Consider the following 55,225-nt stretch of genomic DNA (forward strand, 5'->3'; position numbering starts at 1 on the left):
GACGTATCCGGTACGCGACGTCCGGTCGGCAAATCCGCGTCCTGGCGCGCGCTCGGAACCCTCGCCGGAGGAAGCCGCGCGCTCCTCAAGTGGGCGCTGCCGACGGGGACTTGCCCGGCCGCAACGCGCGGGCCACGGCTTTGTCGCCCTGGCGTGCACGCTTTCCGGCCTTTCCGGCCGTGCTGGCGGGCCAGGCTGTGTGCCAGGGCGACCTGTGTCCAAGGGCGGCTGACCGCCGGTGCCGCGAGGGCTTCCGTTCTCGCCCGAACGACCGCGAACGGCGCCGAATGAGACGGAGACCGGGGCAGCCGCACTCCTCACCGCAGCGCCGGAGACAGCCCACGGGAAGCTGTCGAAACCACCGCTAGGCAGCCTCGGGCCTCGCCGCGCGCGTGCCCTGGGCGGGCTCCTGTGCGCCCTCGGACCACGAGCCCTCGTCCTCCCCGAAGTCCGGGGCCTGGAAGGGCTCTGTCGTCGGAGGCGGCGATACCGCCGTGGAACGGCGGGGTTGCCCTTCCAGGGCGGAGAACAGCGATGTCGGGTCGATGAGAGGTCTGCCTTTCGTTACAGGTCCCTGATGGGTCCTGGCGTGCCGTGACCGGGCACAGCGGTTCTACAGCTTGGTCATCTTGGCGTACGGGCTCAAGATCCGCATCTGCGCATCCCCGAAATCCACGAGAGTCGCGATTCCATCCTCGATACCGATCACCCGGCCGAGGCCGTACACGTCGTGCGTGACCTGGTCGCCTACGGCGAAGTGCTTGGGAACCGGCGTGACCGGGGCCTTGAAGGGGCTGGTGGGCAAATGACGCTTCGGTGCCGCAGGCTTTGTCATGCCTCAGTATGAGCCCACGTGTATCCCGCTCGCTGTGGCGATCGGCACAGATCCGGACGGGAACAACCCCGTCACGTCACTGACCTGGTACTTCGACACGTCGTGAGGCGAAAATCGACCACAGGTCTCCCTCCGGGTCGAGAAGCGCTCCTTGGTGACGGAGGTCCGCCCCTCGGCACGGGCGTCATGCCGGAGTTCCGGCGTCAGGCGGGGCCGAGGGCCTGATGCCCGTCTCGTGCGGCGAGCGGTGACGTACCAGAGCGAGTGCCCGGGCAGTGATGACCGCGGTGGAGGCGAGGCCCCCGGCTGCGGCGCAGACGACAAGGGCCGGCCAGGCGTAGGTGGTCTGTGCCAGAGTGCCGGAGCGGTTCATCAGCAGACCGAGCAGCGACGCGAGTTGGGTGAGGAAGAGGATCGGGAGCGTCTGCGGCAGCAACCGCAGGGCCGTTCGCCACCATGGTCGCCGTGCGGTGTGCCGCGCCCATCGGCGCGCGCGCAGGACACCGCGGATGCCGAGGCCCGTCGCCAGCAGGGTCAGCGCCGCCAGGACCCAGTCGGCCGTCATCGAGAAGGGCCTCGTCACCTCGGGGTTCCTGCCGCGCGCCAGGTCGACGAGGCCCAGCGAGATCTGGGCGGCGTCGTCTCCGGCGATCAGGCCGGTATTGGTGACGACCGCGATGCCGATCCTGCTCTCGGGCAGCAGAGTGGCCATGGCGTTGTGGGTGAGGAGCTGGCCGCTGTGCTGGATCTCCTCGGCCCCGTCGCCGTGCCGGTACCGCGCCCAGCCCATCGCGTAGTCCGTGTCCTTCGGAGCCTTCGGCGGGGTGTGCGTGAGCTCGATGGTGTGTGCGGTGGCGATACGGCGCCCCTCGGCGGAAACACCCTGGTTGTTCTGGGCGATGAGCCACCGGGAGAGGTCGTCGGCGGTGGTGACGACACCGTGGCCGCCCGCGGCGAACCAGCGTGGGTGGGTACGGGAGAACGTCGTGCCGTAGGCGCGGACATAGCCGCGGGCCCGGTCGGGCATCTCGGTGGTCGAGTCGACGGACGCGGTGTGCGTCATGCGCAGTGGAGCGAAGAGCTTGGCGGACAGGTAGTCGGCGAAGGGCTGTCCGCTGACCACCTCGACGAGGCGTGCCGCGACGAAGTAGTTGGGGTTGTGGTAGCGGTGCCGGGTGCCCGGGGCCGTGGCGAGGGGCGCCTCGCGCATCGCCGCGACGGCCTCTTCGAGAGTGTGCGGCTGGGAGCGGGTCAGATCGGGGTAGGCGGAGTCGGCCATACCGGAGGTCTGGGTCAGGAGCTGCCGGACGGTGATCTCCTGGGAGCGCCGGTCGGCCATGGTGAACTCCGGCAGATGGCGGTGCACAGGCCCGTCCAGGTCGACTTTGCCCGCCTCGACCAGTTGCATGACGGCGAGTGCGGTCATCGACTTCGACAGTGACGCCACGGGCAGGCGCGTCCGCTCCGTCATGTCCTGCCCGGCCGCGGTGTGCCCGTACCCCGCGGTGTGGACGACTCGGGCGCCCTTGGTGACGGCGACCACCGCGCCCGGCAGACCGGTCTGCTCCAGGTAGTCGTTCACGAATCGGTCGATCGAGGCCGGAGCCAGGGCGGCGGTGGACCGCGGGGCCGAGGAGGCCGGTACGGCGGTGACCGCGACCGCGATACCGAGCGCGGTCAGCACAGTGCCGAGTCTGCGGCGCATGCCCGTAGGGACGGTGATCAGCTTCATGGAGTCCAGTCCACCGGCCCCTCCCCGCCGCACGCACTGGCGCACACGCGAGTTCGGAGGTAGTGCACGCACTACTGCCCCAAGATCCCCGGCTCGGTAGGTTCGAGGGATGCGACATCGGACCGCCTGGCAGGCCCTGGGCCAGAACCCCCTGAAGGTGCTCGGCTCCAGCTGGCCCTGGCGGTCCTTCGCCTACCTGCTGTCCGGTGTCGTCTTCGGCGCCGCCGCCGGCGCCGTCCTCGTGGTCGCGCTCGTCGCGGGAGTCGTCTCGCTGGTGGTGTTGGTGGGGATGCCTGTCCTGCTCGGTGTGGCACTGTCCGGTGTCGCCGTCACCCGCTTCGAGCGGTGGCGCCTGCGCCTGGTGGACCTCGACCCGGTGCCGGACCCGCACCGGGCGCCTGAACGCGCGGGGCTCCTCGGATGGGTACGAACCCGGCTGCGAGAGCCCGCGACCTGGCGTGAGCTGGGCTTCACCGCGGTGTCTGCGACCGCTCTGTGGTGGATGGACTTCCTCGTCCTCGGCTTCGCCCTGGTCGTCCCCGTGCTGGTGATCATGTCGCCCCTCGACGACCCCGGGGCCTGGCCGCTGATGATCGTCGGCCTCAGCCTGCTCGCCGCCGCGCCGTACACCATCACCGCCTGGGCCGGCGCCAGGGCGGCCGTCACCCGTCTCATGCTGGCACCGCGCGACAGCGAACTGGGCCGCGAGCTCACCGACGTACGGGCCTCCAGGGCGCGGCTGGTCGACGCCTTCGACGCGGAGCGGCGCCGGATCGAGCGGGACCTTCACGACGGGGCGCAGCAGCGGCTGGTCTCCCTGAATGTCATGCTCGGCCTGGCAGCCCTCGACACCGAGCCGGACTCACCGCTGGCCGGCCGGCTCGCCGAGGCACAGGAACAGGTCGCGCTCGCTGTCGACGAACTGCGTGAGCTCAGCCGCGGCGTCCATCCGAAGGCTCTCACCGACCACGGTCTTGCCGCCGCGGTCGAGAACCTGGCGGGGCGTTCCACGATGCCCGTCACGATCGACATCCGCCTGCCTCGCCGTCTGCCGCTCTCCGTGGAGACCGCGGCGTACTTCGTGATCGCCGAGGCGTTGACCAACGCCGTCAAGCACAGCAAGGCGACCCGAGTCGAGGTGCACGCCCGCCTGCACACCGATGTGCTGGCTCTGTCGGTCGGCGACGACGGCATCGGAGGCGCCGCACCGGAGGCGGGCACCGGCCTCGTGGGCCTGGCCGACCGCGTCGCCGTGGCGAACGGCAGGCTCCGCGTCTCCAGCCCTCAGGGCGGGCCTACCCTGATGCACGTGGAGTTGCCGTGCCATTGACCGTCGTACTCGCCGAGGACTCCCCGCTGATGCGGGACGGCCTGGTCGGCGTGCTCACCCGCTTCGGCCACCAGGTGCTCGCCGCCGTCGGCGACGCGGACGCCCTGATCACGGCGGTCCGGGAACACGCTCCCGACATCGTCGTCACCGACGTCCGCATGCCACCGGACAACACCGACGACGGCCTGCGCGCCGCCGTCGCCCTGCGCCACGAGCACCCCAGCCTGCCGGTCCTGGTGCTCAGCCAGTACATCGAGCAGTCCTACGCAGCCCATCTGCTCGACCTGGGCAGCGACACCGGCGTGGGTTATCTCCTCAAGGACCGCGTCAGCGCCGTCGGCGAGTTCGTCGACGCGGTCGCTCAGGTCGCCGCGGGCGCGACGGTCGTGGATCCCGAGGTGGTCCGCCAACTCCTCAACCGCCGCCGCGATCCCCTGCAACGCCTCACCCCCCGAGAGCGCGAGGTCCTCGCCCTGATGGCCGAGGGACGCACCAACGCCGCCATCGCCCGCGAGTTGTACGTCACCGAGGCAGCGGTCAACAAGCACGTCGGCAACATCCTTCAGAAACTCGAACTCCACCTCGACGGCCATGGACACCGCCGCGTCCTCGCCGTCCTCACCTACCTCCGCGGATGACCGGCGACGAGCGGCCGCCGGGCGTTCGGTGAGCGAAGGCAGCTGCCGTCGTTCGGGCTCCGGTCCGTGTCATCGCGGCTGTGCACCACGACTCGCTTTCCAACAGCCCGCTGCCTGGCTGACGGTGGCAGCGAGCGGAGGGCTTCCAGGAGGAAGGGTGCGATGTGTGCGGCGAACCCGTGCCCCCGTGTGCCCGATCTTCGTGTATCCGGAGAGCCGGAATTGGCGGAGAGTGCCCTGCACGGTTGCACACTTCTGTGACGAGGCGAGCACCTGACGGTGTCCCGACCGCATCGGGGCCGCCCCCGTCCGCCGTCGGGGTGGGCGTAGCCTCGAAGGCGCCGAGGGCTTCTCGTGTGCCGGCTCATGTGCCGAGTGCCGTTCTCGGCGAACGACGATGCCGGGCCGGACCCCGTCCGGGCCCGGGGCAGGGTTCGCCTCATGACCGCGCACATGCCGGACCGCCCGGCGACCGCCCGCCCCGGGACGCCGGGCCGGCACGGGACGCCTCCCGAGACACCGTGCCCGTCGCGGCGCCGGCAGGTGTCGTCGCCCGAGAGAGGCGAGTTCGTCCGGCCGCTGACGCGGCGCCAGGTCGACGACCGGATGGGGGAGCTCGGTGAGTTGTACGCTCACACGTCGTCGAGCGAGCCGGGCGAGTCGGGACTCTTGGACCCGTCGGACCGGGCCGGGCCCGCCGCCTTCCGGCGCCGGCTCGCGGGTCATATGCGGCGACCCGGGTTCGAGCTGCTCGTCGCGGAGGCCGTCCGCCCCTCGGGCGCCACCGTTCTCACGGCATGTGCCTACGGCTTCCCCGTGCGCGTCGCGGGCCCCTGGTGGCAGGGCCTCGACGTGTATCTCCCGGAGAACCTGTTCCGCGTTGCCGCCTCGGGAAAGCTCTTCGCGGTCGCCGACGTCCTTGTCGAGCGCCGGGTGCGCACCCAGGACCTGACCCGCGAGTGGAACCTCGCCCGGCGCCTGCAAAAGCGGTTGCTCGACGACCACATCGGCGCGATCGGCGTCACCCTCGTCGACCGCCGTGACGTGGACACCTATCGGGCACTGCTGGCCTGGGGCTGGCGCTGTCTTCCGGCTGAGGGTGGCGGGGCGTCCTGTTTCGCGCCCCACCGCCTCCTGGTGCACCCCTGAAAGCGCCGGGCACTCTGCGCCTGCGGCAGGGTTTCCGCATGACCCGCCAGAGTTCCGGCACGGGAACCGGCTACGTGCCGTGCCGTGGGCGGTCCGGGACGGCACAGAATCCCTCCGTCTCCCGTGGCCACCGCCGGCCGGGGAGGAGCGGGCCGACGAACGAAGCCGGCCGGCACAGGACCCAGGAGCGCGCTCGCGGTGAGGGTGCACGGGACCGGCCGCGCTCTCATCAGCCGCTCCGCCGGTGCCGGGCCGCCCGGTACGGCCGTCGTACGGCTGGAGACGACACATCGACCGGCAGGGCGTCGCGCGTCCTTGCCCTCCTCGTGCGGTCGAGTGGGCAAGCTACTCCTGCCGCTCTCGGGCGCGGTCGTCCACTGCCGCGGCCATGAGCGGTCCGGCCTCCTCCGCGGTGGTGTCGGGCGGCACGACCAGCAGGTCCCAGCGGCCGTGGCCGGGCGCGAGCAGGACGACGGTGTCCGGAGCGTGCGGTGCGACGGCCCTGCGCAGCCGTACGACCTGGTTGCAGACGAGCATTCGGCCCGGTGCCGCGGACCAGTCCGCTGAGTTCACCGTGACACTGGCGATGTGTCCCCACGCGCGCGGCAGTGCGGCGAGCAACGGGGGAAGCTCGGCCAGAAGATCGTAGGAGCGGGGCCACCACGCGCCGTCGAGGCGGCGGGGCAGGGCGCTGTGCGGCGCAAGGCGCAGCCGGAGGAGGGGATGGGTGGGCGGTGCCGGTGGGACTGTGGTGATCATGAGTTTCCTTGGGTGGGCCTGTTGCGCGGGTGGTCCCGGGCCGGTCACGGTCGGCAGTGCGGCGGTCCGAGATGGGCGGCCCTGGTTCACGGCCTGCACCCGGCTGAGGTGTTCGAGGAGGTGGATGGCGGTTGCCGAGCTGTGGCAGGCGTCAGCTGGGGCTGTGTCCGGATCGAGGGAGTCGAGGGCCGTCAGCGGAGGCTGTCATGAAGCGGCACCTGTCCCGGGCGGCGAGCCGCCCGGTGTCGTCGTGCGCCGGGAGCGAAACCGGTTCGGTCACCGGTATGCGGGGGCCCTCGGTACTTTCACCCTACCGGGCGCAGGGCAATACAGGGGTCACGGACCGTAAGGGTCGCGGAAGAAGGAGAGGTCGGGTGAGGGGCGCTGTGGTGCGCCGCCCTCGCCTTCCCACTGCTCCACCTGCTCCTGCGCCCACCGGACGCCGTCCTGATCGTGCCGACGCTGTTCGGCCGCGACGAGCGCGCCCGCGGTGAGGCGGAGCGCGGGGTCGGCCGCTGCCGTCATCAGCCGTGCGGCCGCCGCAGCCTCGGTCCCGGGCGGGACGACCAGCAGGTCCCAGCGGCCGACGCCGTAGGAGAAGAGCCGGATCGTGTACGGGTCGCACCCGGACGCGAACCACGCGGCCGTCACCGTGTGACCGGGGGCAGGCAGGTCGCACGGCGCCTCCGGCCAGGTGCCGCGGCGCACGCCGAAACTGGGCAACCTCCCCCGCCTCGCGTCGAACGCGTCGGTGAGGATGGGCAGTTCGGTCATCAGATCGCGGGAACGGGGCCACCAGGCGCCGCACACGGGACCGGGCGGAGAGGTCGGCGGGCGCAGGGTGAGCCGGGCGGGCAAGGATGGGCAAGAGGGTTCCTGCTCGGGGGCCGCACGTTCGTCGGCGCGCGATGCCATGTCGCGGTCCTGTCCCCGGGCCGCCGTGTGACGGACCGGTGCCGTGGTGCGCCAGGAACGACGCCGACGGGTCGTGGGCGTACGGGGAACTCCCGGTGCCCGCCACGCTACTCCGTCCTGGTGTTCCCGGACCGGTCCACGGACGCGCGTCCGTGGCATGGCCGAAAGCGTGCAGCCCATGGGCCGCCTGCTCCCCGGCATACCGGGCGAGGACCGATCCGCCGCCACCGCAAGTCAGTTGGCCCTGGCTCTCCTCGCCCTCCGGCAGCCGGCTTCGGTCACTATCGCCTCCTCGTCACGAGACCCGCGCGGCGACATCCCGCCTGCCGAGGGCTCCGCCGGTGGTGCAACGGCCCCGGCGTACACACACCGGTCAGCCGCGATCCTCCTCCTCGGCCTCCATGAGCCGAATTCCCTGATGCGTCAGCATGACGGTCGCAGGTGTGTCTCCATGGGCCCAGCGGACCGTGACGAGCCCTTCCTCCACCAGATAGGTGCAGGCCGCTGCCAGATCCTGCTCGGGGATCGCCAGATCGTCACGCAGCTTGGCCCCGGAGACGTCAGGGAGGCCGCTGCGTTCCATGCCCTCGTACAGGGTCTTCATGATCGCTTCGCGGTGGTTCTTCCGCTGCTGCAGTGTTGTCATGGTCGCCGCCACTCGTGCCGGGCTCCGAACCCGTCGCCTCAGGCAAGGAAAAGGCCACAGGTCACCGACTGACTCCCGCAGTTCACTCTACTCCGGGCCCGGCCCGGGGTGCCCGCTCATGATCATCGCTCGCGACCAGGGCTTTTCGTATGCCGTGCGACGAGCGTGCACCGCCGCTCCCGTCCTCCCGGCCCCCTCACTGCTTCCGACACGGGCCTGTCCCGCCGTCATGAGCCCGGTCGCGGTCATCGGCGTACCGGTGTCCGCGCTCGCGGCGGCCATCAGCCGGGCGGCCGATGAGGCGCTGGTCTCCGGGGGAGACCGCCGGGAGGTCCCAGCGGCCCGCGGTGTAGGACAGCAGAACGATCCCGTGCGGATCCAGCTCTGAGGTGAACCAACCGACCTTCGCCATACGGCCGTTGACGAAGATCCTGGGCGGGAGGACCGGCCAGTGGCGGGGATTGACCGCGATACGGGCGATCCGCCCCCACAGCGGATCCAGCACGTCCGCCAGGGCGAAGAGCTCGCTCGGCAGGTCACGTGAACGGGGCCACCAGGCGCCGTCCAGTTCGGCGTGCCCCGCGGAAGGACCCTCGGACCTCAGCGCGAGGCGCGCGGTCGGGGTCCCTGAAGGGAACGGCCCGTAGCTTTGGATGCGGCCCTGGTGTCGACGTCGCCGAGACGAGCCGCGCGTCGAAGTCCCACCGGGGCAGTGGGACGGCGCGCGTGCTCAAGGATCCCGTCGCGTGGGTCCGCGCGAACGAATGCCGATCATCTCTTCCCGCCTCCCGGCGAATACGGCAGGTTCAGACTGTTGCCTCTGGGACGAATGTCCGGGGCAGGGGCGCACGGGGCCGTTTCTCCATTGGCAGGGCGGTCCGTTGGGCCTGCCCGAGGAGTAGGCTGAAATCATCGAAAATATTTCGCGCACCGGCTTCCAGGCTCGTGTCGTTTTCGGCGATTGAATACGCCGGGCCGGTCGCAGCCGGCCCGGGGCAGGGTTCGCGTCATGACTGCGACCATTTCCCTCCCGCCGACAGCCCAAGCCGATGACCGTTCGACGCTCTCCTCGTCTTCTCCCCGTCTGTCGCTGGCGCCCGCCGGTCCCGCACCGGCTCTTCTGGACGGCGCATGGTGGCCCCGCTCCCGAGATCTCGCGGCCGAACTCCCCGCCCTGACCGCAGTACTGGATCCGTTGTGGGGACGGATCACCCGGGTCACGGTGAACCCCACCCACTGGCCGGTCGTGCCGCGCAAGGTGCCCGTCGCCGGGCACGTGGTGAAGGTGGGCTGGTTCAGGGCCGAGCAGGACCCGCACGAACTGCTGGTGCTCTCGTACCGGAGGGGCCGCTGGAACCTCTTGGTGGTCCCGCCGCAGACGGCTCCCGTCTCGGCCGCCTGGCTGATGGCCGCCGCGAGTGATCCACTGGGCACGTCGACCGCGAGCCGGTTGATGGAGGAGGCGGCACGACTGCGGACGGTCTACGAGGCCGACCTAGCCAGGGAAGCGGTCTGGGACTCCGAAGGCGGCCATGAGGCCCGCGATCCGGCCGCATGTCACCGGATCCCGACCGTGTCCGCCGCGATGCCGCATCAGCCGATGGGGAGGTGAGGACCGTGGAGACGTTCGTGACCGTGATCGTGATCCTTGCGATGATCGCCCTCGGGGTGCTCCTCATCCACCTGCTCAACTCGCAGCACGGTGACCGCATCGCCGCCTTCCACTACGGCCGCTCCGGGTTGCCGGTCCCGGGCCCGGGCCCGGGCCTGTCGGCTCGGCGGAGGAAGGGCCACGGCCGGGCGAGAGCGAGCAGCACCCCCCGAACTGACAGCACCCCCCCGAACTGACAGCACCGCCCACAGCCCAAGACGCCGGTCGCAGCACCGCACATGACAGGCCGGGGTCTCCCGTGTCCTGTGGACGCCGGCCCGGCGACGGCACAAGGCCGACGGGGAGGCCGATGAGCGGTCCACCCGAAACGCACGGACCTCCGTCCGACCCGTGGCGCATTCCCGGACGACCGATCCGGCACGGTCCTCGCCAACCAGGGCTGCCGGGCCGGCCGTTCCTCCGTCGCCCGCACACGCCCCGTATCGGCGTCGTGCCGCGAGGGCCGAATCCGGCCCGAAGCCTGTCCAGCCCCGCGGCAATCTCCGCTGGGGTACTTCGTACGCCGAATCGAGGAGCCATGCCCCTTCCACAACTGAACGTCCACCGGCACGACCACGCCACCCGCGCGCTGATCACCCTCGCCGGAGAGATCGACCTGGCCACCGCCCCGCTCGTGGACGCCGCACTGGCCGCATGCCTGCGCGACGGCATCCGCACCGCCGACGTCGATCTCAGGGCGGTCACCTTCTGCGACGCCAGCGGACTCAACGCCCTACTGACGGCATCCCGGATCGCCACCGATGCCGGAACGACCCTCCAACTGCACAACCCCACACCGGCCTTGGCCCGCGTCATCGAGATCACCGGCTCCGGCTTCCTGCTCCACGACCCCCACGCCGTTCGACCACCGTCATCTCGGGTTCGCGCCGCCGCGGGCGGTGCGCGGTGACGGCCCCGCTCCGACGTGAGCCGCCAGGGGGCGCACCGACTCCCGCCGACGCGGTGCGCCTGCGCCGACTGAACCGCTGGCAGGCCGAGACCCTGCGGGAGGACCTGGCCGATCTGTACGTGGAGTCCTCCCGTGCGCAGGCAGGCCAGGAGTACCGGCGTCGGGAGGCGTTTCTGCGGCGGCTCACCGGCGACATCCGGCGGCCCGGTTTCGCGCTGCTGATCGCAGAGGACAGCGCCTTCGCCGGGTGTGCCTATGGATTCCCGGTACCGCGCGAGGGGACGTGGTGGAGGGGGTTCGACGGGACCCTTCCGCAGAGCGTCGAACAGCTCACCGCGTCCGGCCACGTCTTCGCGATCACCGAGATCGTGGTGCATCCCCACACGGACGACCAGGACCTCGCCCGCCGCCTCCAGCAGCGCCTGCTCGCCGACCATCACGCCTCGCTCGGGGCGACGCTGGTCGGCCAAGCCGACGTTCCGGACTGCGACGCCTTTCTGTCGTGGGGCTGGCAGGACATCGGGGCGATCCGTCGCCCGCCGGATCCCACGGTCCTGAGGCCATGGGCACCTGTGCTGCTGCGGGCCATGATCCTTCCCCTCGGCCCGCGCACGCCTGCCCGCCCGGACGGCCTCGCTCATGAGAACCGCACCCAACGGCCCGACTGACCACCGGCGTACCGCCGGGCCGGGTGACAGCAGGGTCGCGCGCGTACGGACGCTGACCTGGGGCTTCGAGAAGAGCGGGTGACGAGAATCGAACTCGCGCCCGCAGCCTGGGAAGCGACGGCGCTTGGACAGCGGCCTGGCTGTTGCCCTGCGCTTGGGTAGCTCGGTGGCGGCTTCGTGAGGCGAGGTTCGCAGCGTTGTTGACCGACGTCCGCTGCGCCTCAACACAGCGCGGAAGCCCTCGTACTGGTTGTACGTGGGCTTTCGCCCGGTGCGGCGAGAGTGCGTGCCAGGCGTCGCGGGGCAGGCGGGACTTTGCGGACACGGCCTAGCCCCTCGCTGAGGATCGACTCATGGCAGAAGGCCCTGAGGACACAGACGCAAAGGGGGCTTGGGCGTTCTCCTGGAGAGCCCGGCCCCAGCACTGGTTCCTGGAATGCGGGGGTTTCCGATCCTGGTGCTGGCCCCGGCGGCCGCCGTGCTCGCCTTCTTCTCGGCGGGTTGGGCGTTCATGGTCGGCGCGTCGAGCCTCGGGTGGATCGCCTACTCGGTTCGGTACTGGATCCCCCTGTGGCGGTCAGTGGTCGAGATACGGGTAGGGCGAGGCGAGCAGGGGCGGCTCTTGCTGCGGCAGCGGTACGGGCGCACCCGCACGTACCCCCTGACAGCCGTCAACGGCCTGCGCCCGCTTCAGATCGGCAGCATCTCCTTCGCCAGCCGGGGGGACGGAGACGTCCAGGACTGCGAGGAGAAGGACGAACTGGTGCTGCGGCTGGACGTCGTCGGCACGGAATACACGACGTACAACCACCCGTACACCGAGGCACAGATGCAGCCACTCATCACAGCGCTGCACCACGCCTGCACCGACATGACCGTGCACAAGACCGAGTCCCGCAGGGCGACCTATATCGGTGTGGAGCGGGGCATGTCACCCGGCTGACATCGGCGACAGCCGCACGATCAGGTGGACGAACGGGGGAGCGCATACCTGGGGAGGCGAGACCTCAGCGCCGGAATCCCACGCCGGCGCAGTAGCTGGCGGCGGAGGCCATCCGACGAAGAGCAGCGCGTCGGGGCCCGCCTCGGCGCAGTTCTCCAGGTGCCGAAGGATCACCGCGTCGTCACTGCGGAAGCGATCTCCGGCACCCAGAGCACACGCTGTCCACGCGCTCCGGTGCCCCCCCGAGGGCAGGATGGTCCGTGCCGGGCGGTCCTCCGGGAAGGCCGCGCCGATGTACAGCACTCCGACGACGAGCGACAGCCGGAAGCTGCCGCCCGACTCGATGCGACCGCCCGCAAGGCGCGCCGGGTTCACAGATCGCGGTTCTGCACCACGGCCCGGATCCGGCGGCCCAGCGGCGTCAGCCGCAGCGTGAGCGACAGCGCGACGACGGCCGCGACCGCCAACCCGAGAATGAACAGGCGGCTGTTGGCGACGGTGAGCGGCGAGACGCCGGACGACCAACTGCGGCCCGCGATGCGGCTGCTGGCGGGCGAGCGCAAGGCGCGCCGGTGGTTCGTCGTCGGGAACGACTACGTGTGGCCGCGGCGCACCGCGCGGGCCGCGTGCGGATACGCGTGCGCGAGTCGGGCGGCGGCGTGTGCGGGCAGGTTTACCTGCCGCTCGGCACCCATGACTTCGACGGTGTGCTGCGGCGGACATCGCCCTCGAGCAGCCCGCCCGCGCCCGACTGATCACCGGCGAGGTTGGGTGAAGCCCGTTTCAGCACGCTGACCTGGGTCACCACGGGAATGGTCGCGACGGGAGGTGCCCGAAGAACCACACCTCAGGTTCGCCGCGGCCCGGGAGCAGCCGGACCGCGGCGAGTAAGTGACCTGCGGGAGGGGCTCAGCTCCCGGTGAGGGAGATGGCCAGGTCCGTGATGTTCAGGGGGAACTTGGACCCGAGGGCGTCGGACACGAGCGTGGCCTCGCCGGTGAAGAGGTTGATGCTGTAGAGGGAAGGCCTGTTGGCGCCGGAGGCGGTGAGACTGGCGAAGGCGGCGTTGCTGACCGTCTTGCCGTCCGACAGGGTGCTGAAGATGTCCATGCCCGTGTTGATCTGCGCGTCGATGCCGAGGCTGCCGGTCGGCGCCAGCGTGCCGTTGTTGGCCGGGGACTGGATGACGACCTGGTCGCTGGTCGTATTGATGTCGAACAGCGTGGTCCCGGTGGCCCCGTTGAGGTCGTTGTTCGTGTATGCGGCGGCGGAGACGCCCTTGGTGGTGCCCTCGATCGGCGGGGTGGTGAGGTTCAGGTCCTGGATGGTCGTGTGGTCGTTGAGGTTGTGCCGCAGGTTCTGGCCGTTGTCGCTGATCACGCGCAGCCGGTCGGCGGCCGGGTTGAAGTCGACGCCGAAGTTCGTGCCGTGCAGCGAGTACTGGAGCTGGGACACCTTGGTGATCACGACGTCCGTGGTGGCCGGCGGGGTCTTGATCGTGTAGATGCCGCCCTTGTTGCCGACGCCGTACATCAGGCCGTTCTGCACCCGGAAGTCGATGCCGATCAGGCTTGTGTCGCCACTGAGCCCGATGACGTCCCTGACCCAGTCGAGCACGTTCGGCCGGTCGGTGGTGAACGTGGCCATCTGGGTGCCGTCACCTGTGATCCCGAACGCGCGCAGGCTGGGAGTGGCGGCGGGAGCGGCCGAGCCACTGCCCGGCGCGCTCAGCATGAGCGCTGTCGACGTAGCCATGACCGCGACCGCCGCCGCGACTCTCTTTCTTGTTCCTGCTTTCATCGGTGTTTCCCTCCCGTTTGAACAAGCACCATTGAGGCGCGCGGATGAGAGATCCCCGTACCGATTCCCGCGTTGATCCGGAGTGGTGGCCGGAATGATTGCTGTGATGTTCCCCCACGGGCTGGTACGCGCTTCCCATTAAGGCCAGTTCACAGTGTCTCCACAAGTGGAACAGGCGATGGGAATGCCCCGATCCAGGGACTTTGCGCAATGTGACAAAGAGCCCCGGACGCGGTCGTCTTCGATGTGCGCAGAGTGATAAATGCCGTCCGGATTTCCCCTGTCGGCTACTTCGACCGGAATGGCATGCTCGCGCCCATGGGGAGCTTCTTCGCCGAGTTGGCCCGGCAGGCGTCGGCCAACGCGCGCCGGGAGGTCGAGGCGTACGCGCGCGAGATCCCGGAGTTCGGGTTCCTGGACACGAACTCCCGGGCGCGGGCCGAGACGCTGGAGTACGCGTTGTGGTTGCGCCGCCGTACGGTCGAACTGTCCCCGGACAACAGCCAATTGAGCGACGACGACCTCTGCTACATCGCGGCGATCGGCGAGTTGCGGGCCGCAGCGGGGATGTCGCTGGATGCACGGCAGCGGGTCCTGCGACTGCACACCTCACTCATGCTGCGCGAGATCAACGAAGCGACCGAAGCTCAGCGCGGCGTCGGCGTCGACGAACTCATGCGGATGATGGGCTGGTTCGCCCCGCAGGGAGAACGCGGTATCCGTGCCTACAGCCAGGGATTCGTGACGGCGCTGCGACACCGTCTGCCGTACGTCGAGCAGGCCGCCCTGCTGGCCAGGTCGTTGCTGAACGGAGACCCCATATCGGCGGAACTCGCTTCGGCACTGGGAATGGAACTTCCCGAGCGCTGCGTGGTGACGGTGATCCGGGTACCGGACGGTCCCGTCGGCGATGGCGACCTGGAAAGCGAGATCGAGGCGCTGGTGAAAACCCACCAAGCGCCGATCATGTGGTGCCCGGGCAAGGGAAGCAGGAGCGGTGAGCTGATTGCCCTGATTCCCTTGCCTCCCGCCAGACCCCCGGCGTCTCCGGGGCCCAGTACCGCCGAGACCGTACGGCCGCACTCCGTACCCGACCTTGTCCCCGACCTCTTGCCCGACCTCGTATCCGATCTCGTACGGGACTTCGCCCAGGCCCTCGGTCGCCCCTGCGCCGCCGGCACCGCCACCTCACCGCTGTCCGAGGCTGCCGACGCCCTCGACCTGGCCCGGCGGATCAGCAGGGCGGCGCCGCTGCGACGGGCATCCGCTCGGCTGCGGCCGCACACCGTGTCGGACGTGTTCGTCGAACTCGCCGTCGCCGACGCGCCGTTCGTCGACGAATGGCTCCAGACCGTGAGCCGGAGCCTGCAGCCCGGTCCGGACCTCCTGGTCACGCTTGACGCGTACTATCGCCACGACATGCACCGTGGCGCCACGGCGGCAGCCCTCAACGTCCACCCCCGCACCCTGGACTATCGCCTCCGCCGGGTGCGGGAGCTCACCGGCATCGATCCCGGCTCGACGCGCGGCGTACGCATTCTCAGCTCGGTCGTCACGCGGCGGCTGTCGGAAGCGTGGAACTGAACCGGGCGATCATCCGGAGCGGAAGTGCGTGCCGAGACGGGCAGCTGGAGGGTACGTGGTCCCTGTTGGCGCGTCGGCCGCCGCCACGAGGCACTGACGGCGGCGCCTGCGGGGTGGCGTCGTCGTGGACCTCTTCCGCGTGGTCGACGGAAAGATCATCGAGCACTGGGACGTCGTCGCCGACGGGCAGTGGCTCCCTGAGTTCACGCGGAGGGACTCCCTTAAAGCTGGACTAGACCACGAGAAGCCCCAGGTCGCTGACCTGGGGCTTCATCATGACCAGGCAGAGTGCCGGGGAACGGGGAGGCGGAGGGTGCGACGGAAAGCGGAGCGCAGGGTGGCGGAGTGTGGTCTATTTCAACAACCCCTGTCCCGGTAGCCTCATCTGTGGCCAGTAGCGCACCACCATCCCCCCACCCCCCAGGTTTGCGTGCCGGCGTGGACGACACCCACCTGTCTCTGCCCCTGGCAGCCGGGTGACCTCCCCCGTTCGCCGCCTCCAGGAGGATCACGGTGAAAGTTCGTACCAGAAGCTCGGCGATCATCGGCGCCCTCTGCCTCGTCGCTTCCCTCGCTTTGACCTCGGCGTCCGCCGACGAGTTCAGCGCCCCACGGCAGGCAGCGAAGGTCGTGCTCAAGAAAGTGGCCACGGCCCAGAATCCAACCGCCGGCGCCGCCGGTCCCGGTGGCACGGTCTGGATAGCCGAACGCGCGGGCAAGGTAAGGGTCTTGGACGATGCGGGGCTCGGCGAGCCCGTCCTCGACATATCCAGGGAGACCACCACCAACGGCGAACGCGGCCTGCTGGGCATCGCGTTCGACAACGAGTTCGCGCACTTCTACATCTCGTTCACGAACCTCGAAGGCACCAGCACCGTGGACGAGTTCGCGGTGCGGGACGGCAAGATCCAGCCGGACACCCGGCGCACCGTCCTCACCCAGACACAGCCCTACGCGAACCACAACGGCGGCGACATCACGTTCGGCCCCGACGGCTACCTCTACATCGCGTTCGGCGACGGCGGCTCGGGCGGCGACCCGCACGGCAACGGGCAGAACCTCGACACGCTGCTCGGCAAGCTGCTGCGGATCGACCCGAGCGGCGGCAAGCCGTACGCGATCCCGCCGGGCAACCCGTTCGTGGACGACCCGAACGCGAAGGACGAGATCTGGGCGTACGGGCTGCGCAATCCGTGGCGGTTCTCCTTCGACGCGGGCACGGGCGACCTGCTGATCGGGGACGTCGGCCAGAGCGCCTGGGAGGAGATCGACTGGGCCCCGGCAACCAGCAAGGGCGGCGAGAACTACGGCTGGTCCCGGATGGAGGGCAACCATCCCTTCCGGGGCGGCACGGAGCCCGCGAACCACGTACCGCCGATCCATGAGTACGACCGCAACGGGCCCGGCTGCTCGGTGACCGGCGGATACGTCTACCGAGGCGAGGCGATCCCGGACCTCAAGGGCCAGTACGTGTTCAGCGACTTCTGCGATGGCACCGTCCGTGCCCTGCAGTTGGAGAACGGCGAGGTGACCGGCGTGAGCAACCTCGGAGTCGACGGCGGCCAGGTCGTCTCGTTCGTGCAGGGAGGCAATGGCGAGCTGTACGTGCTCGACCTGGGCGGCAGCGTCTCCCGCATCGACCCGGCGTAACGACTTCCCATGGGAAGAAGCCGCCGAGCAGCGAGTAGCTCGCCGACGGTGACACCGTCACGGTCATCAAGACCCTGAAGGTCAAGGGCGGCCCGAGCGGAATCAAGGCGGGCACCAAGGTGCGCAACATCCGCCTGGCCGACGGCGTGGACGGCCACGACATGAGCGGGTGGGATGCGACGCGCCGAGCTCCGGCCGGTGGGGACGTGCCGTTGTGTCGGGGAGGGAACGGCACGATGAGCACGCCGCTGTACCAACTGAAGGCCGAGTTCTTCAAGACGCTCGGCCACCCGGCCCGGATCCGCGTCGTGGAGCTGCTGAGTGAGCGCGAGCACGCGGTCGCGGAGATGCTGCCCGACGTAGGCATCGAGCCCGCACACCTGTCCCAGCAGTTGGCCGTGTTGCGGCGGGCGAATCTGGTCAAGACCCGCCAGGAGGGGTCGAACGTGTACTACTCGCTGACCAGTCCGCAGGTCGCATTGCAGGCCGAGCTGCTGGCCGACCTTCAGGCCGCGCAGGGTGAGGGTGAGGGAGAGCCGTCGTCGTAGCGACCCGGTTGAAGTGACGCGCCCCACGCCTCCGCAGGGTCCCTCCGCCCCAGTGCGGGGCCGTCGGCCGTTGTGGCCGCGGCCCCGCTCGGGTGTGTGGGTCAGGACGGGTCGCCGTACTGGAGGCCGCGTCCGTTGGTGCCGACGTAGACGCGGCCGTAGGTGTCGGGGTCGCCGGTGATGACGCCGACGCCGCCGATGCTGCCCCACTGGTGGGCGTCGTCGTTGACGCGGATCCAGGTGGCGCCCTTGTCGGTGGAGCGGAAGACTCCGGTGACGTCCTTGACGGTGCCGATCAGGTACAGGGCCTGGTAGCCGGTGCCCGGCTTGGCCTTGCCGAAGCCGAGGGCGGAGGCGGACTGCACCGTGCTGAGCGTGGTGAAGGTGCGGCCGCCGTCGGTGGAGTGCAGCAGCCCCTTGCCACCGCCGGCGATCCACAGGTCTCCGGCGATGCCGGGGACGGCCGTGAGGCGGCCGGAGGGCAGGTTGCCGGCTCGGGCGCTGAAGGTCGCGCCGCCGTCGGTGCTGGCGTAGAGCGTGCCGCCGGACAGGGAGTAGAAGGTCTGGGCCGAGGAGCGGTCGGCGACGACCACCGCGTCGGTGCCCAGGCCGCCGACCCTCGACCAGCTCGCGCCCTTGTCGGTCGAGCGGTACGGGGCCTGGCCGGCCTGGGTCCAGACGATGGCGGAGCCGTCCGCCGCGAGCGCGATGTGGCCGTCCTGGGCGCTGCCCACCGGCTCAGCCTTGAAGCCCGTCCAGGTGCTGCCGCCGTCGGTGGAGTAGGCCCCGTCCTGCGCGCCGCCACGGCCGACCCGGACCATCATCGAGGGCTTGGACTGGGCGAAATCGATGTCGGTGCTGTTGGCCATCATCGGGTTGCTCAGCCGCCCGGAGGGCACCTCGGTCAGGGAGTCGTGGCGGAAACCGCCCTGGTCGCCCATGGAGGTGATGACGGTGGCGCCGCCGGGCGGGGCGATCGCGTCCATCAGCGCGGTCTCCTCCAGCCCTCGGGCGCCCATGCTCCAGTGGCTGGTGCCGCCGCTGTCGGAGGCGCCTGCGTCCTTGCTGCGCAGGATGCCGTTGCCGGTGCCGTACAGCACGTGCCCGGAGTCGAAGGGATCGATGGCCAGGGCGGTCATCCAGTGCCCGGTGTGGGTGCCGACGTAAGGCGCGGCGGAGGCGTTGCGCACCGACTTGTCGGCCAGTGCCTTCCAGGTCGTGCCGCCGTCGGTGGTCCGGTAGATCTCGTCCTCGGGCCACCAGCGGTCGAGGGTGGTGACCATCACCGTGGAGGGCTTGCGCGGGTCGACGGCCAGACCGGAGAACCCGTAAGAGCCCTGGGAGGGGGAGATGTTCTTCCACGCCCCGCGGTCCGGCGTGTACTTCCACACCGAGCCCGCCGTCACGTCGTTGGGCCCGAGGTTGTTGGTGTACGTCAGGTACAGCGAGCCGTCACCGGAGAGCACGCCGTGCTGCGGCAGCTGGCCGGTGGGCTGCCCGGAGACGGCCTGCCAGGTGCTGCCGCCGTCGGTGGAGCGGTACAGGGAGGTGGACCTGTCGTTGACGCCGACGTAGATCGTCTTGCTGCCGGCCGGGCCGTACGTCACGAAGGAGATGCCCGCGCCGCTGCTCGCCCCGTCCTTGACGGGGAACGAGGAGACCTGACGCCATGTCACGCCGTGGTCGGTGCTGCGCCACAGGCCGTTCTTGCGGGTGCCCAGCAGCAGGGTGCCGTTGTCGGCGGGGTCGACCACCAGCCGTTCGCCCGCCCCGCGGCCGGCCTCGTTGGCGCCCAGCTTGAAGGGCAGATCGGTGCGCTGGAAGGTGCGGCCCCGGTCGGTGGAGCGCAGGATCGCGCCGTTGCCCGCCCACTCGTTGGTGTAGGTGCCGGCCCCGAGGTAGAGCCGGTTGGGGTCGACGGGGTCGGTGGCCAGCGAGTCGATGCCCAGCAGGTTCCAGTCCTTCTCACCGAGCCAGTCGGTCAGCGGGATCCACTGCTCGGCCGCGCTGTCCCAGCGGTAGGCGCCGCCCATGTCGGTACGCGCGTAAAGCAGCCCCTTCTCTTTCTGGTTGAACACCAGCCCGGTGACGTAACCGCCGCCCACCACCTGGGCGTTCTTCCACCGGTACGGTCCGGCCGCGGCCGTGGTCTGCGCACTGTCGCTACCGGCCGCCGGGGCCTCTGCCATCTTCACCAGCTTCCACTGCTGGTTGGTGCCGCCGTGGCCGGGATACTGGATGACCGCCGCGCCCTCGGCCGTGGAGCCTCCGGAGACGTCCAGGGCCTGGCCGCTCTTGCGCGAGGTGAGGGTGACGGCGTCGGAACCGCCCACATCATCGATCCGCCACTCCTGCGAGGTGGCGGAACTGTCGGTCTGCTGCTCGGCGGAGGCCCCCTGGGCGGTCGAATTGCCCGCTATGCCCAGCACTTTGCCGCTGTTTCGGTTCACCAGCTCGTAGTAGCCGTCGCCCTTGGACTTCAGCTTCCACTGCTGGTTGGCGGTGTTCTGGTCGGTCCACTGCTGGATACGGGTGCCGTCGGCGGTGGAGAAGCCGTTGACGTCCAGCACCTTGCCGCTGCGCACGGAGACCAGCCGGTAGTAGGCGTCGCCGTCGACCGTCGCGGCCTGCGAGTCCTCCTGCGCGAACAGGAGATACGGCACGACCGCGGCGGGCACGCCGAGCAGCACAGCGGTGGCGGTCCAGCGACGGCGGTGACGCCCGCGGCGCCCGCCGTTCGTGGGGTTGTTCATGGGGAGGCGTTCTCCTTGCCTGCCGTTCACCAGAGGAAAAGCGAATCCGGGCACCGGAACTGGCCGGATCCGCTTCCTTGTCGCCACAGGCTCCGCGCAGGTTGCCGCGCGCCGGGAACTTTTTTCAGGGCACCTCCTCCGATCTGCGTCATCCCGGCCGCCGCCAGGCCCGGACCGGCCTTGCGGAAAGAACCTGCCGTGCCTTCCGGCGGTGGGCCTGGCGCTGGGGGGCGTGGCGGTCCGGCGAGGGCGCCGGCTACACCGCCTCCGTCCTGCTGGGCACCCTGCTGTGGGATGTGATCGGGCAGCGGCGCCTGGTGCCGTGGTGGAGCTGGATCGGGCTGATCACCCTGTACGGCACGGTCTTCGTCGTTCCCCATGACGCGACCCGCGGCCTGATCCGCCTGGCCTTCGTCGCCGTCTCCATCGCATGCGTCCTGTTCGGCCCGGTACGAGACCGACGCCGCCGGCGCTCTCCGTCCCGTGGCGGGCGGGTGAGCGGGGACCCTGCGAATGTTGCGGGGCGCGAATCGTGTGAGAAGTATTGACGCCGTTCGCCGGGTCTCTCATCATCCACTCTGCTCGATATGTCGACTCCAGTTCGAAATATCGAACGTACTACTTCTCAAGGATGAGAGGTCCCATGCGCGGACGTAGTTTCATCCGCAGACGGCTGTCTGCGGCGTTTGCAGTCCCGGTTGCGGTTCTGGCCTCGTTGTCGGCGATGCTCGTCGCCAACCCGGCTCAGGCTGCCACCACCGGCGCCGTGCGCGGCGTCGCTTCCGGCCGGTGTCTCGATGTGTCGGGCGCGAGCCAGACCGACGGCGCGAACGTGCAGATCTGGGACTGCCATGGCGGGACCAACCAGCAGTGGACGCTGACGGACAGCAATCAGCTGACCGTGTTCGGCAACAAGTGCCTGGACGTTCCGGGCCACGCCACCACGGCCGGTACCCGGCCGGTGATCTGGTCCTGCAACGGCGGTACGAACCAGCAGTGGCGGGTGAACTCCGACGGCACGATCGTCGCCGTGGAGTCCGGGCTGTGCCTGGACGTGTCGGGCGCCGGTACGGCGAACGGTACGGCGGTGCAGCTGTGGAACTGCACCGGCGGCAACAACCAGAAGTGGACCGGCCTGTCCGGGACGTCGCCCACGTGTTCCCTTCCGTCGACGTACCGGTGGACCTCGACGGGTCCGCTGGCGCAGCCGGCCAACGGGTGGCTGTCGCTGAAGGACTTCACCACCGTGACGTACAACGGCAAGCACCTGGTCTACGGGACGTACTCCGACGGCAACTGGCACTCGATGGGCTTCGCTCCCTTCACGAACTGGTCGGACATGGGGTCGGCCGGACAGACCGCCATGAGCCAGTCCGCGGTGGCGCCCAAGCTGTTCTACTTCGCGCCCAAGAAGATCTGGGTGCTGGCCTCCAACGGGTGGGGCACCCAATGGCCCTTCGTCTACCGCACCTCCAGCGACCCGACCAACCCCAACAGCTGGTCCGCGCCGCAGCCGCTGTTCACCGGCAGCCTCCCCACCGGCGGCCCGATCGACCCGACCCTGATCGCCGACGACCAGAACATGTACCTGTTCTTCGCCAATGACAACGGCGGCATCTTCAGGTCGACCATGCCGATCGGGAACTTCCCCGCCAGCTTCGGCTCGTCGTACACCACGGTCATGACCGACACGGCGAAGAACCTGTTCGAGGCGCCGGAGGTCTACAAGGTCCAGGGCCAGAACCAGTACCTCATGATCGTCGAGGCTCGCGGTGTGAATGAGGACCGCTTCTTCCGCTCGTTCACGGCCTCCAGCCTGAACGGTCCGTGGACCCCGCAGGCCGCCACCGAGTCCAACCCCTTCGCGGGCAAGGCCAACAGCGGCGCCACCTGGACCAACAGCATCAGCCACGGCGACCTGGTCCGCACCAACCCCGACCAGACCATGACCATCGACCCCTGCAACCTGGAGTTCCTCTACCAGGGCCTGCCCACCAACACACCGGCGAACACTCCCTACGAGAGACTGCCGTACCGGCCGGGGCTGCTCACCCTGCAGCGCTGACCCGTAGCCGACCCGTAAAGGAACCCCAGCCGCACGGCGGCTGGGGTTCCGTCGGCGCTTGCCGTTCAGCCCCGCGGACCGGGCTACTGCCCGTCGGCGACGACGTCCCAGTGCTCGATGATCTTTCCGTCGACCACGCGGAAGAGGTCCACGACGACGTAGTCGGAGCTGAAGACCCACACCAGGTCCCCGTCGGCGAGGGTGTTGCCGAACCGGGTCCCGCCGCCTGCGGCACCGCTGGGCGAGGGGGAGCTCCGCGTGTTCTGCTGGAAGAACCGCTTCAGCGGAGCCGTTCCGCTCGCGGCCGCCGGGTTGTGCTGGTAGTACCGAGGATCCCAGCTCTTGTCGATCACGCTCGCGTCTCCGTCGGAGAGCTTGCGATACGCGTCGACCGCGAACTTCCGGTTCTTCTCCTCCTGTTCCTCGGACAGGGTCGGTTCCCCGTTCGGGTACCGGTACACATCGCTGAACAGCGAGTTCCCGCTGGCCGTCTTCGCCGGCACGGTCTGCGTGATGCCCCAGTGCTCGACCAGCTTGCCGTTGTCGACCCGGAACAGGTCGGCCTTGGCCTGGCCGGTCGCCTCGTTCTTCGGGGTGGCCGAGGCGTGCCAGTGCACGGCCACCAGGTCACCGTCGGCGGCCACGTGCTTGACGGTCGCCACCGCGCCGGGAATCTTCGCCTTGACGTCCTTGAACTGCTTGATCTGCCCGTCGGCTCCGCCGGGCACCGACTTGTCGTGCTGCATGTAGTCGGTCGCGACGAGTTCCTTCACCACGTCGGTCTTGTCCTTGTTGAACGCCTCCGAGTACAGGCGCAGAACGAGCGCCTTGTTCCGCTCCTCGGAGGCCGACGACGAGCGGGCCGCGGCGGACGTCGTCGACGGGGCGGCCGGCTCGGTGCCGGACGTGCTGCTGCAGGCGGTCGCGAAGCAGGCCACGGCCACGGCAGCAAGCCAGGGCGGGGTCTTCCGGTAACTCACTCGAGTCTCCTGTGTACGGTCCTGTGGGGGAGTTCCACCAGGCGCGGTTGGACAGGGCCCCTCCCGCACGGCCATCCCATCGCGTCAGCCGCAGACATCCACTCCGCCGACCAGTGGGGCCACCCCCGCCGACTGGCGGGATTCGGCCCATCCGAAAGGTGCACCCCGCCTCCGGCGGATCAGTCCGCCGGCAGCCGCAGCTCCGTCTCCGCGCCCCCCGGACGGTTGCGGAAGGTCAGGCGGCGCCGAGCAGACGGGCCTGGCCGTCGCGATGGTCAGGCCGAGGCCGGTGCCGCCGGTCCGGGAGCCTGTGCGGAAGCGCTGAGGGCCGGAGGTGTGCAGCACGGCGAGCAGATCGGCCGGGAAACCGGGGCCGTGGCCGCGGACCCGGACCACTGGGCCGTCGACCTCCACCTCGACGGGCGGGGCGCCGTGCCGCAGGGCGTCGGCGGCCAGGTTGGCCAGGATGCGTTCGACGCGGCGCGGGTCGGTGGCCACGACTGCGTCCGCCGCGACCGTCACCTGCACGCCCTCGAGCCCGGCGACCGCACGCCGGGCCATCGCGCTCACCTCGCGTTCCTCGGTCTCCACCGCCGCCACCTGGGAGTCCAGGCGGGCCACTTCCAGCACGTCCTCCACCAGCCCGCGCAGCTTCTGCACGCTGCCCGCCACGAGTTCGGACGCCCGGCCGGGCGGCAGCAGGCCGACCGCTGTGGACATGCCCGCGACCGGCGTGCGCCTTGACCACGTCGGCCAGGCGCAGCGCCCGGGTCCAGGCCGCCTCCACCGGGGTCGACGCGAGCTGGACGTTCCACTCGAAGGCGCCGTCCAGTGGGCGGCCGACCGAACTGCCGCTCTCCACGGTGCGCTTCGCACCGAAGACGGGCCTGGACAGCCGGGTCGAGGTCGGCCGTACGGTCACCTGCCCGGTCACCGTCGAGGGCGCGGCTAGGTCCTGTCGTTTGGATCAGGCCGGCTGTGAGGTGCGGCGCCCTTCAGCCGACCCGAGCCGGGGGCGATGGGGGTGCCCCCGCGTGAGCCGGGAGAAGCCGGTTCGAGCGTGGGGGAGCGTGCAGTTACAAGGCGGAGGAGGCTGTGACATCAGCCGCTACCGCGGCGGGCGACGCGATGGGGGATTCGGCGAGTGACGACAACGCGGCTGGGGGTACCCCCTGCTCGAAGAGCTCGGGGGAGGGCGTGCCAGGGCCCGCGACGCCGGGATGATCCAAACGACAGGGCCCAGGGGCCGCAACCTCAAGTCGCGGACGGTGTACGGCATCGACGCGTACGACCCGATCGCGCGACTCTGCGGCGCAGGCGTGCTCGATCTCCTCGGCATGACGTTGGGCCGGCTGGATGGAGCTCCGGCGCGGTGCGGCTGCGGCCGGCCGTGGTCGGTCTCGCGCTGATCGCGTTCGGATACGCCGTCTCGTGGCCGGCGCTCCGGCTGACCGGCGGTGCTCAGAACATCATGGCCGGGATGCCTGCCAAAAAGGACTCCGGTGCCCAGAAGAACCCCGGCATGCCATCGGGATCCTTCGACACGCCCGCAGGCCGGGCGCCAGGCGTATCGCGTCAGTGCTGTCCAATTCCGCCGAATGTTTGGCCCGGATTAACCTCCAGCGTCTGCGTTCTGAGATCGGGGTCATTCGACCCGCCGAACACGAAGTCCGATGCCATTCGACCCGTCGAACAAAAGAGTCGACTACTACGCTCAAACGCCAGCTCCGACCGACAGTTGGACCTCAGCCCGTGCAGGTAACGGCCCTACACACAAGGGCTATTCAGCACCCAGTCGATCACTCAGCGAATGGCTACCAACGGGTCCCGTCACCAATTCCCGGCCGACCGAGCCTTTCTGACGGTTACACGTGTCGTCGTGGCCATGGATTTGTCAGCGCCCCATATTCAAGGCGGTTTTCGGCCTGCTAGATTGACGCGCGCGCCTCAGAGACGAAGCCGGGCAGACCCGGCAGTCTCGCGGAGGCGAAGACCCCCTGTGCCTTCACCAAGGCCGTCTTCGGGTGCCCGGAAACCGCTGCGGACGAGATTCGCTGCGTACCACCACGTCTCACGCCAGAGCTTTTCGGCATCCAACCCCCCTCAACCCACTGGAAAGCGCACGTAAGTGATGAGATCCCTTCAGCGTTTCGGCCCCCCGCTGGCCATCTCCGCCATGGCGATCGTGCTGAGCACGCCCGGGCCGGCCGCCGCCGACGAGGCGACCGACGGCAAGGACACCACGTACTACATCTCGCTCGGCGACTCCCTGACCACCGGCTACCAGCCGGACGTCGACAAGGACACCGACGTCGCCTACACCGACCAGCTCTACGCGCAGCTCAAGCAGCGCACGCCCGGACTGAAGCACATACGCCTCGGCTGCACGGCTGAGACCACCGAGTCTCTGATCAACGGCGGCAAGTGCGACTACCCCAACGCCAAGTCCCAACTGGACGCCGCCCTGCAGGCCATGGCCCAGCACAAGGGCAAGGTGGCCTACGTGACCCTCAGCGTGGGCGCGAACGACATCCTCCTCAACTGCGTCAGCCGCCCGGCCGGCACCCTCGACGGCGCGTGCCTGAACAGCAAGAGCCAGACCATGGCGAAGAACCTCGCCCAGATCGCGGGCGCGCTGCGCCAAGCGGGCACGGACAGCACCCAGTTCGTGGGCTCCGACTACCACAACCCGTTCCTGGCGGCCTGGTTGCAGGGCGCCGCGGGGCAGCAGGCCGCCAAGGAGTCGGCACCCCTGGTCAAGGCCGCCAACGCGGGGATCGCCCAGGTGTACAAGTCCACCGGCTTCAAGGTGGCCGATGTGGCCGGGGCCTTCTCCTCGGACGACTTCACCACCCAGGTGAACGTGCCCGGCGCGGGTGAGGTGCCGGCGAACGTGGCCAAGATCTGCCAGCTGACGTGGGCGTGCACGATGCAGGACCCGCACCCCAACGCCGACGGCCACAAGGTGATCGCGGGCGTCTTCGCGGCGCAGCTCACCGAGAACGACGCACCCGGTGCGGGCGGGTCCCCGACCCCCACCGAGTCGGCCACGCCCGGTGCGGGCGAGTCGCCGACCCCCACCGAGTCGGCCACGCCCGGTGCGGGCGAGTCCCCGACGCCCAGCGAGCCGGCCACGTCCGAGCCTGGCACGGACACGGGGTCGAACGACCCGAAGCCGAACGGTGATCTCGCCGAGACGGGCGCGTCGAGCAGTACTCCCGTCCTCGCGGGTGCCGGTCTCGCGGTCGTGGCGGTCGGCACCGCCGCGGTCTACTTCGCGCGCAGGCGCCGTACGGGCGAAGAGAGCTGACGGACGGTCAGTAGATCGTGCTTTGGCGGCAGGCTCTCCCGTGCCGCCCTGCCCGCGGCTGCCGCTGTCCTGTGCGGTCTGCTGGCCTCCCGCTCCACCGGCAGCGCATCGTCGGCCGCTGCCGGTGCTTCCCCGACCAGTGCCGGTCGGATGGCCGTCTCGCCCGACCCCACCGACACTCCTGGGGTGTCGGCGCACTATCGGGGGCGGCCGGAGGAGGGCATCCGCCGCTATGAGGAGGCCCTGGCCGCCATGACGGCGCTGGGTGACGAGCGTGAGGCGGCCTCCTGGCTGCTGGCGCTGGCCGGTGGCCTGGCGTATGCCGGGGACGCTCGTGCGGCACAGACCGGCGGACGGTTCGCCGCCGCCGCGGAGGCGAGCGGGGAGCGGTGGGGTCGCGCTCAGGTGCTGATGGCGTTGGGCCATGACGCCTGGGCCCGCGGTGACCGGGACAGGACGAGTCCCTGGTCCGGTCCGCGCTGGACAGCATGCGTGGCTTCAGCGACCACGCGATGGTCGGGAGGATGGTGGAACTGCTGGCCTGGGCCGGCGCCGACGGCGGCGCTCACGCGCGGGCCGCCCGGCTGCTCGGCGTGGCGGATGCCCTGTGGCACGACGCCGGCAGCTCGATCTGCGCGTTCGGACCGCAGCTGGCCGAACAGCACGCGCGCTGCGAGCAAGCCGCGATCGGTGCGCTGGGCGAGGCGACGTACAGGAAGGCGTTCGCCGAAGGCGGCAAGCACCACACTCCCGGCCGGGCCGTCGACTTCGCGCTGGCCGGCGATTCCGCCGCCGACCCCGGTTCCGACGCCGACACCCCATACGACGGTGGCACCGATTGCGACGGTGGCATCGAGGTCGACGGTGGCATCGGTGTCGGCGGTGATATCGATGTCAGGGAGCCCGCACCGGACGTCGTTTGGATCATCCCGGCGTCGCGGGGTCCGGCTGAAGGGCGCCGCACCTCACAGCCGGCCTGATCCGAACGACAGGGCCTGGCGCGAGGGGGTTGCGTCAGCACGACTTGCTGCGCCGGCAGGTGCGGGGTTCGGCGCGATGTGGGACCGCCACGAGGTACGGGTGCGGCGCGGCGAACCCAAGTACTTCCGGCGCCCTGAGGTCGGCGACCTGACGCTGGTCATCGAGGTCATGCGATTCGCCGACGACGGCCGGCGGATGACGGTCTACCAGGCCGAGCCCGGCAGCGCCGACGAGGCGGCGCTCGGGAAGCTCGCCGCGCGCTGACCGGGTCCACCGATGCCGCCGTCATCGGATGACCGGCCGCCCGAGCGAGCCAACAACCCCGCCCAAGGGCTGTCGCCGAGAGTGACCAGGACGAACCGGCGGCGCGGCGGGTCGGACACGAACGGCCGCCATGCCATCCCCGCGTCCGCTGTGAAGCTGTTCCGGCTTCGCAGGCCCACCAGGTTCTCGCTGGTGCGCAGGTGGCGGCAGTACAGCGCCTGGCTGTGCGCGTCGACGATCCTCAACTGCGGCGTCCAGCCGTGGCCGGCGAGGTGGGCCAGGACGTCCTCGGCGAAGCGGCGGTTGCGCTCGGCCGGGAACCACAGGAGCTCCTGGTCCGCCAGGTCGGCCCAGGACAGGGCGGTGTGCTCGGCCAGCGGGTGGTCGGGGCGCAGCACCACGCCGTGCGGTTCGTCGTCCAGGGTCAGCTCGGCCAGGCCGTCGATGGGGTGGAAGACGCGCATCACCCCGAAGGCCAGGGCGCCGGTCCGCAACAGGTCGAGCTGCCGTTGGGAGTCGGCCTCGTCGAACTCGACGGTCAGGGAGCCGTCGTCGGCGAGGATCCGCTCGACGCGGGCCAGCAGGTGCTCCGGAACCGTTCGGCAGACCCCCACCCGGACCGGGCGGCGCGCGTCGCGCGCCTGGGCCAGCGACGCCTCGATCTCGGCGAGGGCGCGGATGGCGGTCGCGTACAGGATCCGGCCGCCCTCGGTCAGCTCCATCCCCTTGGGCCTGCGGTGGAACAGCGGGGCGCCGACGCGGCGTTCCAGGGCGCTGATCTGCTGGCTCAGGCTGGGCTGTGCGATCCGCAGCACGCGCGCCGCCTCGGTCATCGTGCCTTCCTCGGCGACGGTGACGAAGTAGCGGAGATGGCGAAGTTCGACGCCCCGGTGGTCGTGCACGGCCGCTCCTTCCTCTCGCGATAGGCCCGAGCCTATGGCTTGCTTCCGCACGGCTATTGGCATGAGTCGGATCTCGTGGGTTTTCCTGAGGAGGCCGTCCACGGCCTCGTCGGTCCGGTGATCAATCTCTGAGAGCTGAGGAACCACCTATGAAGATGGCCGAGTTCCCCGCGTCGGCGGCGCGGGCCGGCGTGGCCGCGGCCCTGGCGGAGGACAGGGCCGCCGACGACATCACCACCTTGTGGAGCGTCCCGGCCGGCCCGATCGCCACCGCCGAGATCATCACCCGCCGGCCCGGCGTCGCCGCCGGACTGCCCGTGGTCCACGAAGTCTTCGCCCAGACCGACGCCGAGGTCGAGGTCGAGACTTTGGTCGCGGACGGTGTGCGGCTGCGGGCCGGGGACGTCCTGGTGCGGCTGACCGGATCGGCTCGCAGCCTGATCACCGCCGAGCGCACGGTGCTGAACTTCCTGCAGCGCCTGTGCGGCATCGCCACTGTCACCGACGGCTTCGTCCAAGCCGTGGCCGGAACCCCGGCGCGGATCCTGGACACCCGCAAGACCGCCCCGGGGCTGCGGGCGCTGGACAAGTACGCCGTCACCGCGGGCGGCGGCAGCAACCACCGGCTCACCCTGGCGGCGATGGTCCTGCTGAAGGAGAACCACATCACCGCGGCGGGCGGGGTGACCGCGGCGATCAGTGCGGTCCGGAAGGGAATGGCCGATTCCGGGACGAGCGTGCCGATCGACGTCGAAGTGCAGACCGTCGCGCAGGCCCGCGAAGCGATGGAAGCGGGAGCCGGCTGGCTCATGCTCGACAACATGGAGGTGGCCGACATCGAAGAAGTGATCCGAATGAGGGCAGGCCGTTCCGGCGGCTCGGAGATCCTCCTGGAGGCTTCCGGCAACGTCACCCTGGACCGGGTTCGCGCCCTTGCCGATGCAGGCGTCGACCTCATCTCGATCGGCGCCCTGACACACAGCGCACCCGCGCTCGACCTGACGATGCTGATCACGATGGACGCGGCGCCGTGCCCGAGGTGACGATCGTCGACGCGTGCCGGCGGCATGGCCAGGGCGGTAGTCCGACCGCCGTTCTCGACGACGCGCCCTTCACCGATGCCGAGCGACGGCGCATCCCTGCTGCGACAGGCACCTCGCACGCGGTCTTCATCGCTGCGGTGGACGGCGAGGATCAGCCTCGACCGTCGTATCGGCTCCGGTTCTTCACCGGCGAAGGCGAGTTGGCCGCCTGCGGTCACGGCACAGTCGCCGCACTGGCGCTGCTCGCTCTGCGCCACAGCGGCGACGCCGATTACCGGGCCACGCTGCACACCACAAGTCGCGTATTCGAAGGCTGGGTGAAGCGAGAACACGACGACCTGACGGCCACTTTCGACCCGGGCCCGATCAGCCGGCGGGACGCCGGGGAACCCGAACTCCGGGCGATCGCGACCGCCCTCGGCCTGATGAGCGAAGCCCTTCCCGACGGCGCCTGCGTGGCCTCACCCGGCCGGCCACGGCTCCTGTTACCCGTGCGATCGCGCACCGTGCCGGCCGAACTCCGTCCGGACTTCACGGCACTGCGCCATGCTTGTGACCGCTACGGACTGCTGGGCTGCTACGCCTACTCGATCCCCGATGCGGACGGTCGGGCAGCGGCCCGGATGTTCGCCCCGTCGATCGGCGTCCCCGAGGATGTCGCCAACGCCAACAGCACCGCATGTCTGGCCGCGTATCTCGCGGATCAGGGCGTCACCGGCATCGCGGTCGACATGGGCGATCACCTCGGCCATCCGTCCACGATCATCGCCAACGCACAACGCAGCGCGTCCGGCACCCTGATCCGTCTGGGCGGCGCCGCGGAAATCGCGCGCGCCGTCCGCCTTCCCCGGCTCGGCTGACACGAAGGGCGACTCGCGGTGGTCAGCAGACCGACAAGGACGGCCGCCGACGCTCGTCCGAGACCAACCCGTAAGTCAGATGCACTCATCCCCACACTGGAGGTTCCATGCCCAAGGGCTACTGGGTCAGCGTCTACCGCACCATTTCAGACCCTGAGAAGCTGGCTGCTTACAACAAGCTGGCCCGCCTGGCCGTCGAGCCCGGGGGCGGGCGGACCATAGTGCTTGGCGGTCGGGTCGTGGCGTACGACGCCGGAATCGCCGAGCGCACCGTCCTGGTCGAGTTCGACAGCTTCGAGCAGGCCGTCGCGACGCGCGAGAGTGCGGCCTACCAGGAGGCGCTGGCCGCCCTCTCCGACGGCGTCGAGCGCGACTTCCGCATCGTCGAAGGCACTCCCATGTGCTGAATGCCTGGACTCCCATGCCGGCCCGGTGCCAGGAGCCAGTGCAGGACGAAACGTTGGGGAACCCCAGCCGACGTACGGCTGGGGTTCCTCGAGGCGGTGCGGGTCGGTCAGCACGTGGAGTTGCCCGGGCCGTGAACGGCTCGTCCATGTGTCGGCGGACCGCACCGCATCGCGATCACCGTGGATCAGGCGGGTCAGCGCTTCAGGGTGAGGATGCCCGGCCGGTACGGCAGTTTCACGTAGGGGGTGTTCGCCGGTTGGTTGGGGGCCAGGCCCTGGTAGAGGAACTGCAGGTTGCAGGGGTCGATGGTCATGGTCTGGTCGGGGTTGGTGCGGACCAGGTCGCCGTGGCTGATGTCGTTGGTCCAGGTGGCGCCGCTGTTGGCCTTGCCCGCGAAGGGGTTGGACTCGGTGGCGGCCTGCGGGGTCCACGGACCGTTCAGGCTGGAGGCCGTGAAGGAACGGAAGAAGCGCTGCTCAGTCGCACCCCGAGCCTCGACGATCATGAGGTACTGGTTCTGGCCCTGGACCTTGTAGACCTCCGGCGCCTCGAACAGGTTCTTCACCGTGTCGCTCATGATCGTCGTGTACGACGAGCCGAAGCTGGCCGGGAAGTTCCCGATCGGCATGGTCGACTTGTAGATCTTGCCGTTGTCACCGGCGAAGAACAGGTACATGTTCTGGTCGTCGGCGATCAGGGTCGGGTCGATCGCGCTGCCGTCGGGGACACTGCCGGTGAACAGCGGCTGCGCCGCGGACCAGCCGTTGGGGTTGGTCGGGTCGCTGGAGGTGCGGTAGACGAAGGGCCATTGGGTGCCCCACCCGTTGGAGGCCAGCACCCAGATCTTCTTGGGCGCGAAGTAGAACAGCTTGGGAGCCACCGCGCCCTGGCTCATCTGGGTCTGGCCGGCCGACGCCATGTCCGACCAGTTCGTGAAGGGACTGAACGCCATCGATTTCCACGACGATCCGTCAGAGGCGGTCGCGTAGACCAGGTGCTTGCCGTTGTACGTCACGGCGGTGAAGTCCTTCAGCGAGGCCCACCCGTTCGCCGGCTGCGCCAACGCGCCTGTCGACGTCCACTGGTACGTCGACGGAAGGGAACACTCGCCGCTCGTCGGAGCGGGCGATGACCTGAAGTTCCAGTGCTGGTTGGCGCCGCCGTTGGAGTCCCAGATCTGGACGGGAGTGCCGTCGGCGGTACGGCCGCCGGGGATCTCCAGCGCCCGGCCGCTGGCGACGTTGGTCAGCGTGTAGGTGCCGTCGCTGTTCCGGTGGGCCCGCCAGCGCTGGTTGGCGCCGCCGTTGGAGTCCCAGATCTGCATCCTCGTCCCGTTGGCGGTCTGGTTGCCCGGCTCGTCCAGTACCCGGCCGCTGGCGACGTTGGTCAGCGTGTAGGTGCCGTCGCTGTTGCGGCCGGCCCGCCACTGCTGGTTGGAGGCACCGCTGGCGTTCCACACCTGGAGCGGGGTGCCGTTGCCGTTGTGTCCCGCGGGCTGGTCGAGCACGCGGCCGGTGGCGGCGTTGGAGAGCGTGTAGACGGCGCCGGAGGTGATGTCCCCGCCCGACGTGCCGCCGCTCGGGGTGCCGCTGGTGCTGCCGCCGAGGGCGGTGAGCACCGCGTTGTAGGCGGGCTTCTTATTGCCGCCGTTGTCGAACAGCAGCGGGTTCTCACCGGTGCGCCACGAGTCGCTGTCGCGGATGCCCCACACCGTGATGCCCGTGCAGCGAGCGACGTTCAGACAGGCCTTGACCGCGCTGGTGTACGCGGTGGCGGACGCCTGGGCGATGTCCAGCTCGGTGATCTGGACGTCCACGCCGAGCGCGGCGAAGTTGGACAGGGTGGTCTGGAAGTTGGCGGGCGGCCCGCCGGCGGCGAAGTGGCTCTGGAGGCCGACGCAGTCGATGGGCACGCCGCGGGACTTGAAGTCCTTGACCATCTTGTAGACGCCCTGGGTCTTGGCGTCGGACCAGTTCTCGATGTTGTAGTCGTTGTAGCAGAGCTTGGCCGCGGGGTCGGCCTGACGGGCGGTGCGGAAGGCCTCCTCGATGAAGCCGTTGCCCAGCACGTCCCGGAAGACCGAGCTGCGGAGCTGGCCGCCGGGGCCGTCGGCGAAGGCCTCGTTGACCACGTCCCAGGAGTGGATCTTGCCCTTGTAGTGGGCCATCTGCTGGGTGATGTGGTTGTTCATCACGCTGCGCAGGGTGCCCGCGTCCTTGATGGAGCCGACCCAGCCGGGCAGTTGGGAGTGCCAGACCAGGGTGTGGCCGCGCAGGCGCTGGCCGTGCGCGGAGGCGTGGCTGACGATCGAGTCGGCGGGGGCGAAGTTGAAATTCCCGCGGGAGGGTTCGATGGTGTCCCACTTCATCTCGTTCTCCGGGGTGATCATGTTGAATTCCCGGTCGAGAAGGGTGGAGTACGTCGAATCGCCGAGCCTGCCCGCGGCCACTGCCGTGCCGAAGTAGCGGCCGCTGTCGGCCGCTGCGGCGGCCAGGGTCGGCTTGGGAGCATCCGGCGTGAGTGCGGCCTGGGCGACCAGCGGTACGGCAGTACCCACGGCGGCGAGAACCACGACGGCGGCGAGCAGGCGCCCGGTCGCCGGTCGGCGGCGATGAGAGCGGTTCTGATCTGGCAACGGCATGCCCTTCTGGTGCAACGGGCCTTGTTCTGGGACCCGGGTACCTGCCAGTGGGCGCCACGCCCAAGAAAGGTTGCCGTGATCGGGAAGGAATCTTGTCGAGCCGGAGATCGGCGCGGCCCTCATCCCGTCGGGGCCAAACCGCCCCGGACTCGGGCCGGCTCTGGCCGGGGATCAGGTCGGCTGCCGTTCCGGGTGATGCGAGACCGGCAGGTGAGCTGCACTGTCGTCAGTGATCAAGCCCCACCAGACGTTCGCCGGCCATCCAGCCGTGGCTACCCCGCGCGGTACATCCGCACCGCACTCCGACGACGAGCGACAAGACGAGGTCGCCGCCGGGCTGGACGCGACGGTTCGGAAGGCTCGTTCCGCCGCCCGTACACAGCAGAAGACGCCTGAGAAGCCTTCTGGCACGAATCTGGCACGCGAGAGCTGATCACCGCGGACAGCAGAAGGGCCCGGGTCTCTGGCCTGCGCCCAAGGACGCGGGCCGAAGCGCTTGCGTGAACGGGCTCTGCGCTTTGCGCCGCTGTCTCCGACGACCAACCCGGGGCCCTTGGCGAGTGCACAGCCCTTCCGGCGGGATGCGCCTGCCGGGGGCGAGCGGCGTTGGTTCGGCAGCAGCGGGCCGGCGGCTTTCCGAGCAGTGCTGTCCTTCGGCCGAAGACGGCGTTCCGGATACGGCACGCGCCCCCGGGTTCAGGCGGAGCCGGAGCCGGCACGGCCCGCCGATTCGCTGGCGGCACGACGGTACTCGGCGTTGATGCGCTGCGCTTCCTCGAGCTGGTCCTCGAGGATGACGATGCGGCACGCGGCCTCGATCGGAGTCCCCTTGTCGACGAGCTCCCGGGCGCGCGCGGCGATCCGCAGCTGGTAGCGGGAGTACCGGCGATGGCCGCCCTCCGAGCGGAGCGGGGTGATCAGACGGGCCTCACCGATGGCTCGGAGGAAGGCAGGGGTGGTGCCGAGCATCTCGGCTGCCCGACCCATCGTGTACGCGGGGTAGTCGTCGTCGTCCAGACGATCATTCAGTGGGTTGTCCGATGTCATGTCACCTCGCTGTGCAACGCGTCGAGGGGCCCTGGTGCCGTACGGCACCAGGGCCCCGAAGGAAATTCAACACCATCTGTCGGCCCTACTGCGGTGCCGACCTTCTGTTTCCGCTACCGGCCCAGCAGAGGGGGGTGCGGGGGGATCGCAGCTGCTTGACCGGGGACCACCATCCATTCCGGGGTCTTGCGGTACCCGGGCCGAGTGCTTCTCGGACCGGGCGATCCTGATGGCGTCTGCTCCTCCGTTCCTCTCTGAACCAACCACTGATTGAACCGGTACTGCTGTTGGCAGCTCCTCGATGTGCGAGCCGCCCAGTGCGGCTCTCAGTCCCGTCACCGTTCTGGGAACACTGTGGCTTCGAGGCTCGAGAGCCGCACTGGCCTGCGTACTTCGTATTCAGCCACCCGCCAGTTCGTGTCTGGCGGGTCTCGTCGACCGTGTCTACGAGAAGAAGCGTACCCGCATCGGGAACGAAAATCTACTCTTGCAAAAGTAGGTTTCACTCTTCTGGTGGAGGAAGAAGCCTGCCGCGATCGGCCCTCCCCTGTCGGCGGAAGCCGCCTGCTGCCGCGCGCGGCCAATTCAGCCCCGCAGGGGTACGGGTACGGGTGGGCCGCATAAGCTCTGCCGTCATGTCGAACCCTGATGAGCTGCTCGTCGCCCTCTCCACCGCGGTGGAGTCCGAGGAAAGCAATCAGATGTCGCTGACCGTGGTCGTCGGCGGCGCCGTGATCACCGGCCGGCTGGCTCCCGAGGCCGTGTGGAGGGAGCGGGTGGCGGAGGTCCTGAAGGACTCGGACCGGCTCGGCCCGTTCTCGGACGTCTTCGCCCGCCGGCCGGGAGGGAACCGGTCCGGTCGCGACGAGGCGCCCACGCATCTGCATTTTCATCTTGCCCGGATCCTGCAGGGCAGCCTCGGGATCCCGGCGACGGGTGGCATGTACCGAGTCGCGATCAAGGACGTCAGCGCGTGGACCGTAGGAGATCTCATCCACTTCGACCGGTGAGGCGCTGCCCCCGCCGGGGTCCTGAGAGCGGTCTCCCGCCCGTCCTCACGCGGCCACGGGTCCTCCCTCGCCCACGGGCGCTCCCTCGGGGCGGTCGTGGCAGGTGAAGCCGAGACGCATCATGGCCCGCACGACTTCGCCGGCGGTGAAGTCACGGGGAGCTTGTCGCGTGATGACCAGCCCGACCTGCTTGACGGGGCAGCGGCGGCGGCCGATGGCCACGCACGCCCCCGTGACGAGTTCGGGCCTGACGTCCTTCATCGAGGCCGGCACCCCGGTCCTGGTCAGGTCGGACGGGTACCGGGCGATGACACAGCGCATGATGCCTCACAGGGGAGAAGCCGCGGGGAGAAGAGGAACGGGCCGCCCGGGGCAGGACGGATCAGTACGAGAGAGCGGGTACGCCCGGAACCCAGCCGTACTCACCGACGCCGCCCGAGCTGCCGCCGGGCGAGGGCAGCGATCCGTCGAGGGCCTCCCGCAGACGGATCCGGTCCGTGTACGTGGAACTGTTGCGGACTCGATGCGCAGAAGGGGCCGAGCCCGGTCGACATCCTGGCGCCGCCGCTGCCCACGCTGAGCCTCGCTGCACGTGGCCCGACCGAGGTGCGCACTCCACGAGTGGAGACCCGCACGTACGCGGACCCCGAGGACCTGGCGATCATCAAGGAGGCCGCCAAGCGCCGAGTTATAAGCGAGGCCGAGATCATCCGCCAGGGCGTCCACCTTGCCGCCATGGCGAACCGGGTCTGGGACGAGCCGCTGTTCTCACGAACCTTCGAGGGGCCGGGACGCACCCTGCCCAAGTCGGAGGTCCGCGACACGGTCGCCGAGGCCGTCCGGCGGGAGACCGGCTCGGAGTCCGGATCCGCCGCGTGATCATTGTCATCGCCGATACGTCCGGCCTCCTGGCAGCCCTGGACTCCGCTCATCCTGAACACCGGGCGGCGAACGAGGCCATCATGGCGGCGGGCCTGCTGGTCATGTCCCCGCTCCTGCTGGCCGAACTGGATCACGTGGCGACGCGTGAGCTCGGCAGGGAGGCTGCCCTCAGCGCGGTAGACGACCTGCGGCGCTGGATGAGCCGGGGCCGTGTTGTCATGCCGGAGATCACGGAGAACCACCTGGGCGCCGCCCAGTCCGTCCGTGTCCGCTACCGCGCGCTGGACCCCGACCTCGCCGCCGCGGTGAACGTGGCGCTTGCCGCCGACTACGACACGGACGCGATCCTCACCCTCGACCGACGAGACTTCCGGGCTGTACGCCCGTTGGGTCGCCACAAGGCGTTCCGGGCACTCCCCGACGACCTCCCGCTCTGACGCAGGCTCCTAGGGGGTCAAGTGCCTGCTCCTGCAAGGGTCTTGTGCGCCGCCCGCGACGAAGCGCGTACAGGACGGGTGTCCGCCATCGCCCAGGAACGGTGAGCTGAGGGTTCCCTCCAGCTCATCGTAAGACGCGGCAACGGCTCCCCAATGAAACAAGCCCCCTCAAGGGCCCTGATCGCAGTCGAGGCGTAGACGAGTGGCTGATCTTCGGGGCAGAACCCTCAGTGCTGCCCCGATGCAGCCCACCAGCCGCTCATGCGGAATTGCAAAATTTAGCAATTGGCTAGATGCTGAGTTTGCTGTGCCTGTCGTCGGTAGTCGCGGGCACAGCCTTTGTGCCCGCCCCGCGAGGTGGGGTTTGCAGGGAAACCGAGGGGTTGTGTCTGTTCCGCTGTACCAGGCCAAGGCCGAGTTCTTCCGGATGCTGGGGCATCCGGTACGCATACGCGTGCTGGAGCTGCTGCACGACGGGCCGTTGCCGGTGCGGGACCTGCTTGCCGCCATCGAGGTGGAGCCGTCCGGTCTGTCCCAGCAACTGGCGGTGCTGCGGCGTTCCGGGATCGTCACCTCGACCAGGGAGGGCTCGACCGTGGTCTACGAGCTGGCGGGCGGGGACGTCGCTGATCTGATGAGGGCCGCGCGCCGGATCTTGACCGAGATGCTCGCCGGGCAGGGCGAGCTGCTGGCCGAGCTGCGGGAAGCCGAGGTCGCGGCGCGATGACTTCGGGGATCAGCCGGGCCGGGGCCCGGCTCAACGCGCTCATGCCCACCCGCGCCGACCTGGCGGACATGCGGCGCGATCCGCGCAAGGACCTGCTCGCCGGCCTCACCGTGGCGATCGTGGCCCTGCCGCTCGCGCTCGGCTTCGGTGTCTCCTCCGGTCTCGGTGCCGAGGCCGGACTGGCGACCGCCGTGGTCGCCGGCGCGCTCGCCGCGCTGTTCGGCGGGTCCAACCTCCAGGTGTCCGGGCCGACCGGGGCCATGACCGTGGTGCTGGTCCCGATCGTCGGCGAGTACGGCCCGACCGGCGTCCTGACCGTCGGGCTGATGGCCGGCGTCATGCTCGTGGCGCTCGCCGCCCTGCGCGCCGGCAAGTACATGCAGTACGTGCCCGCGCCCGTGGTGGAGGGCTTCACTCTCGGCATCGCCTGCGTGATCGGACTGCAGCAGGTCCCGAACGCGCTCGGGGTGCCCAAGCCCGAGGGCGACCGTGTGCTGGTGGTGACCTGGCGGGCCGTCGAGGAGTTCGTGCGGCACCCGAACTGGACGGCGGTCGGCTTCGCGATCGCGGTGGCCGCGGTCATGCTGGTGGGCGCCCGCTGGCGGCCGACCGTCCCGTTCTCCATCCTCGCGGTCATCGCGGCCACGGCCGTCGCCCAGGTCGCGGGCCTGGACGCGGCGCAGCCGATCGGCGATCTTCCGTCCGGGCTGCCCGCGCCCTCACTCGGCTTCCTGGACCTCGGTTCGCTCAGCACCCTGCTCGCCCCGGCGGTGGCCGTGGCGGCGCTCGCGGCCCTGGAGTCCCTGCTGTCCGCCTCGGTCGCGGACGGCATGACGGTGGGGCAGCGGCACGACCCCGACCGAGAACTGTTCGGCCAGGGCCTGGCCAATATCGCGGCACCGCTCTTCGGCGGCGTGCCCGCGACCGGCGCGATCGCCCGGACCGCGGTCAACGTCCGCACAGGCGCCGGCTCCCGGCTGGCCGCCCTGACCCACGCCGCGATCCTCGCTGTGATCGTCTTCGCCGCGGCGCCCCTCGTCTCCAGGATCCCGCTCGCCGCCCTCGCCGGCGTGCTGCTGGCCACCGCGGTCCGCATGGTGGAGGTCGGCTCGCTCAGGGCGATGGCCAAGGCCACCCGCTCGGATGCGCTGATCCTCGTCCTCACCGCGGTCGCGACCCTGGCACTGGACCTCGTGTACGCGGTGATCATCGGCCTGGTCGTCGCGGGTGCCCTCGCCCTGCGCGCCGTGGCCAAGCAGGCCCGCTTCGACCAGGTCCCGCTCGACCGGGGTGACCACAGCGCCGAGGAACACGCCCTGCTCGCCGAGCACATCGTCGCGTACCGCATCGACGGGCCGCTGTTCTTCGCCGCCGCGCACCGCTTCCTGCTGGAGCTGACCGAGGTGGCCGACGTACGCGTCGTCATCCTGCGCATGTCGCGGGTGTCGACGATGGACGCCACCGGCGCGCTGGTCCTCAAGGACGCCGTGGAGAAGCTGCAGCGGCGCGGCATCCTGGTCCTGGCCTCCGGGATTCGCACCGGCCAGCGCCAGGTCCTGGACTCCGTCGGCGCGCTGGACCTGCTGGGGCAGGACGGCCGGGAGTACGCCACCACCCCCGAGGCGATCCGGGCCGCCCGCGACCACCTGGAGACGACCGGAGTCCTGACCGCGGTACCCGCCCAGAAGCCCCGGACCTCCAGTGAGGAGGCCACCCGATGAGCACTGTCCTCGTCCCTCTGCGCATGGTGGAGGTGTCCGGAGCGGAGGCCCTGTGGCTGCTGGAAGGCAGCAGCCTGGGACGGCTGGTGTACCCGCAGCGGGAGCCGGCCGTCGTACGGCCGTCCCGCCATGTGTGGGAGTACGGCCGACTGATCGTCCGGGCCCCCGTCCAGGCGGCGGCGGTGCCGGCCACGGTGACGTACCACGTGGACGAGATCCGGGCGGTGCACGGAACCGGCTGGACGGTCACCGTCCAAGGCCCCGTGGACGTGCTCAGCGACGTGAACGAGATATCCCTCCCCCATTGCCTTAAGGGCATGGGAGGTGCCCCCATCCGTCGCACATTGCCGGGCTGGACGTACGGCCCGCACGACACTCTGCTGCGCCTGCGGCCCCAGAGCGTCACCGGCTTCCGCCTCGCCCGCGTGGAGACCTGATGGCCCCCGTTCTCGATGCCCTTCCGTACCGGTATGTGCTCACCCTGCCCAACGAGCCGTCCGCCGTCCGTCTCGCCCGTGAGACCGCCGAGCAGGCGCTGGCCGAGTGGGGGATAGATCTGCACCGGCCCGTCGCGGACGCAGCTCTGCTGATCCTCAGTGAGCTGGTGACCAACAGTGTCCGGCACGCCGCCGGGGTGTCCCCGCAGATCATGGTCATGTATGCGGCGAGCGGAGGCCGCCTGGCCTTCGCCGTCCACGACCGCCACCCCACCAGCCCCCGCTGCACCATGCCGCAACCGGCACCGGTGGCGGTCTCGGCACGGTCATGGAGCTCGCCCGGCAACTCGGCGGCACCGTCGCCGTGCACGGCGACGCCAACGGCAAGAGCATCTGGACAACTCTCCCCCTCTGACCTCAACGGGCCGCACGCACAAGGAAGTTCACCGTCATGACCATCGAGTGGCGCTACACCGTCGAGGACGACTTCGGGGTGCTCTCCGTCGCCGGCTACCTGGGCCCGGCGGCGGTCCGTCGCTTCGGCGGCGCGGTCGGCTGGGTCGTCGCCCGCGGCACCGGACCGGTCATCCTCGACCTGACCGAACTGCGCGGTTGGTCCGTGGAAGGCCAGCTGGCCATCACCGAGACCGCACGCCGCCTCGCGGCAGCGGGTCGTAGCCTGGAACTGGCCGCCATCCCCGCCGAGGGCTCGCTCGTCCCGCCCGCCGACTGCCCGGACATCCCCGTCCACTGCGATCTGGCCACTGCCTTCTCGGTCCACTCCCGGCACATGTCGCCTCCCGACGAGGCACAGCAGGCGTGGCGCACCGACGGCTGGCCCACCTGACCCCCGTATCCGCTCACTGACTGAAAGACACCCGTGCCATGAGTGACAACCTTCCCCCCTGCCCCGAATGCTCCGGCGCCTACACCTACGAGATGGGCGCGCTCCTGGTCTGCCCGGAGTGCGGGCACGAGTGGTCACCTTCCGTGGAGTCCGTGGACGACGCCACCGGAAGCAGGATGATCAAGGACGCGGTGGGCAACGTGCTCGCCGACGGTGACACCGTGACGGTCGTCAAGACACTGAAGGTGAAGGGCAGCCCGAGCGGGATCAAGGCGGGCACCAAGGTGCGCAACATCCGCCTGGTCGACGGCGTGGACGGCCACGACATCGACTGCAAGGTCGACGGGTTCGGCGCGATGCAGCTCAAGTCCAGCGTCGTGAAGAAGGTCTGATCCGACACCCTGTTGTGCCGAGCGCCCGGGGCGACGTCCCGGGAGGCTGTCCACGTGTGCCGGCACGACGGTGCAGGCGTGCTCCTCGCTGGCTCGGTTCGAGCGGCTTGGTTACTCGCATCCGGGTTCGGCGTGGCCGGTACCGCAGGCGAGGATGGTCCGCATGTTCTTGACGAGCGAAGCGAGATGGGGGTGCCCCCGCCCGAAGGGTGGGGGCGGGTGGATGCGATGCGCCGAGCGCCGGCCGGAGGGGCCGTGTCGTTGTGTCGGGGAGGGGACGGCACGATGAGTGCGCCGCTGTACCAACTGAAGGCCGAGTTCTTCAAGACGCTGGGCCATCCGGCCCGTATCCGGGTTCTGGAGCTGCTGAGCGAACGTGAACACGCGGTCGCGGAGATGCTGCCCGAGGTGGGTATCGAGCCCGCACATCTGTCCCAGCAGCTGGCGGTGCTGCGGCGAGCGAATCTGGTCAAGACCCGCAAGGAGGGTTCGACCGTGTACTACTCGCTGACCAGTCCGCAGGTCGCGGAGCTTCTGCGGGTTGCACGGACCATCCTGTCCGGAGTGCTCGCCGGGCAGGCCGAGCTGCTGGCCGACCTGCAGGCCGCGCAGAGTGAGCAAAAGCCGCCGTCGTAGCGCCGGCCCTCAAACAGCGGCCGTCTCCCAGGGGTTGGACACCTGGATGGCCATCCGGGGAGCGGGAGCCCCACAAGCAAGGGGATCTCGAACCGGACGAGGACGACCTTGCCCTCGTCCTCAAGCGCTGGACGGGCCGGCAATGAGCGAGCTCGGGCCGCACAACCTCGCGGGGGGGGCCACCCGACAGTGGCCTGGACAACAAACAAACCCCAGGCCGCTGACCTGGGGCTTCATCACGGAGCGGGTGACGAGAATCGAACTCGCGCTCTCAGCTTGGGAAGCGACGGCGCTTGGACAGCGACCTGGCTGTTGACCTGCGCTTGTGTAGCTTGGTGGCGGCTTCGTGAGGCGAGGTTCGCACCGTTGTCGACCGCTGTTGTCCGTTCTTAAGGGCACGCTGTGGGCACGGCGCGGTGATGGATGAGCCGACTGGGTCAGCAGGCGCCTTTCGGGCTCGGCATGACTCGGCTCGCAGGCGGACTGAGTGGCCGCATCGCGACTGCACACGTCGACGCCGTTTCCCGTGTACGTGGTCCGCTGCGCGTCGAGCCTTCACCCCGGGCTGCGGCAACAGGGGCTCCCGGTGCTCGTTGACCTCGATAACCCCCGAGCTGCGGCGAAGCTCTGCCTGTATGCGCCAACCGCAACGCGATCACCCGGATCAGGGCCCCGTTCGACCAGACCAACCCGTTGATCAGGTGCGCGGATGGCTTCTCGGTATTGATTAGTCGGTGGCTTCGACTCCCTGATCAACTCCGCGGCCCGGAGATTCGGTTGTGCCTGAACCCAACCGGACAGAAGGGAGCGGGGCCATGTCCCGTTCACTCCGCACGAGATTCGCCGGCGCCCTGGCCGTCGCCGCCATGGTGGGTGGGTCGCTGACCCTGACCGCCACTGAGGCTGGTGCCGCCACCTTCCCTCCGCCTCGTCCCATCCCGCACGCCGCTTGCAACTCGCCCGTCTTCACCGCCTGTGTCGCGATCTCCAACCACAGCGTGGACGCGCACAGCTGGCGTATCAGTGTCACCGAGCCCAACGGCCACCGGTGGAACCGGTGCCTCCAGGGCAACCAGCCCGGCGAGACGAGCTACTACCCGAGCGTGTGGTTCTCCAACAGCGACCAGGTCTTGCTGACGGCCTACCGCGGCGGGAGCTGCGAGGGATGGAGCCAGAACGACGACTGGTGGGGCGACTGGCGCTCGACCGAGGACCAGTACCACCTGATCGTCGTCAACAGGCACTGACCGCCGTACACCGCTCGCACCACCGGACCCTCTCCCCCCATTGCCGCTCTCCCCGCAAGGAGCCACCCAAGTGCGTCCCCACGCTCTGACGACCCCCGCAGCAGAGCCCGCAGTGAACAAGAAGCGCAGGAACCGCCGCTGGCCGGCGCCGGTGCTGAGCCTGGGTCTCGCCCCGCTCATCCTGCTGGCCTCGCCCGGCTCCGCCTCGGCGGACACCTGGTGCTGGAAGCCGGACGGCTACGACATCCGCAAGGGCGACACCACCTGGGCGAAGCCCCAGACCCAGGCCGCCAACACCTACCAGGACTGGGTGTGGCGCGGACCCACCTTCCGCTGCCCCACGAACTCACCCGGCTGCGGCTACCGCTGGGACGAGACGAAGACGACGGGCTGGCAGTGGTCGGTCGGCGTCAGCGTCAGCAACCCCGTCCCGTGGCTCAACCAGGTGCTGGCCAGCATCACCCCCTCCTACGGCCGCAACGGCTCCACGTCCACCACCTTCAGCTTCAGCACCAATCTGAACCCGGGCCAGTACGCCCAGCCGATCCAGGTCGTGGAGCGCCGCTGGACGAAGGGCACCTTCGTCGGCGCCTTCCGCACCGACCACTCCGGCTGCGGCAGGGGCGAGGAGCGGTACTGGTGGGACGGCAACCACGAGTGGGGCACCTGGCAGGCCAACCTCAAGGTCAACGACTACGGCACCTACAACATCTGGAACTGACGCCCCCAAGCCGGCCCGGCCCCGGTGTCCCTGCACCTGCACCGGGGCCGGGCCCCTGCCCGTTCGACCTCCGAACTCGTGAGGAACCCCAGCCGTGCACTCGCGCCGCCTCCCCCGCACCGCCCTTCCCGCAGCCGCCGCCGTCCTGTGCGCTCTGCTGGCCTCCTGCTCCTCAGGCAACGCATCGTCGGACGCCGCTGCGTCCCCGAGTGGGGCCGGTCAGGTGACGACCGTCTCGCCCGAGCCCACCGCCACCCCCGCCGTCACTTCCTCGCCCAAGACCCTGCCGCCTTCCCACCTGTGCACCGTCCTCGACCGGTCCGCCGCCCGGCAGGTGCTGACCGACCCGAAGCAAGCTCCCCGCCTCGCGCCCGACAAGGGCACGGCTCCGGACTCGTGCAGCTACACCTCCGGTGACGGGACGGCCATGCTGACCCTCAACCCGTCCGCACGCTCCTACGACGCCGAGGTCTCCGCCTCGCACAACCTGGTCCGCGACCCGGCGTCGGCGGGCATGCGCGATGTGAAGGTCACCGAGGTCACCGGCCTGGGGCAGGGCGCGTTCAGTGAGACCGTCCAGGTGGTGCAGCCCAAGCAGGACGTCGCCTACGTGGTGTGGCGCGCGGGCTCCAAGGTCTGGGTGCTCACCCTCGCGGAGACAGCCGGGGCGAAGGGCGCCGACCGCCTCGTCTCGCTGGCCCGGCAGATCACTCCCCGGCTCCCGCACTGACCCCGCAGGCCCGCCGATAGGGCGCGTCCGGCACGTACGTCCGCCACTGTTCCCGCGTCAGGTCGGTGCCCGCCCGGGCGCAGACCCGCTTGATCGCCCATTCGGGAGCGATGTCGTACCGCTGGCGCGGCGCGTGCAGGCTGCCCGCGTACAGGGTCGTGCCATCGGGGGAGAAGGCCAGGGACTCGATGCCGTCGCCGGGCGTGGGCAGCGGGCTGCCGAGGGGCTGGCGGGTCGCCACGTCCCACAGCTGCACGCTGCCCGCGTCGCCGCCCACCGCCAGTGTCCGGCCGTCGGGGCTGAAGGCCAGCGCGTTCACCGCCTGCGGGCGGTCACCGAGCGGTGCCGGGAAGACGTCGCGCAGCACACCGGCGCGCCGGCTCGCTGTCCCGTCCCACAGGGCGACCCTGCCCATGTCGTCGCCGACCGCGAGCAACGAGCCGTCGGCCGAGAACCCCACCGCGCCCACATGCGCACCCTGCACCAGGTCGCGGCTCGCGACCTCGGCCGACGGCAGCCTGGCGAACCGTGCATCACCGACCAGCAGCCCGCCGTCGGGGCGTACGGCCAGGTGGACGCCGGCCAGTTCCGGCAGCACCGCCGTCCTGCGGCGAGCCGCGGTGTCCCATGCCTCGCCGTACAGGTCGCCGCCGGGCCGGACAGAGGAGCGGGCGGCGTACAGGGTGCGTCCACCAGGTCCGAGAGCGGTCTTCACCACCGCGTCGCCGGGCAAAACCATGGTGGAGCGGACGCGGTGACGGGCGACGTCCCACACCGTGAACGACTGCGCGACGACCTCCCGGCCGGGCTCCGAGACGCCGTACGCGAGCGCCGTGCCGTCCGGGCTGAACGCCAGCAGAGCGAGGGGGTCGTCAGGGATCCTCGGGTCGGGATCGCGAGGGACGGGCACCTTCACCGGGGGCAGGGTGCTTATCAGCCGGTCGTCGGCGGTGGCGCGGAGCTGGAAGAGGTAACGGCCGCCGGAACGCTGGGCCGTGGCGTACGTACGGCCGTCGGGGCTGAAGCACACCCCGTCCAGTGGGGTGCCGCGCCAGGAAGGGGTGACCGCCGGGCCGAGGTCGAGGGTGTGGACGGTGTTGCCCTCCAGGTAGCGCAGGGTGCGGCCGTCCCGGTCCCAGGCAAGGCCGCTGTAGGGGCGCTGGTTGTGCAGGGAGTGCCGGAAGACGGGCGATTCGGGGGCCGTCAGCCGCCGCACCTGGATCTCCTCGCGGTCGGCCGTCGCCAGGAAGGCGCCGTCCGGGCTGAAGGAGACCTCGTGCACCACGTTGCCGTCGAGTTCGGCGATCCGCCGGCCGGTCCTGGTGTCCCAGACCCGGAGCCCGGTGTCGGAGGCGGCGGCCAGCCGGTCTCCGCGCAGCGCGAGGACGGTCGTGTTCGCGTCCGCGTCGCAGATGCGGTCCTTCTGCCAGTCGCCGGGCAGGGCACGGCGGCCGGGGATGTCCCACAGCTGCGGGGCCTGCCCGCCGGAGCAGACGGCCGCGCGCCGTCCGTCCGCGCTGAGCGCGGTGACCGTGATGCCCGGTGCCGGGGCCTCGAACAGCACGCGGCCGTCCACGAGCGAGCGCAGCCGCACCCGGTCGCCCTCGGTGACCAGGAAGGTGCGATCGTCGCCGCTGAAGCTGACGTCGGTGAACTGCGGCAGTGGGTCCGGACCGCCGGTCCAGTGCCCGGTGGCGGTGTCCCACAGCCGTATGCCGTCGGGGCGGCTGATCACGAGCACCCGCACGTCCGGGCTTGCCCCGAGCACCAGGCCGTCCGGCAGCCGGCCCGAGCCGGTGCGGTGGCGCGTTCTCACGTCCCAGGTGCGCCAGGTGCGGTCGGCGGGGCTCATCAAGGTGCGGCCGGAGGCGGAGAGGGAACGCCAGGCGGAATCGCCGGGCACGGGGTCGGTGAAGGTGTCCGTCTCCTGCTGGGCGAGGGAACCGAGCAGGGCGCGGCGGGTCTCGGGCAGCTCGGCGATGCGCCAGGAGGCCGCGCCCAGCAGCAGCGCGGTGCGGGGGTCGGTGGTGCGCAGTGCGTCTGCGACGTCGGCGACCTGGCGGGCCGCTTCCTGGTTCTGCTGGCGCTCGTTGTCCTTGTATACGTCCCAGACGGCGACGGCCGTCAGCAGGGCTACGGCCAGTACGGCGGACAGCGACACGGTCAGGAGCCGGTGCCGACGGCTGATCCGGGCAGCGGCTTTGCGCTCCGCCTCGCGGGCGTCCAGCGCGGCGGCCAGGAAGGCCCGCTCCGTCATCGTCAGCGCCGCGTCCGTGTCGCAGTGCGGGAAGAGCTCCTCGGCGCGGGCCAGGCGGGTGCCCCGGTACAGCGCGCCGGGATCTCGGTCGTGTTCCAGCCAGGCGCGGGCCGCGTCCGCGAGCATCCGGTGGTGGCGAAGCCGTTCGCGGTCCTCCTCGATCCAGCCGTGCAGCCGGGGCCAGCAGGTGATCAGCGCCTCGTGGGCAAGCTGGACTCCGTCCTCATCGGCGGTCAGCAGCCGGGCCCGGGTCAGCCGCTCCACCACCATCGGTACATCCGGTTCATCCCATTCATCCAACTCCGCGCGGGACAGGGGGCGGCGGGTGTCGGGGGTGCCCTGGCCCGGCTCCACCATCCGCAGCAGTAGCTGCCGTGCCGCGCGCGCCTGGGCCGGTGACAGGTCGCCGTACGCCTCCTCCGCGGTGGCGGCGATCGCACCTCGCACCCCGCCGGCGGCCTCGTATCCGGAGAGGGTGAGCATGCGGCTCTTGCGGCGGCGCCAGGTCTCCAGCAGGGCGTGCGAGAGCATCGGCAGCCCGCCGGGCTGGTCGAGAACCTCCTCCACCAGGCGGGCGGTGAGCGTCCGCTCGACGCGGCACCCGGCGGCCCGGGCCGGTCCGGTCACCGCCGCCCGCAGTTCCTCCGCCGTCATGGGGCCGAGAAGCAGCCCGGCGCCGCGCAGGGCGTCCGCGAGGCCGCGGTGCTCGGCGCAGCGGGCGTAGAAGTCGGCGCGTACCGCGACGAGCACGCGCAGTCTGCTGTCCGGGGTGCGGGCGGCGAGCAGCAGGTCGACGAAGCGGGAACGCTCCTGCGGATCGCGGCAGAGGGTGAAGACCTCCTCGAACTGGTCCACCACCACCCAGCCTTCCGGTTCGTGCTCGGCAGGGTTCAGCAGATGGCCGTACGTCGTGGCGGGCCTGGCTCCGGGGGTGAGGATCCGCAGGGCCGCCGCGTCGCCGCGGGCCGCGATCTCCTCCTGCAGCCGGGGGATCAGCCCGGCCCGCAGCAGGGACGACTTCCCGCTCCCCGAGGGGCCGAACAGCACCGCGAACCGGTGCTCGCACACCAGCTCCCCGACCTCGTCGACCATCCGGTCCCGGCCGAAGAACAGATGCCGGTCGTCCGGCTCGAACCGGGCCAGACCGCGGTAAGGCGCGGGCGCATCCTCGACGTCCTCCACCGGAGCACCGGTCGCCTCCGCCTCGGCGGCCTTCCAGCGCAGCTCCCACTCGGTGGGATCGCCCCCGCAGGCGCGCACATAACCCCGGACGACGGCGAGGGACGGCAGCCGTTCACCGGCGGCAGCCAGTGACAGGGCGGTCGCCGAGAAGCCCGCCGCCTTGGCCATCGTCCGATACGAGGGACTTCCGGCGGCCTTCCGCAGCTCCCTGAGCTCATGCGCGAGCCGCTGAACGGGTCCCGCCGCCGGGTCCACCGGTCTCTCGGGACGCCCCATGACACGCACCTCCGTACATCCTGGACGTCTTGGTGGAGGCCAGGCTGCGCGGCCTCGGTCTGGGCGTCTTCAGCAGCGTTCACGCCCCCCGTGAGCAATCCCTACGAAGAGCCGGGGCTCTAGGCCGTGTCCGCGAAGTCCCGCCTGCGGGCGGACGACGGGACTTTGCGGACACGACCTAGAGGATCCCGCATTCGTTGGCGCGGGTGAGCGCCTCGATGCGGTTGCGGGCGCCCAGTTTCTCCAGTGTTCGTTGCACGTACGTCTTGACTGTGTTCCGGGTGAGGCCGAGGGCCTCGGCGATCTCCGGGTTCGTCTCGCCCATCGCCATGCGGCGCAGGATGTCGTACTCGCGGCGGGTCAGTCCGCGCTCCCTGAGCCGTTTGGCCAGCAGGACATTCACGTCCTGTTCGAGGCTGGTGGAGATGACGCGCTCGCCGGCGTTCACTCGCCGGATGGTGTCCACCAGATCGGATCGCTCGGTGTCCTTGAGGATGACCGCGTGCGCTCCGGCGTCGAGGGCCGCGTTCAGCGCGGCGTGCTCGGGATACGCGGTGAAGATCACGACTTTGACGCCGGGGCGGTGGGCGCGTAGTTCGCGGACCACTTCGGGGGCGAGCATGTCGGGCAGGCGCAGGTCGAGGAGGACGACGTCGGGGCGCAGCAGCTCGACCGCGGTGACGGCTTCTCTCCCGGAGCGGGCGAATCCCGCGACGGCGATCCACGGGGTGTTGCTGAGGGCCACCGTGACGCCGTCCAGGACGATGGGGTGGTCGTCGACGACCAGGACGCTCACTTTCTCCTGGTCGTCTGTCGTCTCCCGGGTCAGGGGCTGCTGACCCGACTCCTCCCGGTTCATGCGGGGACCCACGCCTGTACCGTGACGCCGCCGTCCTCGTTGCGGCCCACGCTCAGGCGTCCGCCCACGCGTGCCAGTCGTTCGGACATGGCCTGCATACCCAGTCCTTCCGAAGTGTTCCCGGTCGGAAGCCCCACTCCGTCGTCGGCGATCCGCACCGTGACCCCGCCCCTGCCGGCGAACACGCTGACCACGACGGACTGCGCCTGGGCGTGCTTCTCCACGTTCAGCAGGGCCTCCCTCGCCGCGGCGACGAGCGCCCTGACGTGGGCCGGCGGCAGCGGCGGCACATCGGTGACCGTGATGAGCCGGGCAATGATGCCGGTGCGCTCCTGGAAGGCCCGGCAGTCGCCGCGCAGCGCCACACAGCCGGCGATCCGGTCCGGCGGAGCGTTCAGCGCGTGCAGCGACGTGCGCAACGCGGCTGCCGCCTCCACCGTCTGCTGCTCCAGGTCGCTGAGCCGTCCCTGGAGCGCGTCCCCCGGGGGTAGTTCCTCGGCCAGCCTGCGGATGCCCGCGCCGATCGTGAAGAGCATGGCCCCGACGGTGTCGTGGAGATCGAGGGCGACCCGTCGACGCTCCTCGTGTACCGCGATCTCGGCGGCGTGCCGGGCCCGCTCCGCGACGACCACCGCGGCCGCCGCGCGGGCAGCGGCCTGTTCGAAGAGCTGTGTCGCACGGTCGTCGTACGACGCCGCGTAGCGGTTGGAGCCGTACAGCACGCCGAGCAGCCGGTCCTCGTGGACCATCGGAACGGCGATCATCGAGGACATGCCCTCGGCCTCCACCACGGACTTGAAGTGGTGGGTGATGCTCTGGGCGTGCTGGTAGTCGCGCACCCACTTCGGTGTGCGCTCGACGAGGACCTGGCCGCCCAGACCACAGCCGACGGGGACCACGAGCCCGTCCACCCTGTCGGTCCGCACGTTCAGGGGATGCCTCAGGACGATCTCGTCCGGGCCTTCCGGTTCGCCGACCCAGGCCGTGTCCGCGCCGCACACGGTGGGCACCGTCGCCACGATCCGGCGCATCGCGGCGGGCCCGTCGAGCAGGGCGAGGATCTCCCTGTAACCCTCGGTGAGCTCGAACAGCTCGTCAGATAGCGGCTGTCGATGCTGTCCGCCCACCAGACCAGTCATGCTCGGGCACCTCCCTGCTCGGCCCTTACTTTCCCATGGTCACTGGTTCCGTTTCCGGACGCCATCTCCATTTGGAGACCTCCGCATGGGGCTGTCGGGCGTCCTCGGGCCCGCCCAGGATGCGTCGGTACCCCAGGCCAGCCGCCCCAGACGGAAACGCAGCCCTCATGACACATGGCGCCACCCCATATCCCGACCACCGCGATCCCTGGCACGAACGAGGCGCGGAGCCTTGGAATCGCCGGGACGAGCGGGTCGACGACCCCGTGGCCGACCTGCTCGCGTTGCGCGCCAGACGGCTTGGGCCGGTTCGGCCCGTCACGGCCGCTGTCCTCGGACTCTTCCTGCTCAACGCCGTACTCGCCGCCCTGGCACCGGAGTTCATGGGCATGGTCCTGGTCGGCCGGCTGTCCGTCGGCCTCGCCGGTGGCCTGGCGCTGTGTGCCGCCACCGCGGCCGCCGTTCGCTGGTACGCCCGCTACTGCGCCGCCCACGTCGACCCCGTCACCGAGGAGCTGAAGCGCCATGCGGGGGGTGCCCGATGAGCCTCGCCCTCGAACTGATGGCCGCCCCTTCCTTCCACGTCTTCACCGTCTTCGCGCCCTTCGTCTGCTGCGCGCTGTTCCTGGCCGTGCTGGTCATCTCGGGAGACGGCGCCGACGGCGCCGTCGGCGGCTTCTACCTCGGCGACCGGCGGCTGTCCCCGGCCCGGGCCGGGCTGGCCCTCTTCGGCAGTTACATGTCGGCCGCCACCCTTCTCGGTACGCCGGGTCTGGTGGCGTTGACCGGCTACGACGGCATGATGATCTTCCTCTTGGGGCCTGTCGTCAGCTGGATCGTCATCCAGTTCCTGATCGCCGAGCCGTACCACAGCACGGGCCGCTTCACGGTCGGGGACTGCCTGGCACGGCGGCTGAACCCGCGTCCGGTGCACGCGGCCGCCGGCCTGGCCACGCTCGTCATCTGCCTGCTCTACCTCATCCCCCAACTCGTCGGCGCCGGCGCCCTGGCCGCACCGGTGCTGGGTCTGACCGGGGTGGCGGCCGAGCGGAGCATGGTCGCTGCGCTCGGCTTCGTGATGATCCTTTACGTGGCCATCGGCGGCATGCGGGCCACCACCGTCGTACAGGTGCTGAAGGCCGGTCTGCTGGTGGGCGGTGGCCTGCTCCTCGCGTTCGGGGTGCTGTCCGAGGCCGGCTGGAACCCGGGCGAGGTCCTGCACCGGGCGGCGGTCAACAGTGGTGCCGGTGACCGGTTCCTGAATCCCGGGGCTGCCGTCGGGAGCGATGCGGTCAGCAGGGTCGACGGGTTGAGTCTGCAGCTGGCCATCGTGCTCGGCGCGGCCGGACTGCCCCATCTGCTGATGCGCATCAGTGCGGTGCCCACGGCGCGCGCGGCGCGCGGAACGGTCCGCTGGGCGGCTCTCCTCACCCTCGCGTTCTGCCTGATGGCCGCGGTCATCGGCCTGGGGGCGGGAGCCCTGGTCGGACCGGCCCGCATCACGCGTGAGAGCCCGAGCGGCAACACCGCCACGTTCCTGCTGGCGGACCAGCTGGGCGGCACGGTGTTGCTGACCGTGATCTCCTGCGTGGCCTTCATGACGATCCTCGCGGTGGTGTCGGGGACGACACTCGCCGCGTGCGCCGCCGTGGCGCACGACCTGTACCAGGCTGCCTTCAGGCAGGGCCGGGCACCGGAGAGCCGGGAGGTGGGCCTCGCCCGAATCGCGGCCGTCCTGATCGGCGTGATCGCCACGACGCTGTCCATGTACGCCCAGGACATCAACGTCACCACCCTGGTCGCGCTGGCGTTCGCCGTCGCCGCGTCGACCGTGTTGCCCGCGCTGCTGTACACCCTGTACTGGAGCGGATTCACTAGCAGGGGAGCGTGCTGGACCCTCTACGGAGGGCTCGTCTCCAGCCTGACACTGTGGGCCCTCTCGCCCGGCCTGTCAGGGAGCGCCACCTCGCTGCTGCCGAACTCGGACTTCGCCCTCTTCCCGCTCCGGTACTGCGGAATCGCCTCCATCCCCCTCGGGTTCCTGCTCGGCTGGCTCGGCTCCTTCCTCGACCGCGGACAGCCTGATGTCCGGAAGTTCGCCGACCTCCAGCACCGCGTCGCCGTGGAGAACTCGACCGGAATCTCGCGTACGGGGCCCGGCGTCGAGAGGACCACCCCGGGCGACCCGGGCTCCTTCTTCACGGCCCGCTAGCCACACAGCCGTACCGCTTCCTCCGAGGAGACACCCATGCTCAACCTCGCCGTCCTGCTGGAAAACACCGCACGCGAGGCGCCCGACCGCGACGCCGTGGTGCTGGGGGGCACACGGCTGACGTACGCGCAGATCGACGCCGAGGCGAACCGGGTCGCGGCGGCACTGTCGGCCCACCGCATCGGACCCGGCGACCGGGTGGCCCTGAGCTGCCCGAATCTGCCGTACTTCCCCATCGTCTACTACGGCATCCTCAAGGCCGGCGCGACCGTCGTACCGCTGAACGTCCTGCTCACCGAGCGGGAGATCGCGTACCACCTCCAGGACTCCGGAGCGACCGCCTACTTCTGCTTCGAGGGCACGGAGCAACTGCCCATCGCTGAGGCGGGGCTGCGGGCGTTCGAGTCGACGCCGGGCTGTGAGCAGTTCGTGCTGCTGCCCGGCACGCCCTCCGGTGCGACCCGGCAGGAGAACCCGGGGACGACGACGCTCGCGGAGTTCACCGACGGGATGCCCGCCGCGTTCGACACCGTGCAGACGGCGGAGACGGACACCGCGGTCATCCTCTACACCAGCGGCACGACCGGCGCCCCCAAGGGTGCCGAGCTGACACACAGCAACATGGTCCACAACGCACTGATGGCGAGCCGCCTGTTCGCGATGGTGCCCGACGACGTCCAACTGCTGGCGCTGCCGTTGTTCCACTCCTTCGGGCAGACCGCGCAGCTCAACGCGGGATTCGCGACCGCCACCACCATCATGCTGATGCCGCGCTTCGACGCCCGCGCGGCGATCGAGGCCATGGTGCGCGAGCGCATCACCTTCTTCGCCGGTGTGCCGACGATGTACTGGGCGCTGCTGAACTGCGAGGACGTCACCGGATCCGACCTGGCCGCGATCGCGGAGAACCTGCGTCTCGGCGTTTCCGGCGGATCGGCCCTGCCCGTCGAGGTGTTGAAGGGCTTCGAGGAGCGCTTCTGCGTGCCCATCCTCGAAGGCTACGGACTCTCCGAGACCAGCCCCATCGCCACGTTCAACCGCATCGACCGGCCCCGCAAACCCGGCTCGATCGGTTTTCCGGCGTGGGGCGTCGAGGTGAGCGTCGTCCGCACCGACGGCACGGAAGCAGACGTCGACGAGCCCGGTGAGATCCGGATCCGCGGCCACAACGTGATGAAGGGCTACCTCGACCGGCCGGACGCGACGGCGGAGGCCATCGACGAGCAGGGCTGGTTCCGTACGGGCGACGTCGGCAGGCGGGACGCCGACGGCTACCTCTACATCGTCGACCGCACCAAGGACCTCATCATCCGCGGCGGCTTCAACGTCTACCCCCGCGAACTCGAGGAAGTCCTGCTCACCCACCCGGCCGTCAGCCTCGCGGCAGTGGTCGGCGTACCCCACGCCAGCCACGGTGAGGAGGTCAAAGCCTTCGTGATCCGCAAACCCGGAGCCACGGCCACAGAGGCCGACATCGTGGCCTGGTGCCGGCAGAACATGGCGTGCCACAAGTACCCGCGGATCGTCGAGTTCCGGGACGGGCTGCCCATGACCGCGACAGGCAAGATCCTCAAGCGTGAGCTTTCCGATCGACCGTCGGCCTGACCTCCATGGGGCGCCCTGAGACGCCGCTGGATCTCGGTGCCGGCCGGATGGCCCGCTTCGCCGACGAGCCGCGCTCCCTCGACGCGTCAGGTGTGCTTGCCCGTGATGTCGGCCAGGAGTGCAGTGATGACACGGTCCGTGGCAGCGCTCATGTCGACGGACTCAGGGGCGAACAGCCACTGGGCCTGGAGGCCGTCCATGACGGCGATGACGGCGCCGGCCGCGTCTTCGAGGTTGAGGTCGGCCCGGGTCTCGCCGAGCTCGCATGCTTCTGCGAGGGCTTCAGCGAACAGTCCGCGCAGCCCCGCGTATCGGTCGCGTCGCGCAGTCCAGGACGCCAGTGAGGAGTTGGCGCGGCCGCGATCTTCACGACACGGCCCGTCTGAACCAGGGCGGGACGGCGGACCGGGGGACGGCTGCGAAAGGCCGTCCACCCGACCATGGGCCCCGTGCGGGGGATAGAACCGCGCGGGGCCCTCTCCGTGCGAGGTGCCGCGTGCAACGTGCAACGGGACGGTGTCCGTCTGCGGATGGAGACCTCCGGCTGGAGCTTCCGCACAGTCACCGACGGGCGCAAGATCGCCCCGGGTAGCAGAGGGTGACGTGGCGACGGGGGCTCGGATGCTTCTGAAACGCACTATGCAGGTCGGCCAAGGCGACACCGAGCGCGTTTCGGTGCAGCCGGTGCCCGCCGACGGTCTCCGAGGGGGACGCGTCGACGTCGACGTCGAGGGACGGCCTTCCCACCCGCTCCGTCCCGGACCGCGGCCGGCGAGGGTCTCCCCTCTCGTGACGGAGCTGCTCGCCCGGCACTGGGCGCCCGTCCTGGAGTACGCGACGCTGTGCACGAATTCCCCCCAGGCCGCCAAGGCCCTCGCGCAGGCGGCCTTCCGGCG

At 70.2% G+C, this 55,225-nt stretch carries 52 protein-coding genes and 5 pseudogenes (1 of these 57 cut by a window edge); 38 read left to right on the plus strand and 19 right to left on the minus strand.

Features of this window, described 5'->3' with window-relative positions; all coding sequences use genetic code 11:
• Window positions 1-613: 613 nt before the first annotated feature.
• Complete coding sequence (locus ACIBAG_RS12455) at window positions 614-835, minus strand: hypothetical protein (protein WP_399103993.1); 222 nt, start codon at window positions 833-835, stop codon at window positions 614-616.
• 184 nt (window positions 836-1,019) lie between these two features.
• Entirely contained in the window at window positions 1,020-2,567 is a 1,548-nt protein-coding gene (locus ACIBAG_RS12460; protein ID WP_399103995.1) for a serine hydrolase domain-containing protein, read from the minus strand.
• Window positions 2,568-2,676: 109 nt separating this feature from the next.
• Here ACIBAG_RS12460 and ACIBAG_RS12465 point away from each other — a divergent pair, with 109 nt between their 5' ends.
• The 3 genes from ACIBAG_RS12465 to ACIBAG_RS12475 all read left to right on the plus strand — a co-directional run bounded on the left by ACIBAG_RS12465 (window position 2,677) and on the right by ACIBAG_RS12475 (window position 5,684).
• Entirely contained in the window at window positions 2,677-3,897 is a 1,221-nt protein-coding gene (locus ACIBAG_RS12465; protein ID WP_399103997.1) for a sensor histidine kinase, read from the plus strand.
• Window positions 3,888-4,535, plus strand: a complete 648-nt coding sequence (locus ACIBAG_RS12470) for a response regulator (RefSeq protein ID WP_399103999.1) — start codon at window positions 3,888-3,890, stop codon at window positions 4,533-4,535. The genes ACIBAG_RS12465 and ACIBAG_RS12470 overlap by 10 nt, the downstream gene beginning before the upstream one ends.
• Window positions 4,536-4,976: 441 nt before the next feature.
• Window positions 4,977-5,684, plus strand: a complete 708-nt coding sequence (locus ACIBAG_RS12475) for a hypothetical protein (RefSeq protein ID WP_399104001.1) — start codon at window positions 4,977-4,979, stop codon at window positions 5,682-5,684.
• Window positions 5,685-6,029: 345 nt separating this feature from the next.
• Here ACIBAG_RS12475 and ACIBAG_RS12480 read toward each other — a convergent pair whose 3' ends face one another.
• From ACIBAG_RS12480 to ACIBAG_RS12495, 4 genes are all read right to left on the minus strand, one after another.
• Complete coding sequence (locus tag ACIBAG_RS12480) at window positions 6,030-6,443, minus strand: DUF5994 family protein (protein ID WP_399104003.1); 414 nt, start codon at window positions 6,441-6,443, stop codon at window positions 6,030-6,032.
• A 336-nt stretch (window positions 6,444-6,779) separates the two neighbouring features.
• The gene (locus ACIBAG_RS12485) at window positions 6,780-7,559 is read right to left on the minus strand and encodes a DUF5994 family protein (RefSeq protein WP_399104005.1); all 780 of its coding nucleotides are present in this window, start codon (window positions 7,557-7,559) and stop codon (window positions 6,780-6,782) included.
• Between the two features lie 172 nt (window positions 7,560-7,731).
• Window positions 7,732-8,004 carry a hypothetical protein gene (locus ACIBAG_RS12490; RefSeq protein WP_399104007.1) on the minus strand — a complete coding sequence of 91 codons (273 nt, stop codon included), beginning with the start codon at window positions 8,002-8,004 and terminating at the stop codon, window positions 7,732-7,734.
• A gap of 196 nt (window positions 8,005-8,200) precedes the next feature.
• Window positions 8,201-8,659 (minus strand): DUF5994 family protein, encoded by a 459-nt coding sequence (locus ACIBAG_RS12495; RefSeq protein WP_399104513.1) that lies wholly within the window; start codon window positions 8,657-8,659, stop codon window positions 8,201-8,203.
• 354 nt (window positions 8,660-9,013) lie between these two features.
• Here ACIBAG_RS12495 and ACIBAG_RS12500 point away from each other — a divergent pair, with 354 nt between their 5' ends.
• The 5 genes from ACIBAG_RS12500 to ACIBAG_RS12520 all read left to right on the plus strand — a co-directional run bounded on the left by ACIBAG_RS12500 (window position 9,014) and on the right by ACIBAG_RS12520 (window position 12,176).
• A complete protein-coding gene (locus ACIBAG_RS12500) occupies window positions 9,014-9,616 on the plus strand; it encodes a DUF5994 family protein (protein ID WP_399104009.1) in 603 nt (200 codons plus the stop codon).
• A 5-nt stretch (window positions 9,617-9,621) separates the two neighbouring features.
• Window positions 9,622-9,852 (plus strand): hypothetical protein, encoded by a 231-nt coding sequence (locus ACIBAG_RS12505; RefSeq protein WP_399104011.1) that lies wholly within the window; start codon window positions 9,622-9,624, stop codon window positions 9,850-9,852.
• 341 nt (window positions 9,853-10,193) lie between these two features.
• Window positions 10,194-10,565 carry an STAS domain-containing protein gene (locus ACIBAG_RS12510; protein WP_399104013.1) on the plus strand — a complete coding sequence of 124 codons (372 nt, stop codon included), beginning with the start codon at window positions 10,194-10,196 and terminating at the stop codon, window positions 10,563-10,565.
• Window positions 10,562-11,233, plus strand: a complete 672-nt coding sequence (locus ACIBAG_RS12515) for a hypothetical protein (RefSeq protein WP_399104015.1) — start codon at window positions 10,562-10,564, stop codon at window positions 11,231-11,233. The genes ACIBAG_RS12510 and ACIBAG_RS12515 overlap by 4 nt, the downstream gene beginning before the upstream one ends.
• Before the next feature lie 436 nt (window positions 11,234-11,669).
• The gene (locus tag ACIBAG_RS12520; RefSeq protein WP_399104017.1) at window positions 11,670-12,176 is read left to right on the plus strand and encodes a hypothetical protein; all 507 of its coding nucleotides are present in this window, start codon (window positions 11,670-11,672) and stop codon (window positions 12,174-12,176) included.
• Window positions 12,177-12,550: 374 nt separating this feature from the next.
• On the opposite strand, the pseudogene ACIBAG_RS12525 reads toward ACIBAG_RS12520, so the two are convergent.
• Window positions 12,551-12,688: pseudogene (locus ACIBAG_RS12525) on the minus strand (urea ABC transporter permease subunit UrtB); the annotation flags it as partial.
• Here ACIBAG_RS12525 and ACIBAG_RS12530 point away from each other — a divergent pair.
• Window positions 12,675-12,895, plus strand: a pseudogene (locus ACIBAG_RS12530) (ABC transporter substrate-binding protein); the annotation flags it as partial. The pseudogenes ACIBAG_RS12525 and ACIBAG_RS12530 sit on opposite strands and share 14 nt — an antisense overlap.
• A 190-nt stretch (window positions 12,896-13,085) precedes the next feature.
• Here ACIBAG_RS12530 and ACIBAG_RS12535 read toward each other — a convergent pair.
• Window positions 13,086-13,931, minus strand: a complete 846-nt coding sequence (locus tag ACIBAG_RS12535; RefSeq protein ID WP_399104019.1) for a DUF4394 domain-containing protein — start codon at window positions 13,929-13,931, stop codon at window positions 13,086-13,088.
• Between the two features lie 363 nt (window positions 13,932-14,294).
• Here ACIBAG_RS12535 and ACIBAG_RS12540 point away from each other — a divergent pair, with 363 nt between their 5' ends.
• From ACIBAG_RS12540 to ACIBAG_RS12555, 4 genes and pseudogenes are all read left to right on the plus strand, one after another.
• Window positions 14,295-15,560, plus strand: coding sequence for a PucR family transcriptional regulator (locus tag ACIBAG_RS12540; RefSeq protein ID WP_399104021.1), 1,266 nt, complete (start codon window positions 14,295-14,297; stop codon window positions 15,558-15,560).
• A 513-nt stretch (window positions 15,561-16,073) separates the two neighbouring features.
• On the plus strand, window positions 16,074-17,210 hold the full coding sequence (locus ACIBAG_RS12545) for a PQQ-dependent sugar dehydrogenase (protein WP_399104023.1): 1,137 nt from the start codon (window positions 16,074-16,076) through the stop codon (window positions 17,208-17,210).
• A 50-nt stretch (window positions 17,211-17,260) separates the two neighbouring features.
• Window positions 17,261-17,359, plus strand: a pseudogene (locus tag ACIBAG_RS12550) (PhnA domain-containing protein); the annotation flags it as partial.
• Window positions 17,360-17,446: 87 nt separating this feature from the next.
• Complete coding sequence (locus ACIBAG_RS12555; RefSeq protein WP_399104025.1) at window positions 17,447-17,758, plus strand: ArsR/SmtB family transcription factor; 312 nt, start codon at window positions 17,447-17,449, stop codon at window positions 17,756-17,758.
• 101 nt (window positions 17,759-17,859) lie between these two features.
• On the opposite strand, the gene ACIBAG_RS12560 is transcribed toward ACIBAG_RS12555, so the two are convergent.
• A complete protein-coding gene (locus tag ACIBAG_RS12560; RefSeq protein ID WP_399104027.1) occupies window positions 17,860-20,511 on the minus strand; it encodes an RICIN domain-containing protein in 2,652 nt (883 codons plus the stop codon).
• A 77-nt stretch (window positions 20,512-20,588) separates the two neighbouring features.
• Here ACIBAG_RS12560 and ACIBAG_RS12565 point away from each other — a divergent pair, with 77 nt between their 5' ends.
• Window positions 20,589-21,059 carry a hypothetical protein gene (locus ACIBAG_RS12565; protein WP_399104029.1) on the plus strand — a complete coding sequence of 157 codons (471 nt, stop codon included), beginning with the start codon at window positions 20,589-20,591 and terminating at the stop codon, window positions 21,057-21,059.
• A 95-nt stretch (window positions 21,060-21,154) separates the two neighbouring features.
• Window positions 21,155-22,576: a non-reducing end alpha-L-arabinofuranosidase family hydrolase gene (locus tag ACIBAG_RS12570; protein ID WP_399104031.1), complete on the plus strand. Its 1,422-nt coding sequence runs from the start codon at window positions 21,155-21,157 to the stop codon at window positions 22,574-22,576.
• 83 nt (window positions 22,577-22,659) lie between these two features.
• Here the strand turns inward: ACIBAG_RS12570 and ACIBAG_RS12575 are convergent, their stop codons facing one another.
• Both ACIBAG_RS12575 and ACIBAG_RS12580 read right to left on the minus strand, forming a co-directional pair.
• Complete coding sequence (locus ACIBAG_RS12575) at window positions 22,660-23,556, minus strand: ester cyclase (protein ID WP_399104033.1); 897 nt, start codon at window positions 23,554-23,556, stop codon at window positions 22,660-22,662.
• A 179-nt stretch (window positions 23,557-23,735) separates the two neighbouring features.
• Window positions 23,736-24,294, minus strand: a pseudogene (locus ACIBAG_RS12580) (sensor histidine kinase); the annotation flags it as partial.
• Window positions 24,295-25,732: 1,438 nt separating this feature from the next.
• On the opposite strand from ACIBAG_RS12580, the gene ACIBAG_RS12585 reads away from it, so the two are divergent.
• The 3 genes from ACIBAG_RS12585 (at window position 25,733) to ACIBAG_RS12595 (ending at window position 28,111) form a co-directional block, all read left to right on the plus strand.
• Entirely contained in the window at window positions 25,733-26,866 is a 1,134-nt protein-coding gene (locus ACIBAG_RS12585; RefSeq protein ID WP_399104515.1) for a GDSL-type esterase/lipase family protein, read from the plus strand.
• Window positions 26,867-27,390: 524 nt separating this feature from the next.
• On the plus strand, window positions 27,391-27,846 hold the full coding sequence (locus tag ACIBAG_RS12590) for a hypothetical protein (RefSeq protein ID WP_399104035.1): 456 nt from the start codon (window positions 27,391-27,393) through the stop codon (window positions 27,844-27,846).
• Window positions 27,758-28,111: a hypothetical protein gene (locus tag ACIBAG_RS12595; RefSeq protein WP_399104037.1), complete on the plus strand. Its 354-nt coding sequence runs from the start codon at window positions 27,758-27,760 to the stop codon at window positions 28,109-28,111. Before ACIBAG_RS12590 ends, ACIBAG_RS12595 begins: the two co-directional genes overlap by 89 nt.
• Here ACIBAG_RS12595 and ACIBAG_RS12600 read toward each other — a convergent pair.
• Window positions 28,051-29,013 carry a LysR family transcriptional regulator gene (locus tag ACIBAG_RS12600; protein ID WP_399104039.1) on the minus strand — a complete coding sequence of 321 codons (963 nt, stop codon included), beginning with the start codon at window positions 29,011-29,013 and terminating at the stop codon, window positions 28,051-28,053. The genes ACIBAG_RS12595 and ACIBAG_RS12600 overlap by 61 nt on opposite strands.
• 149 nt (window positions 29,014-29,162) lie before the next feature.
• Here ACIBAG_RS12600 and nadC point away from each other — a divergent pair, with 149 nt between their 5' ends.
• The 3 genes from nadC (at window position 29,163) to ACIBAG_RS12615 (ending at window position 31,323) form a co-directional block, all read left to right on the plus strand.
• Window positions 29,163-30,056, plus strand: coding sequence for a carboxylating nicotinate-nucleotide diphosphorylase (gene nadC / locus ACIBAG_RS12605; RefSeq protein WP_399104041.1), 894 nt, complete (start codon window positions 29,163-29,165; stop codon window positions 30,054-30,056).
• Window positions 30,044-30,916, plus strand: coding sequence for a PhzF family phenazine biosynthesis protein (locus tag ACIBAG_RS12610; protein ID WP_399104043.1), 873 nt, complete (start codon window positions 30,044-30,046; stop codon window positions 30,914-30,916). Before nadC ends, ACIBAG_RS12610 begins: the two co-directional genes overlap by 13 nt.
• A 107-nt stretch (window positions 30,917-31,023) precedes the next feature.
• Window positions 31,024-31,323 (plus strand): DUF1330 domain-containing protein, encoded by a 300-nt coding sequence (locus ACIBAG_RS12615; protein ID WP_399104045.1) that lies wholly within the window; start codon window positions 31,024-31,026, stop codon window positions 31,321-31,323.
• A 194-nt stretch (window positions 31,324-31,517) separates the two neighbouring features.
• Here ACIBAG_RS12615 and ACIBAG_RS12620 read toward each other — a convergent pair whose 3' ends face one another.
• Both ACIBAG_RS12620 and ACIBAG_RS12625 read right to left on the minus strand, forming a co-directional pair.
• Entirely contained in the window at window positions 31,518-33,965 is a 2,448-nt protein-coding gene (locus ACIBAG_RS12620; RefSeq protein WP_399104047.1) for a non-reducing end alpha-L-arabinofuranosidase family hydrolase, read from the minus strand.
• 696 nt (window positions 33,966-34,661) lie between these two features.
• Window positions 34,662-35,012, minus strand: a complete 351-nt coding sequence (locus ACIBAG_RS12625) for a MerR family transcriptional regulator (protein WP_361690641.1) — start codon at window positions 35,010-35,012, stop codon at window positions 34,662-34,664.
• A 635-nt stretch (window positions 35,013-35,647) separates the two neighbouring features.
• Here ACIBAG_RS12625 and ACIBAG_RS12630 point away from each other — a divergent pair.
• Complete coding sequence (locus ACIBAG_RS12630) at window positions 35,648-36,022, plus strand: hypothetical protein (RefSeq protein WP_399104050.1); 375 nt, start codon at window positions 35,648-35,650, stop codon at window positions 36,020-36,022.
• A 45-nt stretch (window positions 36,023-36,067) separates the two neighbouring features.
• Here the strand turns inward: ACIBAG_RS12630 and ACIBAG_RS12635 are convergent, their stop codons facing one another.
• A complete protein-coding gene (locus ACIBAG_RS12635) occupies window positions 36,068-36,343 on the minus strand; it encodes an SCO5918 family protein (protein WP_399104052.1) in 276 nt (91 codons plus the stop codon).
• 300 nt (window positions 36,344-36,643) lie between these two features.
• Here ACIBAG_RS12635 and ACIBAG_RS12640 point away from each other — a divergent pair, with 300 nt between their 5' ends.
• The 12 genes and pseudogenes from ACIBAG_RS12640 (at window position 36,644) to ACIBAG_RS12695 (ending at window position 44,799) form a co-directional block, all read left to right on the plus strand.
• Window positions 36,644-36,901, plus strand: a complete 258-nt coding sequence (locus ACIBAG_RS12640; RefSeq protein ID WP_399104054.1) for a hypothetical protein — start codon at window positions 36,644-36,646, stop codon at window positions 36,899-36,901.
• On the plus strand, window positions 36,898-37,341 hold the full coding sequence (locus tag ACIBAG_RS12645) for a PIN domain-containing protein (RefSeq protein ID WP_399104056.1): 444 nt from the start codon (window positions 36,898-36,900) through the stop codon (window positions 37,339-37,341). Before ACIBAG_RS12640 ends, ACIBAG_RS12645 begins: the two co-directional genes overlap by 4 nt.
• A gap of 385 nt (window positions 37,342-37,726) precedes the next feature.
• The gene (locus ACIBAG_RS12650) at window positions 37,727-38,068 is read left to right on the plus strand and encodes an ArsR/SmtB family transcription factor (protein ID WP_399104058.1); all 342 of its coding nucleotides are present in this window, start codon (window positions 37,727-37,729) and stop codon (window positions 38,066-38,068) included.
• Complete coding sequence (locus ACIBAG_RS12655) at window positions 38,065-39,789, plus strand: SulP family inorganic anion transporter (RefSeq protein ID WP_399104060.1); 1,725 nt, start codon at window positions 38,065-38,067, stop codon at window positions 39,787-39,789. The genes ACIBAG_RS12650 and ACIBAG_RS12655 overlap by 4 nt, the downstream gene beginning before the upstream one ends.
• Window positions 39,786-40,226 (plus strand): pyridoxamine 5'-phosphate oxidase family protein, encoded by a 441-nt coding sequence (locus ACIBAG_RS12660; RefSeq protein WP_399104062.1) that lies wholly within the window; start codon window positions 39,786-39,788, stop codon window positions 40,224-40,226. Before ACIBAG_RS12655 ends, ACIBAG_RS12660 begins: the two co-directional genes overlap by 4 nt.
• Window positions 40,226-40,641, plus strand: a pseudogene (locus ACIBAG_RS12665) (ATP-binding protein). The gene ACIBAG_RS12660 and the pseudogene ACIBAG_RS12665 overlap by 1 nt, the downstream one beginning before the upstream one ends.
• Before the next feature lie 36 nt (window positions 40,642-40,677).
• Window positions 40,678-41,073: an anti-sigma factor antagonist gene (locus ACIBAG_RS12670; protein WP_399104064.1), complete on the plus strand. Its 396-nt coding sequence runs from the start codon at window positions 40,678-40,680 to the stop codon at window positions 41,071-41,073.
• A 38-nt stretch (window positions 41,074-41,111) separates the two neighbouring features.
• On the plus strand, window positions 41,112-41,465 hold the full coding sequence (locus ACIBAG_RS12675) for a zinc ribbon domain-containing protein YjdM (RefSeq protein WP_399104066.1): 354 nt from the start codon (window positions 41,112-41,114) through the stop codon (window positions 41,463-41,465).
• A gap of 285 nt (window positions 41,466-41,750) precedes the next feature.
• Entirely contained in the window at window positions 41,751-42,101 is a 351-nt protein-coding gene (locus ACIBAG_RS12680) for an ArsR/SmtB family transcription factor (RefSeq protein WP_399104068.1), read from the plus strand.
• An 815-nt stretch (window positions 42,102-42,916) separates the two neighbouring features.
• Window positions 42,917-43,348, plus strand: a complete 432-nt coding sequence (locus ACIBAG_RS12685) for a hypothetical protein (RefSeq protein WP_399104070.1) — start codon at window positions 42,917-42,919, stop codon at window positions 43,346-43,348.
• Window positions 43,349-43,418: 70 nt separating this feature from the next.
• Window positions 43,419-44,069, plus strand: a complete 651-nt coding sequence (locus ACIBAG_RS12690; protein ID WP_399104072.1) for a hypothetical protein — start codon at window positions 43,419-43,421, stop codon at window positions 44,067-44,069.
• Between the two features lie 94 nt (window positions 44,070-44,163).
• A complete protein-coding gene (locus tag ACIBAG_RS12695; RefSeq protein ID WP_126393741.1) occupies window positions 44,164-44,799 on the plus strand; it encodes a hypothetical protein in 636 nt (211 codons plus the stop codon).
• On the opposite strand, the gene ACIBAG_RS12700 is transcribed toward ACIBAG_RS12695, so the two are convergent.
• The 3 genes from ACIBAG_RS12700 to ACIBAG_RS12710 form a co-directional block, all read right to left on the minus strand.
• Complete coding sequence (locus ACIBAG_RS12700) at window positions 44,777-48,514, minus strand: hypothetical protein (protein ID WP_399104075.1); 3,738 nt, start codon at window positions 48,512-48,514, stop codon at window positions 44,777-44,779. The two genes, ACIBAG_RS12695 and ACIBAG_RS12700, sit on opposite strands and share 23 nt — an antisense overlap.
• A gap of 178 nt (window positions 48,515-48,692) precedes the next feature.
• On the minus strand, window positions 48,693-49,385 hold the full coding sequence (locus ACIBAG_RS12705) for a response regulator (protein WP_399104077.1): 693 nt from the start codon (window positions 49,383-49,385) through the stop codon (window positions 48,693-48,695).
• Window positions 49,370-50,512 (minus strand): GAF domain-containing protein, encoded by a 1,143-nt coding sequence (locus ACIBAG_RS12710; protein ID WP_399104079.1) that lies wholly within the window; start codon window positions 50,510-50,512, stop codon window positions 49,370-49,372. Before ACIBAG_RS12710 ends, ACIBAG_RS12705 begins: the two co-directional genes overlap by 16 nt.
• 167 nt (window positions 50,513-50,679) lie before the next feature.
• Here ACIBAG_RS12710 and ACIBAG_RS12715 point away from each other — a divergent pair, with 167 nt between their 5' ends.
• The 3 genes from ACIBAG_RS12715 to ACIBAG_RS12725 are packed head-to-tail and all read left to right on the plus strand — an operon-like array spanning window position 50,680 to window position 54,329.
• Window positions 50,680-51,057 (plus strand): DUF485 domain-containing protein, encoded by a 378-nt coding sequence (locus tag ACIBAG_RS12715; RefSeq protein WP_399104081.1) that lies wholly within the window; start codon window positions 50,680-50,682, stop codon window positions 51,055-51,057.
• On the plus strand, window positions 51,054-52,724 hold the full coding sequence (locus ACIBAG_RS12720) for a cation acetate symporter (RefSeq protein WP_399104083.1): 1,671 nt from the start codon (window positions 51,054-51,056) through the stop codon (window positions 52,722-52,724). Before ACIBAG_RS12715 ends, ACIBAG_RS12720 begins: the two co-directional genes overlap by 4 nt.
• Before the next feature lie 36 nt (window positions 52,725-52,760).
• The gene (locus tag ACIBAG_RS12725; protein WP_399104085.1) at window positions 52,761-54,329 is read left to right on the plus strand and encodes a long-chain fatty acid--CoA ligase; all 1,569 of its coding nucleotides are present in this window, start codon (window positions 52,761-52,763) and stop codon (window positions 54,327-54,329) included.
• A gap of 86 nt (window positions 54,330-54,415) precedes the next feature.
• Here ACIBAG_RS12725 and ACIBAG_RS12730 read toward each other — a convergent pair whose 3' ends face one another.
• Window positions 54,416-55,177 (minus strand): TetR family transcriptional regulator C-terminal domain-containing protein, encoded by a 762-nt coding sequence (locus tag ACIBAG_RS12730; protein ID WP_399104087.1) that lies wholly within the window; start codon window positions 55,175-55,177, stop codon window positions 54,416-54,418.
• Here ACIBAG_RS12730 and ACIBAG_RS12735 point away from each other — a divergent pair.
• Window positions 55,119-55,225 carry the 5' end (the start) of a ricin-type beta-trefoil lectin domain protein gene (locus ACIBAG_RS12735; RefSeq protein ID WP_399104089.1) on the plus strand. 1,312 nt of this gene lie beyond the right edge of the window, so 107 of the gene's 1,419 nt are visible here — the first part of the coding sequence; the start codon lies at window positions 55,119-55,121; its stop codon lies off the right edge, out of view. The two genes, ACIBAG_RS12730 and ACIBAG_RS12735, sit on opposite strands and share 59 nt — an antisense overlap.

The organism is Streptomyces sp. NPDC051243 (assembly GCF_044455405.1).
GTDB lineage: Bacteria > Actinomycetota > Actinomycetes > Streptomycetales > Streptomycetaceae > Streptomyces.

Excerpts from the sequence above, each read along its gene's own strand:
- ACIBAG_RS12455 (WP_399103993.1), bottom strand. The coding sequence starts at position 835 with ATGACAAAGCCTGCGGCACCGAAGCGTCATTTGCCCACCAGCCCCTTC.
- ACIBAG_RS12460 (WP_399103995.1), bottom strand. The coding sequence starts at position 2,567 with ATGAAGCTGATCACCGTCCCTACGGGCATGCGCCGCAGACTCGGCACT.
- ACIBAG_RS12465 (WP_399103997.1), top strand. The coding sequence starts at position 2,677 with ATGCGACATCGGACCGCCTGGCAGGCCCTGGGCCAGAACCCCCTGAAG.
- ACIBAG_RS12475 (WP_399104001.1), top strand. The coding sequence starts at position 4,977 with ATGACCGCGCACATGCCGGACCGCCCGGCGACCGCCCGCCCCGGGACG.
- ACIBAG_RS12480 (WP_399104003.1), bottom strand. The coding sequence starts at position 6,443 with ATGATCACCACAGTCCCACCGGCACCGCCCACCCATCCCCTCCTCCGG.
- ACIBAG_RS12485 (WP_399104005.1), bottom strand. The coding sequence starts at position 7,559 with ATGCCGGGGAGCAGGCGGCCCATGGGCTGCACGCTTTCGGCCATGCCA.
- ACIBAG_RS12490 (WP_399104007.1), bottom strand. The coding sequence starts at position 8,004 with ATGACAACACTGCAGCAGCGGAAGAACCACCGCGAAGCGATCATGAAG.
- ACIBAG_RS12500 (WP_399104009.1), top strand. The coding sequence starts at position 9,014 with ATGACTGCGACCATTTCCCTCCCGCCGACAGCCCAAGCCGATGACCGT.
- ACIBAG_RS12510 (WP_399104013.1), top strand. The coding sequence starts at position 10,194 with ATGCCCCTTCCACAACTGAACGTCCACCGGCACGACCACGCCACCCGC.
- ACIBAG_RS12520 (WP_399104017.1), top strand. The coding sequence starts at position 11,670 with ATGCGGGGGTTTCCGATCCTGGTGCTGGCCCCGGCGGCCGCCGTGCTC.
- ACIBAG_RS12535 (WP_399104019.1), bottom strand. The coding sequence starts at position 13,931 with ATGGCTACGTCGACAGCGCTCATGCTGAGCGCGCCGGGCAGTGGCTCG.
- ACIBAG_RS12540 (WP_399104021.1), top strand. The coding sequence starts at position 14,295 with ATGGGGAGCTTCTTCGCCGAGTTGGCCCGGCAGGCGTCGGCCAACGCG.
- ACIBAG_RS12555 (WP_399104025.1), top strand. The coding sequence starts at position 17,447 with ATGAGCACGCCGCTGTACCAACTGAAGGCCGAGTTCTTCAAGACGCTC.
- ACIBAG_RS12560 (WP_399104027.1), bottom strand. The coding sequence starts at position 20,511 with ATGAACAACCCCACGAACGGCGGGCGCCGCGGGCGTCACCGCCGTCGC.
- ACIBAG_RS12570 (WP_399104031.1), top strand. The coding sequence starts at position 21,155 with ATGCGCGGACGTAGTTTCATCCGCAGACGGCTGTCTGCGGCGTTTGCA.
- ACIBAG_RS12585 (WP_399104515.1), top strand. The coding sequence starts at position 25,733 with ATGGCGATCGTGCTGAGCACGCCCGGGCCGGCCGCCGCCGACGAGGCG.
- ACIBAG_RS12590 (WP_399104035.1), top strand. The coding sequence starts at position 27,391 with ATGGTGGAACTGCTGGCCTGGGCCGGCGCCGACGGCGGCGCTCACGCG.
- ACIBAG_RS12595 (WP_399104037.1), top strand. The coding sequence starts at position 27,758 with ATGTCAGGGAGCCCGCACCGGACGTCGTTTGGATCATCCCGGCGTCGC.
- nadC (WP_399104041.1), top strand. The coding sequence starts at position 29,163 with ATGAAGATGGCCGAGTTCCCCGCGTCGGCGGCGCGGGCCGGCGTGGCC.
- ACIBAG_RS12615 (WP_399104045.1), top strand. The coding sequence starts at position 31,024 with ATGCCCAAGGGCTACTGGGTCAGCGTCTACCGCACCATTTCAGACCCT.
- ACIBAG_RS12620 (WP_399104047.1), bottom strand. The coding sequence starts at position 33,965 with ATGCCGTTGCCAGATCAGAACCGCTCTCATCGCCGCCGACCGGCGACC.
- ACIBAG_RS12625 (WP_361690641.1), bottom strand. The coding sequence starts at position 35,012 with ATGACATCGGACAACCCACTGAATGATCGTCTGGACGACGACGACTAC.
- ACIBAG_RS12630 (WP_399104050.1), top strand. The coding sequence starts at position 35,648 with ATGTCGAACCCTGATGAGCTGCTCGTCGCCCTCTCCACCGCGGTGGAG.
- ACIBAG_RS12635 (WP_399104052.1), bottom strand. The coding sequence starts at position 36,343 with ATGCGCTGTGTCATCGCCCGGTACCCGTCCGACCTGACCAGGACCGGG.
- ACIBAG_RS12655 (WP_399104060.1), top strand. The coding sequence starts at position 38,065 with ATGACTTCGGGGATCAGCCGGGCCGGGGCCCGGCTCAACGCGCTCATG.
- ACIBAG_RS12660 (WP_399104062.1), top strand. The coding sequence starts at position 39,786 with ATGAGCACTGTCCTCGTCCCTCTGCGCATGGTGGAGGTGTCCGGAGCG.
- ACIBAG_RS12670 (WP_399104064.1), top strand. The coding sequence starts at position 40,678 with ATGACCATCGAGTGGCGCTACACCGTCGAGGACGACTTCGGGGTGCTC.
- ACIBAG_RS12675 (WP_399104066.1), top strand. The coding sequence starts at position 41,112 with ATGAGTGACAACCTTCCCCCCTGCCCCGAATGCTCCGGCGCCTACACC.
- ACIBAG_RS12680 (WP_399104068.1), top strand. The coding sequence starts at position 41,751 with ATGAGTGCGCCGCTGTACCAACTGAAGGCCGAGTTCTTCAAGACGCTG.
- ACIBAG_RS12685 (WP_399104070.1), top strand. The coding sequence starts at position 42,917 with ATGTCCCGTTCACTCCGCACGAGATTCGCCGGCGCCCTGGCCGTCGCC.
- ACIBAG_RS12700 (WP_399104075.1), bottom strand. The coding sequence starts at position 48,514 with ATGGGGCGTCCCGAGAGACCGGTGGACCCGGCGGCGGGACCCGTTCAG.
- ACIBAG_RS12710 (WP_399104079.1), bottom strand. The coding sequence starts at position 50,512 with ATGACTGGTCTGGTGGGCGGACAGCATCGACAGCCGCTATCTGACGAG.
- ACIBAG_RS12715 (WP_399104081.1), top strand. The coding sequence starts at position 50,680 with ATGACACATGGCGCCACCCCATATCCCGACCACCGCGATCCCTGGCAC.
- ACIBAG_RS12720 (WP_399104083.1), top strand. The coding sequence starts at position 51,054 with ATGAGCCTCGCCCTCGAACTGATGGCCGCCCCTTCCTTCCACGTCTTC.
- ACIBAG_RS12725 (WP_399104085.1), top strand. The coding sequence starts at position 52,761 with ATGCTCAACCTCGCCGTCCTGCTGGAAAACACCGCACGCGAGGCGCCC.